At 69.5% G+C, this 42742-nt stretch carries 39 protein-coding genes (1 of these 39 only partly in view); 24 read left to right on the forward strand and 15 right to left on the reverse strand.

Annotation, left to right across the window (positions count from 1 at the left end; translation table 11 throughout):
• On the forward strand, window positions 1–81 hold the end of the coding sequence (locus ABT122_RS04290) for a metallophosphoesterase (RefSeq protein WP_351545069.1). Its footprint begins 1077 nt before the window's first position; 81 of the gene's 1158 nt are visible here — the last part of the coding sequence; the start codon falls outside the window, past its left edge; the stop codon is at window positions 79–81.
• A 148-nt stretch (window positions 82–229) separates the two neighbouring features.
• Complete coding sequence (locus tag ABT122_RS04295) at window positions 230–1057, forward strand: hypothetical protein (protein WP_351545072.1); 828 nt, start codon at window positions 230–232, stop codon at window positions 1055–1057.
• 49 nt (window positions 1058–1106) lie between these two features.
• On the opposite strand, the gene thiC is transcribed toward ABT122_RS04295, so the two are convergent.
• Window positions 1107–2885, reverse strand: a complete 1779-nt coding sequence (gene thiC / locus ABT122_RS04300) for a phosphomethylpyrimidine synthase ThiC (protein ID WP_351545074.1) — start codon at window positions 2883–2885, stop codon at window positions 1107–1109.
• 225 nt (window positions 2886–3110) lie between these two features.
• Here thiC and ABT122_RS04305 point away from each other — a divergent pair, with 225 nt between their 5' ends.
• Window positions 3111–4586, forward strand: a complete 1476-nt coding sequence (locus ABT122_RS04305; protein ID WP_351545077.1) for a YibE/F family protein — start codon at window positions 3111–3113, stop codon at window positions 4584–4586.
• Window positions 4587–4730: 144 nt separating this feature from the next.
• On the opposite strand, the gene ABT122_RS04310 is transcribed toward ABT122_RS04305, so the two are convergent.
• From ABT122_RS04310 to ABT122_RS04325, 4 genes are all read right to left on the reverse strand, one after another.
• Entirely contained in the window at window positions 4731–5153 is a 423-nt protein-coding gene (locus tag ABT122_RS04310) for an SsgA family sporulation/cell division regulator (protein ID WP_351545080.1), read from the reverse strand.
• Between the two features lie 121 nt (window positions 5154–5274).
• Entirely contained in the window at window positions 5275–6063 is a 789-nt protein-coding gene (locus ABT122_RS04315) for an IclR family transcriptional regulator (protein WP_351545083.1), read from the reverse strand.
• Between the two features lie 207 nt (window positions 6064–6270).
• Window positions 6271–6489 carry a DUF5326 family protein gene (locus ABT122_RS04320; protein WP_351545086.1) on the reverse strand — a complete coding sequence of 73 codons (219 nt, stop codon included), beginning with the start codon at window positions 6487–6489 and terminating at the stop codon, window positions 6271–6273.
• 245 nt (window positions 6490–6734) lie between these two features.
• Complete coding sequence (locus ABT122_RS04325) at window positions 6735–7052, reverse strand: cupin domain-containing protein (protein ID WP_351545170.1); 318 nt, start codon at window positions 7050–7052, stop codon at window positions 6735–6737.
• A 51-nt stretch (window positions 7053–7103) separates the two neighbouring features.
• Here ABT122_RS04325 and ABT122_RS04330 point away from each other — a divergent pair, with 51 nt between their 5' ends.
• The 7 genes from ABT122_RS04330 (at window position 7104) to ABT122_RS04360 (ending at window position 12459) form a co-directional block, all read left to right on the forward strand.
• Window positions 7104–7481 (forward strand): phage holin family protein, encoded by a 378-nt coding sequence (locus ABT122_RS04330; protein ID WP_351545089.1) that lies wholly within the window; start codon window positions 7104–7106, stop codon window positions 7479–7481.
• A gap of 6 nt (window positions 7482–7487) precedes the next feature.
• On the forward strand, window positions 7488–8621 hold the full coding sequence (locus tag ABT122_RS04335) for a cystathionine gamma-lyase (protein ID WP_351545092.1): 1134 nt from the start codon (window positions 7488–7490) through the stop codon (window positions 8619–8621).
• A gap of 262 nt (window positions 8622–8883) precedes the next feature.
• Window positions 8884–9774: a LysR family transcriptional regulator gene (locus tag ABT122_RS04340; RefSeq protein WP_351545094.1), complete on the forward strand. Its 891-nt coding sequence runs from the start codon at window positions 8884–8886 to the stop codon at window positions 9772–9774.
• 52 nt (window positions 9775–9826) lie between these two features.
• Window positions 9827–10306 (forward strand): NUDIX domain-containing protein, encoded by a 480-nt coding sequence (locus ABT122_RS04345; RefSeq protein ID WP_351545096.1) that lies wholly within the window; start codon window positions 9827–9829, stop codon window positions 10304–10306.
• 224 nt (window positions 10307–10530) lie between these two features.
• Window positions 10531–11403, forward strand: coding sequence for a GNAT family N-acetyltransferase (locus ABT122_RS04350; RefSeq protein WP_351545099.1), 873 nt, complete (start codon window positions 10531–10533; stop codon window positions 11401–11403).
• Between the two features lie 130 nt (window positions 11404–11533).
• Window positions 11534–11992, forward strand: coding sequence for a MarR family winged helix-turn-helix transcriptional regulator (locus ABT122_RS04355; protein ID WP_351545101.1), 459 nt, complete (start codon window positions 11534–11536; stop codon window positions 11990–11992).
• Between the two features lie 11 nt (window positions 11993–12003).
• Window positions 12004–12459 carry a GNAT family N-acetyltransferase gene (locus ABT122_RS04360; protein WP_351545103.1) on the forward strand — a complete coding sequence of 152 codons (456 nt, stop codon included), beginning with the start codon at window positions 12004–12006 and terminating at the stop codon, window positions 12457–12459.
• A 79-nt stretch (window positions 12460–12538) separates the two neighbouring features.
• On the opposite strand, the gene ABT122_RS04365 is transcribed toward ABT122_RS04360, so the two are convergent.
• Both ABT122_RS04365 and dnaB read right to left on the reverse strand, forming a co-directional pair.
• Window positions 12539–13918, reverse strand: a complete 1380-nt coding sequence (locus ABT122_RS04365) for a serine hydrolase domain-containing protein (protein WP_351545106.1) — start codon at window positions 13916–13918, stop codon at window positions 12539–12541.
• 220 nt (window positions 13919–14138) lie between these two features.
• Complete coding sequence (gene dnaB / locus ABT122_RS04370) at window positions 14139–15605, reverse strand: replicative DNA helicase (protein ID WP_351545173.1); 1467 nt, start codon at window positions 15603–15605, stop codon at window positions 14139–14141.
• Between the two features lie 441 nt (window positions 15606–16046).
• Between dnaB and ABT122_RS04375 the strand changes: the two genes are divergently transcribed.
• Window positions 16047–17384 carry an MATE family efflux transporter gene (locus ABT122_RS04375; RefSeq protein ID WP_351545108.1) on the forward strand — a complete coding sequence of 446 codons (1338 nt, stop codon included), beginning with the start codon at window positions 16047–16049 and terminating at the stop codon, window positions 17382–17384.
• Window positions 17385–17598: 214 nt separating this feature from the next.
• Here ABT122_RS04375 and rplI read toward each other — a convergent pair whose 3' ends face one another.
• The 4 genes from rplI to rpsF form a co-directional block, all read right to left on the reverse strand.
• Window positions 17599–18045, reverse strand: a complete 447-nt coding sequence (rplI, locus tag ABT122_RS04380; RefSeq protein WP_351545111.1) for a 50S ribosomal protein L9 — start codon at window positions 18043–18045, stop codon at window positions 17599–17601.
• A gap of 17 nt (window positions 18046–18062) precedes the next feature.
• Window positions 18063–18299 carry a 30S ribosomal protein S18 gene (gene rpsR / locus ABT122_RS04385; RefSeq protein WP_003956534.1) on the reverse strand — a complete coding sequence of 79 codons (237 nt, stop codon included), beginning with the start codon at window positions 18297–18299 and terminating at the stop codon, window positions 18063–18065.
• A 57-nt stretch (window positions 18300–18356) separates the two neighbouring features.
• Window positions 18357–18959: a single-stranded DNA-binding protein gene (locus ABT122_RS04390; RefSeq protein ID WP_351545114.1), complete on the reverse strand. Its 603-nt coding sequence runs from the start codon at window positions 18957–18959 to the stop codon at window positions 18357–18359.
• A gap of 74 nt (window positions 18960–19033) precedes the next feature.
• Complete coding sequence (rpsF, locus tag ABT122_RS04395) at window positions 19034–19324, reverse strand: 30S ribosomal protein S6 (RefSeq protein ID WP_006604399.1); 291 nt, start codon at window positions 19322–19324, stop codon at window positions 19034–19036.
• Window positions 19325–19593: 269 nt separating this feature from the next.
• On the opposite strand from rpsF, the gene ABT122_RS04400 reads away from it, so the two are divergent.
• The 3 genes from ABT122_RS04400 (at window position 19594) to ABT122_RS04410 (ending at window position 22325) form a co-directional block, all read left to right on the forward strand.
• Window positions 19594–19899 (forward strand): hypothetical protein, encoded by a 306-nt coding sequence (locus tag ABT122_RS04400; protein WP_351545117.1) that lies wholly within the window; start codon window positions 19594–19596, stop codon window positions 19897–19899.
• Between the two features lie 157 nt (window positions 19900–20056).
• Window positions 20057–21175 carry a lipid II:glycine glycyltransferase FemX gene (locus ABT122_RS04405; protein ID WP_351545120.1) on the forward strand — a complete coding sequence of 373 codons (1119 nt, stop codon included), beginning with the start codon at window positions 20057–20059 and terminating at the stop codon, window positions 21173–21175.
• A gap of 118 nt (window positions 21176–21293) precedes the next feature.
• On the forward strand, window positions 21294–22325 hold the full coding sequence (locus ABT122_RS04410) for an alanine racemase (RefSeq protein ID WP_351545122.1): 1032 nt from the start codon (window positions 21294–21296) through the stop codon (window positions 22323–22325).
• Between the two features lie 22 nt (window positions 22326–22347).
• On the opposite strand, the gene ABT122_RS04415 is transcribed toward ABT122_RS04410, so the two are convergent.
• Complete coding sequence (locus ABT122_RS04415) at window positions 22348–23862, reverse strand: glycosyltransferase family 87 protein (RefSeq protein ID WP_351545124.1); 1515 nt, start codon at window positions 23860–23862, stop codon at window positions 22348–22350.
• A 148-nt stretch (window positions 23863–24010) separates the two neighbouring features.
• On the reverse strand, window positions 24011–26824 hold the full coding sequence (locus tag ABT122_RS04420; RefSeq protein WP_351545127.1) for a transglycosylase domain-containing protein: 2814 nt from the start codon (window positions 26822–26824) through the stop codon (window positions 24011–24013).
• Window positions 26825–27183: 359 nt separating this feature from the next.
• On the opposite strand from ABT122_RS04420, the gene ABT122_RS04425 reads away from it, so the two are divergent.
• The 3 genes from ABT122_RS04425 (at window position 27184) to ABT122_RS04435 (ending at window position 30388) form a co-directional block, all read left to right on the forward strand.
• Window positions 27184–27900 carry a PadR family transcriptional regulator gene (locus ABT122_RS04425; RefSeq protein WP_351545176.1) on the forward strand — a complete coding sequence of 239 codons (717 nt, stop codon included), beginning with the start codon at window positions 27184–27186 and terminating at the stop codon, window positions 27898–27900.
• Window positions 27901–27950: 50 nt separating this feature from the next.
• Window positions 27951–29033, forward strand: coding sequence for an inositol-3-phosphate synthase (locus ABT122_RS04430; protein WP_351545129.1), 1083 nt, complete (start codon window positions 27951–27953; stop codon window positions 29031–29033).
• 86 nt (window positions 29034–29119) lie between these two features.
• Window positions 29120–30388, forward strand: coding sequence for an MFS transporter (locus ABT122_RS04435; RefSeq protein ID WP_351545132.1), 1269 nt, complete (start codon window positions 29120–29122; stop codon window positions 30386–30388).
• Window positions 30389–30508: 120 nt separating this feature from the next.
• On the opposite strand, the gene ABT122_RS04440 is transcribed toward ABT122_RS04435, so the two are convergent.
• A complete protein-coding gene (locus ABT122_RS04440; protein WP_351545135.1) occupies window positions 30509–31957 on the reverse strand; it encodes a CCA tRNA nucleotidyltransferase in 1449 nt (482 codons plus the stop codon).
• Between the two features lie 225 nt (window positions 31958–32182).
• Between ABT122_RS04440 and ABT122_RS04445 the strand changes: the two genes are divergently transcribed.
• The 7 genes from ABT122_RS04445 (at window position 32183) to trxA (ending at window position 41866) form a co-directional block, all read left to right on the forward strand.
• The gene (locus tag ABT122_RS04445) at window positions 32183–34516 is read left to right on the forward strand and encodes a DUF6049 family protein (protein ID WP_351545178.1); all 2334 of its coding nucleotides are present in this window, start codon (window positions 32183–32185) and stop codon (window positions 34514–34516) included.
• A 45-nt stretch (window positions 34517–34561) separates the two neighbouring features.
• Window positions 34562–36937: a murein biosynthesis integral membrane protein MurJ gene (gene murJ / locus ABT122_RS04450; protein WP_351545138.1), complete on the forward strand. Its 2376-nt coding sequence runs from the start codon at window positions 34562–34564 to the stop codon at window positions 36935–36937.
• A 116-nt stretch (window positions 36938–37053) separates the two neighbouring features.
• Window positions 37054–38763, forward strand: coding sequence for a protein kinase family protein (locus tag ABT122_RS04455; RefSeq protein ID WP_351545141.1), 1710 nt, complete (start codon window positions 37054–37056; stop codon window positions 38761–38763).
• 25 nt (window positions 38764–38788) lie between these two features.
• The gene (gene sigM, locus ABT122_RS04460; protein ID WP_351545144.1) at window positions 38789–39487 is read left to right on the forward strand and encodes an RNA polymerase sigma factor SigM; all 699 of its coding nucleotides are present in this window, start codon (window positions 38789–38791) and stop codon (window positions 39485–39487) included.
• Window positions 39484–40380: an anti-sigma factor family protein gene (locus ABT122_RS04465; RefSeq protein ID WP_351545147.1), complete on the forward strand. Its 897-nt coding sequence runs from the start codon at window positions 39484–39486 to the stop codon at window positions 40378–40380. Before sigM ends, ABT122_RS04465 begins: the two co-directional genes overlap by 4 nt.
• Before the next feature lie 126 nt (window positions 40381–40506).
• Window positions 40507–41481, forward strand: a complete 975-nt coding sequence (trxB, locus tag ABT122_RS04470; protein WP_351545150.1) for a thioredoxin-disulfide reductase — start codon at window positions 40507–40509, stop codon at window positions 41479–41481.
• Window positions 41482–41524: 43 nt separating this feature from the next.
• Entirely contained in the window at window positions 41525–41866 is a 342-nt protein-coding gene (trxA, locus tag ABT122_RS04475) for a thioredoxin (protein WP_351545153.1), read from the forward strand.
• An 89-nt stretch (window positions 41867–41955) separates the two neighbouring features.
• Here trxA and ABT122_RS04480 read toward each other — a convergent pair whose 3' ends face one another.
• Window positions 41956–42573, reverse strand: coding sequence for a GNAT family N-acetyltransferase (locus ABT122_RS04480; RefSeq protein WP_351545155.1), 618 nt, complete (start codon window positions 42571–42573; stop codon window positions 41956–41958).
• Between the last annotated feature and the right edge of the window lie 169 nt (window positions 42574–42742).

Here is a 42742-nt window from a genome sequence, read left to right on the forward strand (position 1 = left end):
GACGGACTGGCCATCGCCATGGACGGCGGTGTGACCATGGCCGGAAAACTCCTGGTCGTGCAACTGCCCCTCCCCAACTGACCAATCCGCCGCCCCCGAATTCCCCGAATCCCCTGTCACCTCGTGCCGTCCCGGCCCTACCATCGGCTTATCCGTAGCAGGCTCTCCTCCGTTGCCGCCCCATCGCCCGGTCGCACCCGGGCGATCCGGCCCGACGGAGCATCGGGGGATGCACATGAAAAGCGCTCCGCACCTGCTGACCGAGGACCGCGCCGAATTCGAGCGGGTCCTCGACGAGGCGCTGCGCACCGCCCAGGACCGACCGGACCTCGCGGCCGTGGGGCAGCGGCTGAACCCCACACAGCTGCGCACCATGGCCCTGAACGCGACGACACTGATCACCAGCGCCGCCGCCGCCGAGTACGAGCACTACACCCGTATCCGCGAGGAGTCGCGCTCTCCCGCGCCCCCGGACACGGCCCCCGGAACCGCACACGGCACGGTCACCGGCGACCCGGCCGGGACCGGCGCCGGTCTCTCCGCCGTGATCGCCGTGCTCGCGCCGGTGCTCGCCGGAACGGCCGCACTGATATTCCTGCTCATCGGCTATCTGCTGAGGATGCTCGATCCACCGCCCTCCATCGCGACGCCACTGGTCACCGCCGGCTGGTTCTTCACGGCGCTCACCGCGGCGGCCATGCTCTTCGCCGCGGTCGCCCTGCTGCGCACCGCCCTGCGCAACAGCTCCACCCAACTGCCCGCCGAGGAGGCGATCGACCGGCTCCCCGACGAACTGGCCCGCGCGAAGGACGCCTGGCGGCACGCCCTGCTGGAGCGCGGCATCCTGCCGTTTCTGCGGGCGGCGCTGTCGGACCCCAGCGCCGACCCGATGTCCTCGGCACCGCCGCACCCGGTGAGCCGTATCCCGAAGATCGGCTACAGCGGGCCGGAGTTCTCCAGCCCGCGCGACGGCTCGTCACCGGACCAGCGGCCCACTTTCACCAGCCCGGACTTCACCAGTCCCGACTTCGGCGGCCCCGAGCGCCGGCCCGAGTGACCCCGCCCGCCGGCACCCCGGAGGCGCCGGCGTGGCGGCACGGCCGCGCTCACTCCGCGATCGGCAGATACACCCGGTTGCCCGCCTCGGCGAACTCCCGGGACTTCCCGTTCATCCCCTCCTCGATCTCCTCCTGGGTGCCGCCGTGCTGCCTCCTGATGTCCTGGGAGATCTTCATGCTGCAGAACTTCGGACCGCACATCGAGCAGAAGTGCGCGGTCTTCGCCGGCTCGGCCGGCAGCGTCTCGTCGTGGAACTCCCGTGCCGTGTCCGGGTCGAGGGCCAGATTGAACTGGTCCTCCCACCGGAACTCGAACCGCGCGTCGGAGAGCGCGTCGTCCCACTCCTGGGCCCCCGGGTGCCCCTTGGCCAGATCGGCCGCGTGCGCGGCGATCTTGTAGGTGATGACCCCCGTCTTCACATCGTCGCGGTTCGGCAGGCCCAGGTGCTCCTTGGGCGTGACGTAGCAGAGCATGGCCGTGCCCCACCAGGCGATCATCGCCGCCCCGATGCCGGAGGTGATGTGGTCGTACGCGGGCGCCACATCCGTCGTGAGCGGGCCGAGCGTGTAGAACGGCGCCTCCTCGCAGATCTCCTGCTGGAGGTCGATGTTCTCCTTGATCTTGTGCATCGGGACGTGACCGGGACCTTCGATCATCGTCTGCACCTGGAAACGCTTGGCGATCCGGTTGAGTTCCCCGAGCGTCGTCAACTCGGCGAACTGCGCCTCGTCGTTGGCGTCCGCGATCGAACCGGGCCGCAGCCCGTCCCCGAGCGAGTAGGTGACGTCGTACGCGGCGAGGATCTCGCAGAGCTCCTCGAAGTTCTCGTACAGAAACGATTCCTTGTGGTGCGCCAGACACCACGCCGCCATGATCGAGCCGCCGCGCGAGACGATGCCGGTCTTGCGGCGCGCCGTCAGCGGCACGTACCGCAGCAGCACACCCGCGTGGACCGTCATGTAGTCGACGCCCTGCTCGGCCTGCTCGATGACCGTGTCCTTGTAGACGTCCCAGGTCAGCTCCTCGGCCCGGCCGTCGACCTTCTCCAGAGCCTGGTAGAGCGGCACCGTGCCGATCGGGACGGGGGAGTTGCGCAGCACCCACTCCCGGGTGGTGTGGATATTGCGGCCCGTCGACAGGTCCATGACCGTGTCGGCGCCCCAGCGCGTCGCCCAGGTCATCTTCTCGACCTCCTCCTCGATGGAGGAGGTCACGGCGGAGTTGCCGATGTTGGCGTTGACCTTGACCAGGAACCGCTTGCCGATGATCATCGGCTCGATCTCCGGGTGGTTCACGTTGGCCGGCAGCACGGCACGGCCCGCCGCGATCTCCTCCCGCACCACCTCGGGAGCCACGTTCTCCCGGATGGCGACGTACTCCATCTCCGGGGTGATCTCGCCCCGGCGGGCGTACGCCAGTTGGGTCACCGCCTGCCCGTTCCGGCCCCGGCGGGGCTGGCGCGGGCGGCCGGGGAAGACCGCGTCCAGGTTCTTCAGCCCGCCGCGCGGCGAGGTGTGCTTGATGCCGTCGTCCTCGGGGCGGACCGGACGGCCCGCGTACTCCTCGGTGTCACCCCGGCCGATGATCCAGTTCTCCCGCAGCGGCGCCAGGCCGCGGCGTACATCGGTCTCGGTGGCGGGGTCGGTGTACGGGCCGGAGGTGTCGTACAGCGTCACATCCGTGCCATTGGTGAGGTGCACCTGGCGGACCGGCACCCGGAGGTCGGGGCGGGAGCCCTCGACGTACCCCTTGTGCCAGCCCGGTGTGCGCTCGCCGCCCCCGGTGGACTGGTCGACGGCAGGCGTGCGTGCATCCTGAACGGTCATGAGACCTACTCCCTACGCCGGCATTACCCGGTAACAGGTTCGGCGGTCGACGCAGCGATGTCCGCAGCCGGTGTACCGGCGTGGGCCGGTGGTCGGCCCGTACGGAGTTCAGCGCCCTCTCAGCCCGGTGCTCCGAGCTCCCGCGTGTGCAAAGGTGGCACCACGCTAGCGTCCTTTCTGGCGTGCTGAACAGAGGCCCCCGCCCGTTCTTGCGATGATCGGTCGGTGACCTCATCTCCTGCCGACCCGCACCACGGGCACGGGCACAGCCACAGCCATGGCCCGGCCGCGCCCGTCTCCCGGCATCTGCGCCGGGTCATCGCCGCCGTGCTGATTCCTTTCGCCGCCGCGGTCGTGGTGGGTCTCGCGGTGCTCTGGCCCGGGTCGGCGCCCGGCCATGAACGCACCGGTGTCGGCTTCGACCGGCAGACCGAGCAGGCGAGGGTGACCGCCGTGGAACGGGTGGACTGCAAGACGGTGAACGCCGGCCAGGTGCCGCCGACCGGGGACACCAGCACCCCCCAGGGGCGCGAGGCCGTCAACTCCGCCCAGGGCGAGTGCAAGAAGGCCCGGATCGAGGTCACCAGCGGCAAGCAGACGGGCCGGACCTTCACCGAGATCGTCCAGCCGGACGCCTCCCGGCAGCTGAAGCAGGGGCAGGAGGTGGTGGTGGCCTACGCCCCCGACGCGCCACGCGAGCTCCAGTACTCGGTGATCGATGTGGACCGTACGCTTCCGATGGCCCTGCTGGCCGGGATCTTCGCCCTGGCCGTGGTGCTGGTGGGACGGATGCGCGGGGTGATGGCGCTGATCGCGCTGGCCGCCTCCTTCGCCGTGCTCACCCTCTTCATCCTCCCCGCGATCCTGGAGGGCTCCAACCCGCTGATCGTCGCGGTGGTCGGGGCGAGCGCCATCATGCTGATCGCGCTCTACATGTGCCACGGGCTGACCGCCCGCACCTCGGTGGCGGTCCTCGGCACCCTGATCTCGCTGCTGCTGATCGGGCTGCTGGGTTCGCTCTTCATCGACTGGGCGAGTCTGTCGGGCAACACCGACGACAACACCGGTCTGATCCACGGCCTCTATCCGGAGATCGATATGAGCGGTCTGCTGCTGGCCGGTGTCATCATCGGCTCGCTCGGAGTGCTCGACGATGTGACGGTGACCCAGACCTCGGCCGTGTGGGAGCTGCGCCAGGCGGACCCGACGATGGGCCCCCGGGCGCTGTACCGGGCCGCCATCAGAATCGGCCGGGACCATATCGCCTCGGTGGTCAACACCCTCGTACTGGCGTACGCGGGTGCCGCGCTGCCGCTGCTGCTGCTGTTCTCGATCGCGCAGAGCGGGGTGGGGACGGTGGCCAACAGCGAGGTGGTGGCGGAGGAGATCGTACGGACCCTCGTCGGGTCGATCGGGCTGGTCGCCTCGGTGCCGGTGACCACCGCGCTCGCGGCGCTCGTGGTCTCCGCCGACCGGCCGGGCGGCTCCCCGGCCGGCACTCCGGCGGGCTCCGGGCAGGGATCTCCGACGCGCTCCCCCGCGGGCTCCACGGTGGGTCCGCCGGCCGGACCGCCGACCGGACCGGCGGGTTCCACGGCGGGTTCCACGGCGGGGGCCGGCACGAGCGGGGCGCGGCCGGGCGGAGGGCGGCAGGGCGGGCTGCCGGGGCTCGGCGGCAAGGGCCGCCGGCGGAAGAAGTAGCCGCGGCGCCGGGGGCGCGTTCCGCTCGTCCCGGCCGGGCCGGCGGCGCGGCCCGGCAGGGGCTCAGCCGGTGCGGGGCCGCGGGGGCCGGAGGCGTGGTGGCGCGGTGGCCCGAGGCCCGCCGGGTCAGCCGGGTCAGCCGGGTCAGCCGGCGAGGATGCCCGTGAGCGCCCGGTCGAGATCGCCCTCGAAGTCGCCGTAGGACCGCTCCTGTCCGAGGGGCACCAGCCGGTCGGTCCGGTCGAGAAAGGCCACCATCGGGGCCACGCTCACCAGGAACAGCGCGCGGTCGCCGCAGACCTGGAGCCGGATGCCGATGTCGGACTGCCCGTCCGGACCGGTGGGCGCGATGTGGACATCGCCCTCACCGCTCGGCCCGAGCAGTCCGCCCAGCAGCAGATCGCGACCGAAGGCCCAGGTCACAGGCGCGTCGCCGGGCAGATGGAAGGTCATCCGCACGGCGTACGGGTCCTCCGCCTCGTACCGGAGCTCCACCGGCACCCGGAAGGCGAGCTCCTCGGAGACGAGAAAGCTCATCAGGACCTCGGCCTGGACCGACTCGCGCATCGTGTACACCCCGCAGTGAAGGACGGCTGCTGAAGATCTGTCGAAAACGGCCAGGAATGATCCTCCCGGCCTCTTGCCGCAATCGTGCTTGAAGCGCTAGAGGACTACAAGCGGTGATTCTTCAGATACTGATAGAGAGGGTGAGGGCGCCCAGCAACCCTCCCACCCCGTCGCGCAGTTGCTCGATCGCGGGGAGTAATCGCTCCTCCTGGTGGAGGGGGAGGGAAATGGCCATCGCGACGGGGTCGGCGCCCGCGGCGATCGGGACGGCGGCGCAGACCGTACCGAGCGTGTACTCCTGGCGCTCCACCACCGGCCGCGGCCGTCCCGCGGAGTCGAACCGCTCCAGGGAGTCGAGCCGCCTCAGCAGGGTGCGGCGGTCCCCGGCCGAGTGGCGCGTGAGGGGCACGACGGGGTGGCGGTCGAGATGCTCGCGCCGGGACGCGGGGTCGAGCCGGCTCAGCAGACACTGGCCGATGGCGTGGGCGTGCGCGGTCTCGCGGAGATCGGCCCACTCCTCGACCGCCGGGGTGCCGGGAGAGTCGGCGCAGGCGACGATCTCGATCTCACCGGCGCGGTAGCGCGCGAGGTAGACCGGTGCGCCGATGGCGTCCCGCCAGTACGCCAGGGCCTCTTCGACTCTGCCGCGACGATTCTGCACGGACTCGCCGGTCAGCAGTGCGCCGACGGCGCCGCCCAGGACGAAGACGCCGTGCTCGCGGCGGAGATAGTCGTCATGGGCCAGGGTGCGCAGCAGATGGTAGGCGGTGGGAAGGGGAATACCCGCTTCCCGGGCGAGCTGTTTGGCGGGCGCCCCGTCCGGATGACAGGCCGCGGCCTCCAGCAGCCGCAGGGCCCGCTGCACCGAACCGATCAGGGTCGGGGCAGTGGCGCTGGTACCTCTGGCCAAAGGTCACCCCCGGCATGGTGACGGACGCATCGCCCGCCCGCGGGGGCCGCCCCCGCGTGCCCGCCGCGCCGGCGCTCCCGGGAGGTCTCCGATGGCGGACTCCCAGGGGCCGGGCGGCGGCTTGCCAATGTAACGGCCACCCCGCCGGATGGAGCTGGTATCCAACGGGTGTTCCCTCGGGCGGGTTAACAGGTGTACCGCGAGCGGTTACCAATCCCCTCGCGAGTTCGATGAGGCCATGAACTTCCGTACGACAAAGACGAGTCCGGCTATCAGGGCGACGGCCATCAGCACCTTGAAGAGCAGGCCGATCACAAACCCGACCACACTCGTGATCAGACCGCCGAACACGACGAGGACGACGAGCGGCACCGCGACCCACTTCACCCACCACGGCATTCCGGCAAGGATTTCCTTCGCTGCCATCACACTGCCTCTTTCCCCGGGATCGATCCGGCTTCGCTGATCGTGTTCCCGATGCTAGGCGGGCGGCACCGGGAACGGGGCGCCGCGAGCCCTTGCTCTCCCCTGACCGGACCCCTAGGGAATCAGGAGCGTCGCCCTCCGCTTCAAGACCGGGACCCGCGGTCCGAGGCCGGGACCCGCGGCCCTGGCGGCGGGCCGCCGGAGGGCTGACGTGCCCGCCGCCGGGGCGCCCGGGCGCGGGCCCGTCAGCCCTCCGGCGGCGAGAAGACCACCAGCACCCGCAGATCCTCGGTGATGTGGTGGAACCGGTGCGGCACCCCGGCCGCGACATGGACCACACTGCCCCGCCCGACCTGGGTCGTCTCCTCGCCGACCGTCAGGGAGGCCCGACCGCTGACCACGAAGTAGATCTCGTCCTGACCGTGCGGCCGCTGCGGGTCCAGCGCTCCCGCGTCGAGCGCGTAGAGACCGGCGGACATGTTCCGCTCCCGCAGGAACTGGAGGTACGCGCCCTGGTTGGCGACCCGCTCCGCCTCCAGCTCGTCCAGCCGGAATGCCTTCATCGTCCGTCCGTCCCTGCCGTCGTTCCGATCACATCTGTCACGATCAGACACATGTTGAATTTCCTCGTCAAGACGCTCGCCAACGCGGGGGCCCTGGCCGTGGCCATCTGGCTGGTCAGCGGCATCACCCTCAGCGGTGACAGCACCGGTGAGCAGGCCCTGGCCCTGCTGCTGGTCGCCCTGCTCTTCGGTCTGGTCAATGTCTTCGTCAAGCCCCTGGTCAAGCTGCTGGCCCTGCCCCTGTTCATCCTCACACTGGGGCTGATCACGCTGGTCATCAACGCCCTGATGCTGATGCTGACCTCCTGGCTCGCCGACAAGCTCGATCTCAGCTTCCATGTCGACGGCTTCTGGACCGCGGTCCTCGGCGGCCTGATCATCTCCATCGTCTCCTGGGCACTGAACGTCGTCCTGCCCGATGGGGAGTGAGCGCCGGTGAACCGCGCGGAGAGGACCGGTGACGGTACGAGGGCGGTACGGGCGGGGCTGCCCGAACCGGTGAAGCACGAGCCGACCCTGCCGGGTCCGGTCTTCGCGGCCCACTTCCATCTGCCGGGGGAGCCCACCGGACCGTACACCTACGGGCGGGACACCAACCCGACCTGGACCCATCTGGAACGGGCCATAGGTGAGCTGGAGGCGCCCGGGGAGCAGGTCGAGACCGTGACTTTCGCCTCCGGGATGGCCGCGATCTCCGCCGTGGTCTTCTCCCAGCTCCGGACCGGGGACGCGGTGGTGCTGCCCAGCGACGGCTATCAGGCGCTGCCGCTGGTCCGGGAACAGCTCGACGCCTACGGCATCGAGGTGCGGACCGCTCCGACCGGCGGCGACGCGCAGCTCTCCGTGCTGGAGGGCGCGCGGCTGCTCTGGATCGAGAGCCCGTCCAACCCGGGGCTCGATGTCTGCGACATCCGGGGACTGGTGGACGCGGCGCACGCGGCCGGCGCTCTGGTCGCCGTCGACAACACGCTCGCGACCCCGCTGGGGCAGCGCCCGCTGGAGCTGGGCGCCGATTTCTCGGTGGCCAGCGACACCAAGGGGATGACGGGCCACGGCGACATCCTGCTCGGCCATGTGACCTGCCGCGACGCCGGGCGCGCCGCCGAGGTGCGGCGCTGGCGGAAGGTCGTCGGGGCGATTCCGGGGCCCATGGAGGCCTGGCTCGCGCACCGCTCCCTGGCCACGCTCCAGCTGCGGATCGAGCGCCAGTGCGCCAACGCGCTGACGCTGGCCCGGGCGCTCGTCGACCGCCCCGAGGTGACCGGGCTGCGCTATCCCGGGCTGCCGGACGACCCCTCGTACGCGCTCGCCACCCGTCAGATGCGGCGGTACGGCGGGGTGGTCTCCTTCGTGCTGCCGGACCGAGGCCGGGCGGAGCGTTTTCTGGACGCCCTGCGCCTGGTGGACGACGCGACCAGCTTCGGCGGCATCCGCTCCTCCGCCGAGCGGCGCGGGCGCTGGGGCGGTGACGCGGTGCCGGAGGGCTTCATCCGCTTCTCGGCGGGCGCGGAGGACCCGGACGATCTGGTGGCCGATGTGCTGCGGGCTCTGGACGAGGCGGCCCGGTAGCGCCGGGAAGGGCGCCGGGCGGACCGTGATCTCCGGAGTGCCGCGTGGAACCATCCTGGACACGATAGGTTCACGGCAGCTTCTCGGGCGGTCCGAGCCTCCCCCCTCGTGGCTCGGACCGCCCCGGTTCATCCCCCCAGAAGAACCGCGCGACCCAGGCTAGTTGACTCTGCGTCAGTGTCCAATCACAGTAGCGACAGCGACCTATCGACTTATTTATAGTTGTTCGGTTCGGGGATACAGCCGGTCGGGAGGGCTCGGAATGGATCTGGCCCTGTTGCGCACCTTTGTCACCGTGCACCGTGCGGGCTCCTTCACCCGAGCGGCCGCACTGCTCGGGCTCTCCCAGCCGGCCGTCACCGGCCAGATACGCACCCTGGAAAGACAGTTGGGGCGCCCGCTCTTCCTGCGCCAGGCGCGCGGCGTCACCCCGACCACCATCGGCGACGAACTCGCCCACCGGGCCGCTCCCCATCTGGACGCCCTGGTCGAGATAGCCGAGGCGGGTCTGGACGACGAGGCGGGCATCAGAACCCTGCACCTGGCGGGGCTGCCCGAGTTCACCTCACTGCGCGCCCTGCCCGCCCTCACCCCGCTGATCGCCCAGGGGCTGGCCCTGCGGGCCTCCTTCGGCAACGCCGAGGAGACGCTGGAGGGCCTGGCCGCCGGGCATCATGATCTGGCCATCACCACGGCACGGCCGCGCGGCGGTCTGCTCACCTCCACACCGCTCTGCGACGAGGAGCATGTCCTGGTCGCCTCCCCGCGCTGGGCCGCCCGGCTGGGGCCCGACGTGCTGTGCGGGGGGCATGTGCTGCTGGAGCAGCTCCCGGTGGTGGAGGTCCATGAATCCCTGCCGCTGGTCTCCCGCTACTGGGCCGCCGTCTTCGACTCCAAGCCGGCTGCGGCGGGTGCTGTCATAGCGCCTGACCTGCGGGCTGTTCTGGAGACCGCCGCCTCGGGAGCCGGGCTCGCCGTGCTGCCGCGCTATCTGTGCGAGGAGGCCCTGGAGCGGGGACGGCTGGTGGCGCTTCTCGACCCTCCGGTGCCTCCGCTGCGCACCTACTTCCTTGTCGTACGGACCGGCACCCTGGCTCTCCCCCATATCGCCCGGGCGCATGAGTGGCTGCTGCGCGCCGCCGTCGACTGGTGACACGGCGGTCCAGTCGAGTTTCAGAACAGGCGATACGGGCCATTTTTCAGTCATGACCGAACGTCCCGTGGTCAAGCGCACCGCCCGCGCCATCCTGATCGATGGCGACGATCTGATTCTGATCAAACGCACCAAACCCGGTGTCGATCCGTACTGGCTGACCCCGGGCGGCGGGGTCGAACCCTCGGACACCACCGTGGTCGACGCTCTTCACCGCGAGGTGGACGAGGAGCTGGGCGCCAAGATCACCGATGTGGTGCCCTGCTTCGTGGACACCGTCGAGCACATCGCCGGGGGCGGGGTGACGGGGGTGAAGGTCCAGCACTTCTTCGTCTGCCGGCTGGAGTCCATGGACCCCGCGCGCCGACACGGCCCGGAGATCGAGGCCCCCTGCGGGGAGTACGAGATCGTACGGGTGCCCTTCAGCAGGATGGGGATCGCCGGTGTCCATCTGGTGCCGCTCTCCCTCCGTCACTATCTGGACGGCAATATCGAGGGTGTTCGGGCGATGCACGCCCCCGACCTGGGCTGAGGTTCCGCAGGATGGGGCCTTCCGCACGGTGGGGTGCTCGGCACGGTGAGGCGCTCGGCACGGTGAGGTGTTTCACACGGCGCGGTGTTTCACGTGAAACCCTCCTGCCCGGTTGGCGGCCCCCGGGCGCCGCCGCCACCCGCTCGGGGCCGGTGGCCGAAGAGTGAGATCACTTCCGGGAAAACACTGGACGAGCGATCACTGCGTCAGCCAGCCTGATCCCCATGCCGACACCGCTCCCACCGTTGCCCATGCGCCGCCTCACCAGGAGCGATCTCGTCTCCTGCGCGAATCTCTCCGAGGACCGCGGCTGGCCGCGCGAGGAACACAAGTGGGGCCTCCTTCTCTCGGCGGGGACCGGGTACGGCATGGACGACCCTTCCGGCAAAGGGCTGGCCGCCGCCTGCGTGGTGACCTCCTACGGTCCCGGGCTCTCGACCATCGGTATGGTGCTCGTCGCCCAGCAGTACGCCCGCCAGGGCATCGGGCGCCGCATGATGCGGCAGATGCTGAACGAGGCCGGAGGGACTCCGCTCGCCCTCCACGCCACCGCGCAGGGCCAGCCGCTCTACGAGGAGCTGGGCTTCACCGCCGTCGGTGGCGCCGAGATGGTCCGGGGCCGGCTCCGCACCGATGCCCTGGCTCCGGGTCCCGGCGGCCGTGGCCGGGCCACCACCCGCCCGGCCACGGCCGACGATCTCTCCGCGATCGTCCGGCTGGACACCGAGGTCTTCGGCCTGGACCGCACCCCGGTCATCGCACGGTTGCCCGCCTTCGCCGACCAGATCAGGGTGGCGGAGAGGGACGGGGTGCTGACGGGGTACGCGGCGGCCTGGCCGAACATGGACACCCATGTCATCGGCCCTCTGATCGCCGACAGCACCGAGACGGCGCAGTCGCTGATCGTGTCCCTGGCCCCGGCCACGGATCGCCCCTTCCGGACCGATGTCGATGTGCGCCACCGGGACCTCCTCGGCTGGCTGAAGGAGAACGGCCTGGAGACGGTCTCCTCCAACACCGTGATGACCCATGGCATCAGCGAGGTCCCGGGCGACTGGACCCGTCGCTTCGCCCCGCTGTCGGTGGCGCTCGGCTGAGCCTTCCGCCGGCGGGGCCCGGCCGACCGGCCCGACGGGGCCCGACCCGACCAGTACTTGCACGCGCGGCATATCGCGGATTTCGTCTACCCTGGCAGGACGCCGCCCCGGTCCGGAGGAGGACCCCCAGATGACCGCGACCGACCCCGCGCTCACCGCACTCTCCCAGAGCTGGTGCACCCTCTCCCTGCTCCACGGGAAGATCGAGGCCCGGGTCGAGAAGGCCCTGGAGAGCAACCACGGCCTGAGCGTGCGCGAGTTCTCCCTGCTCGATGTCCTCAGCCGTCAGCACACCGGCGCCGGCGGGCATCTCCAGATGAAGCAGGTCGCCGAGGCCGTGGTGCTGAGCCAGAGCGCCACCACGAGGCTGGTCACCCGGCTTGAGGACCGGGGGCTGCTGCGGCGCTATCTCTGCGACACCGACCGGCGGGGCATCTACACCGATGTGACCGGGTCCGGGCAGGCTCTGCTCGCCGAGGCCAGGCCCACCCATGACACCGCGCTGCGCGAGGCCTTCGACGAAGCGGCCGGGGACCCTGCCCTCGCTCCCCTGGTCAAGACCGTGAAAGCGCTCCAAGCACCCGCGTAGTCTTCTGGATCATGAGCGAATCGGTGATCAGAGCAGCAACGACCGAAGACATCCCGGCGATTGTGGCGATGCTCAGGGATGACCCGCTGGGCGCTCAGCGGGAATCCGCCGACGACCTCACGCCGTACACCGCCGCCTTCGAGCGGCTGACCGCGGACCCGAATCAGCGGTTGATCGTCGCTGTCCGGGCCGGCCGGGTCATCGGCACTCTCCAGCTCACCTTTGTCTCCGGGCTCTCCCGGCTCGGCGCCACCCGTTCGATCATCGAGGGTGTGCGCATCCACGCCGGAGAGCGCGGCAGCGGTCTGGGCACCCGGCTCATCGAGTGGGCGATCGAGGAATCCCGCAGCCGTCCGGACTGCCGGCTGGTGCAACTCACCTCGGACGCCACCCGCACGGACGCCCACCGCTTCTATGAGCGTCTGGGCTTCGAACCGTCCCACATCGGATTCAAGCTCCCCCTCTGACCGGTGCCGCCTGCCTCACTCGGCCGGGACCGGCGGTGTTTCACGTGAAACACCGCCCGGCTCCGGCTGCCCGGCCCGGTCATGACCGGGTCCCGCGCCACCCCTCGGGGTCAACACCACCGGGCACCCCCGCGCCGGCCTCATAGGGCTCCCGGGTGAACACAAAGGACGCGAGGTCGAGATGGCGGACCGAGCCGTCCTCCCGGCGCACCACCCGCAGGGTCTCGCCCGCGTAGTAGCCGTCCTGGCCGACCCAGGTCCCGTCCCCGGCCGGGATGAGGCGCGAGCCCCGGCCTCCACCTCTCAGCGGCTGGATCTCCAGTCCCCCGCCGTCGAGAAGCCGCAGCCCGAACGGATGGGCTCCCCAGTACCAGGGGCCGGTCAGGCCCAGGAGCCCCTGGTCGACCTCCGGAAGGGGCCGCCACGGCTCCGGAATGCGCGGTTCGCCCTCCGCCACCAACCGCACAAGATCGGCGGCCACAGCGCCGGGGAGAGGCCCTGAGGTGGCATTGGCGAGCACCACCGCGGCGACCGCGTCCTCCGTGCTCACCCAGAGGCAGGCGACAAAGCCGGGGAGCGAACCGGTGTGGCCCACGAGGGTCCGTCCATCTCTCCGTACGATCTGCACACCCAGCCCATAGGTGCTGTCCCAGTCGCCGGCCTCGGCGGGGGCGGACGGGGTGCGCATCTCCGCCACCGAGGAGGCCCGGAGGACCCGGTCGTCGCCCTCCGTGAGGAAGACCGCGAACCGGCAGAGATCAGCGACCGTCGACCAGAGCTGTCCCGCCGGGGCCATCAGCCCGAGGTCCTCGGCGGGCTCGGGCAGCAGCACATCGGCCCAGGGGTGGACCGCCCACCCCTCCGCACAGGGGCTCTGCGGCTGGACGCTCGTACGCGTCAGGCCCAGGGGTTCGAGGATCTCGCCCCGCAGAACGCTCTCCCAGGAGGCACCGCGTACGGCTTCGACCAGCGAACCCAGCAGGGTGTAGCCCGTATTGGAGTAGTGGTGCCGGCGGCCGGGAGGGTGCGGAACCGGCTCCTCCCCGAGCACATCGGCGAGCTGGGGCCGGAGCGCCCCCGGGGTCCGCTCCCACCAGGGCGCGGGCGACTCGGCGCCCAGGCCGGCGGTGTGGCCGAGCAGTTGGGCGATGGTCACCTCGCCCACGCCGGTACCCGGGAGGTGCTTCTCCAGGGGGTCACCGAGATCGAGCAGCCCCTCGTCCCGGAGCCTCATCACCAGCACGGCGGTGAAGGTCTTGGTGAGCGAGCCGATCCGGTACTGGGTGTCGACGGACCGGTCCCCCTCGGCCGAGGGGCGGGCCTCGGTCCACACCAACCGCCCCTCCCTGGCCACTCCGGCGACGAGAGAAGGCGCACGCCCCTCCGACTGGGCGGTGGCGACACGGTGCAGAAGGGCCCGCTCCGTCGTGGGGAGCAGCGCCGTCAAGGGTGAAGTCATGGGGCAGGTCTACCTAAATCACCGGGCGGAGTCGACTCCGGAGCCCCGAGGGGAGGGCGACCGGCGCCACAGCACCGGACATACTCCCTATGGGCCTATGGGCGGGAGACCGATGGGACCCCGCGGCGGCGAACCGCGCCCCGGCACCGGGGACCTCCCACCGGCAGCGCCGGACCCGGCGGCCGGACACCGGCACCCGCGGCCGGTCCGGAGGACAGGATCACGTCTGTGCCATGTCCACAAAGCGGGAGTAGTGCCCCTGGAACGCCACGGTGATGGTGGCCGTGGGGCCGTTACGGTGCTTGGCGACGATCAGGTCCGCCTCGCCGGCGCGCGGGGACTCCTTCTCGTACGCGTCCTCGCGGTGGAGCAGGATCACCATGTCGGCGTCCTGCTCGATGGAGCCGGACTCGCGGAGGTCGGAGACCATCGGCTTCTTGTCGGTGCGCTGCTCGGGACCACGGTTCAGCTGGGAGAGCGCGATCACCGGCAGCTCCAGCTCCTTCGCCAGCAGCTTGAGGTTTCGCGACATGTCGGAAACCTCCTGCTGGCGGCTCTCGGCGCGCTTGGAGCCGCCGGACTGCATCAGCTGGAGATAGTCGATGACGACCAGCTTCAGGTTGTTGCGCTGCTTCAGCCGCCGGCACTTCGCGCGGATCTCCATCATCGACAGATTCGGGGAGTCGTCGATGTAGAGCGGCGCCTGGGAGACATCCGGCATCCGCCGGGCGAGCCGGGTCCAGTCCTCGTCGGTCATCGTGCCGGAGCGCATATGGTGCAGCGCCACCCGGGCCTCGGCGGACAGCAGACGCATCGCGATCTCGTTGCGCCCCATTTCGAGGGAGAAGATCACGCTGGGGAGGTTGTTCTTGATGGAGCAGGCGCGGGCGAAGTCCAGCGCGAGGGTGGACTTTCCCATCGCGGGGCGGGCCGCGATAACGATCATCTGGCCCGGGTGGAGACCGTTCGTCAGGGAGTCGAAGTCCGTGAAGCCGGTGGGCACCCCGGTCATCTCTCCGCTGCGGGAGCCGATCGCCTCGATCTCGTCGAGCGCGCCCTCCATGATCTCGCCGAGCGGCAGATAGTCCTCGCTGGTGCGCTGCTCGGTGACGGCGTAGATCTCGGCCTGGGCGGAGTTGACGATCTCGTCGACATCGCCGTCCGCCGCGTATCCCATCTGCGTGATCTTGGTGCCGGCCTCCACCAGCCGCCGGAGCACCGCCCGCTCGTGGACGATCTCCGCGTAGTACGAGGCGTTGGCCGCGGTCGGCACGGACTGGACCAGGGTGTGGAGATAGGGCGCTCCACCGACCCGGGTGATCTCACCGCGCTTGACCAGTTCGGCGGCGACGGTGATCGGGTCGGCCGGCTCGCCCTTGGCGTAGAGGTCGAGGATGGCCGTGTAGACCGTCTCGTGGGCGGGCCGGTAGAAGTCATGGCCCTTGATGATCTCCACGACATCGGCGATGGCGTCCTTGGAGAGGAGCATGCCGCCCAGAACGGACTGCTCGGCGTCCAGGTCCTGGGGCGGAACCCGCTCGAAGCCGGGGGAGCCCCCGTCCCAGCCGCCGCTGTCGCTGCCGCGCTCGTGCTGGTCGTCACGGCCACCGCGCTGGTCGTTGCGGCGCTGGCGGGAGACGGGCAGACGATCACTGGGGCCGCCGTCGGCCGCCCACGGGTCGTCCAAGGGCTCGGAAATGCTCAACCGGGCCACCTCCTCCGTCCGCTCAGCGGACCTAGCCGTGCCCCTCTTTCTACGGCACGGCACTGACAAAACGAGTGGCCCAACTCCGCTTCCGGCGCGTCGGGCGACGGTCCACGGTAGGCCCCCGGGCACCGTCAGCCAATCTGGTTATCCACAGGCCATGTGGACGAGTGACCCAATGCTGTGGAGAACCTGGCAGAACCTGTGCACGGACCGGGGGACAGCACTGTGGACAAAATCATGTCGCGCTCAGGAGACCATCTCTGACCTGCATGTTTTCCATCCACTGGCTGTGGGGGAGAAAAACTTTCCCGACCGGGCCAAGATCAGAACAAACGGCGCACACCCCAGCCGCCACCGCGACTGAATGTAAGCGTCAGTAGTCAATTGCATCTCTTACCTGTGGAAGATTACATTGAGCGCATGACACAGGCCCCCGCGCTCCCCAAGGCTCTACGGCGACGCCATGACCGAGAGATCATCGCACTCGCCGTCCCCGCCTTCGCGGCCCTTGTCGCCGAGCCGCTGTTCCTGATGGTCGACAGCGCCATCGTCGGGCACCTCGGCACGCCCCAACTCGCCGGGCTCGCCATCGCCGCGGCCCTGCTGATGACCGGGGTCAGTGTCTTTGTCTTCCTCGCCTACGCCACCACCGCCGCCGTCGCCCGGCGCGTCGGCGCCGGAGACCTCCCCGCCGCCATCCGCCAGGGCATGGACGGCATCTGGCTGGCGATCATCCTGGGCGTGGCCGTCGTCGCCGTCACCCTTCCATCGGCACCCTGGCTCGTCGATCTCTTCGGAGCCTCCGACACCGCCACCCCCTACGCCATCACCTATCTGCGGATCTCGATCCTCGGCATCCCCGCGATGCTGATCGTCCTCGCCGCGACCGGCGTTCTGCGCGGCCTCCAGGACACCCGGACACCGCTCTATGTCGCCATCGGCGGCTTCACCGCCAACGCGGTCCTCAACGCGGGGCTGGTCTACGGCGCCGGCCTCGGCATCGCGGGTTCCGCCTGGGGCACGGTGATCGCCCAGTGCGGCATGGCCGCCGCCTATCTCATTGTCGTCGTACGCGGGGCCCGCCGGCACCACGCCTCGCTCCGCCCCGACGTCGCGGGCATACGGGCCAGCGCCCAGGCCGGTGTCCCGCTGCTGGTCCGCACCCTCTCCCTGCGCGCCGTCCTGATGATCGCCACCGGAGTCGCGGCCCGGCTGGGGGACGCCGAGGTCGCCGCCCATCAGATCGTTCTCTCCCTGTGGAGCCTGATGGCCTTCGCCCTCGACGCCATCGCCATCGCCGGACAGGCCATCATCGGCCGCTATCTGGGAGCCGGCGACGCCGACGGCGCCCGTCAGGTCTGCCGCCGGATGGTCCAGTGGGGTATCGCCTCCGGAGTGGCGCTGGGGCTGCTCCTGGTCGTCGCCCGGCCGCTCTTCGTGCCCCTGTTCACCAGCGACCCGGCCGTCCACGACAGTCTGCTCCCCGCGCTGCTGGTGATCGCCGTCTGCCAGCCCGTCGCCGGGGTGGTCTTCATCCTCGACGGTGTTCTGATGGGCGCCGGAGACGGCCCCTATCTCGCCCGGGCGATGCTGGTGACCCTGGCGGTCTTCGCACCCGTGGCGCTGCTCATCCCGGTCCTCGGTGGCGGACTGACGGAGGTCTGGTGGGCCATGACCCTGATGATGACCGTCCGGATGGCGACCCTGTGGCTGCGGACCCGGTCCGGCCGCTGGATCGTCACCGGCGCCACGCGCTGAGCGGGCGCCGCACCGCACGCCACCGCACGCCACGGCACAGCACGGCACGGCACCCAGCACCTGGCCATCCGGCCGCCCAGTACCGCCCGACGCGAGCGCACTGTTTCACGTGAAACACACGCGGCTCCCGAAGCCGTGCTCCGGAGATTCCGAAAGACGAAGGGGCCGCACCCGATGGGTGCGGCCCCTTCTACAGCTCAGTCATACGCGGCACTCAGGCGGCGATGACCTCGACGCCGAGCTTCGCGGCGACCTCGGGGTGCAGACGCACGGACACCTGGTGCGAGCCCAGGGTCTTGATCGGCGAACCGAGCTCGACACGACGCTTGTCGACCTCCGGGCCACCGGCGGACTTGATCGCCGTGGCGATGTCAGCCGGGGTGACGGAGCCGAAGAGACGGCCGGCGTCGCCGGAGCGAACAGCCAGACGCACCTTCACGGCCTCGAGCTTGGCCTTGACCTCGTTGGCCTGCTCGATGGTCGCAATCTCGTGGATCTTGCGGGCGCGGCGGATCTGCGCCACGTCCTTCTCGCCACCCTTGGTCCAGCGGATCGCGAAACCACGCGGGACCAGGTAGTTGCGAGCGTAGCCGTCCTTGACGTCGACGACGTCGCCGGCCGCACCGAGGCCGGAGACCTCGTGAGTGAGGATGATCTTCATGATTCGGTCACCCTCCCTTAGCGCGCGGTGGACGTGTAGGGCAGCAGCGCCATCTCACGGCTGTTCTTGACTGCCGTGGCGACGTCACGCTGGTGCTGCGTGCAGTTGCCGGTGACGCGGCGGGCACGGATCTTGCCGCGGTCGGAAATGAACTTCCGCAGCATGTTCGTGTCCTTGTAGTCCACGTACACGGTCTTGTCCTTGCAGAACGCGCAGACCTTTTTCTTTGGCTTGCGCACAGGCGGCTTCGCCATGGTGTTTCTCCTGTGTGATCAAGAAGTGGGGGTACGAGCGCCCCTGGGAGTGATCCCTTAGAAGGGGGGCTCGTCCGAGTAGCCGCCGCCGGAACCGCTGGAGGCGCCGCCGGAGCTTCCGCCCCAGCTGCCTCCGCCGCCCTGCTGCTGACCGCCGGACGGCGCGCTGGTGGCCCACGGGTCGTCGGCGGGTGCACCGCCGCCGCTCTGCTGGCCGCCACCGGGGCCGCCGCCCCAGCTGTTTCCGCCGCCCTGCTGCTGACCGCCGCCGCCGTACCCACCCTGACCGCCGCGGCCGGTGGTCTTGGTGACCTTGGCCGTGGCGTTCTTGAGACTGGGGCCGACTTCCTCGACGTCCAGCTCGTAGACCGTGCGCTTGACGCCCTCGCGGTCGTCGTAGGACCGCTGCTTGAGCCGGCCCTGCACAACGACGCGCATGCCGCGCTGGAGCGACTCGGCGACGTTCTCCGCCGCCTGACGCCAGACCGAGCAGGTCAGGAAGAGGCTTTCGCCGTCCTTCCACTCATTGGTCTGACGGTCGAAGGTGCGGGGAGTGGACGCGACGCGGAACTTCGCGACCGCCGCACCGGACGGGGTGAAGCGCAGCTCGGGGTCGTCGACAAGATTGCCGACGACCGTGATGACGGTCTCGCCTGCCATGGGGGAACCTCTCGGCGGGGATTGCTTCTGGCTGCTTGCTGCTACTCGAACCCGATATCCGCTGAGCTAGACGCTCAGTGGGTCTCGGGACGGAGGACCTTGGTCCGGAGGACCGACTCGTTCAGGTTCATCTGGCGGTCGAGCTCCTTGACGACCGCAGGCTCGGCCTGAAGGTCGATGACCGAGTAGATGCCCTCGGGCTTCTTCTTGATCTCGTAAGAGAGACGACGACGGCCCCAGGTGTCGACCTTCTCCACCTTTCCGTTGCCCTCACGGACGACGGAGAGGAAGTTCTCGATCAGGGGAGAGACAGCGCGCTCCTCCAGATCGGGGTCGAGGATGACCATCACCTCGTAGTGACGCATGTGGAACCCACCTCCTTTGGACTCAGCGGCCACGGTCGTTCCGTGGCAGGAGGGTCGTGATGCGTAGCAAAGGTGTCTGATTCAACCAGCCGCCACTGACAGCGGCGGAAGATCGGCCTGTGGCCAGGACAGACACCAGTGCAGACCGTACAGAGTACCCGGAGAGGTGCTTCCGGTTGAAATCCAGAGGGAGGGGGCCGCAATCTGTACACATCGGGTGTGCGCAGCGCTACGGTGCGCGGCGCGCCGGCAACGCCAGGAGGTGCCACATGGCACAGGCAGTGCGACGTCAGACCTCCCTCTTCGCCACGGACGGCAAGCCCCACCCCCTCCAGGACACTCTGGTCGCGGTGACGCTGGTGCTGGGCGTTCTCGCCTTCATCACGTCGTTGTTCCACCACCTCCACCTGCTCAGCTCCTGGGCCGGGCTGGTGGGAATCCTCACGGGCGGCTACGGCCAGTTCATCTCGGTGACGACCCGCGAGCGCACCGCGCTGATCATCGGCCTCGGTGCCTCCGCTTTCGGGTTCTTCCTCGGGATGGCCCACGGCGGTCTCTTCGGCGGGGTCTTCTGACCGGCCCTCCGGAGTCCCGGGTCCTCGGCGGCGGCGCACACCCGCGCGGCCGCTGTGGACCCTGCGGCCATTTGGGGTGATCCCGAGCCCAGTAGGCTTCGGCGCGAGAGCCGGAGCCCCTGACCCATGGGGACACACCTGCCGAGGAGCGCCCCGCATGAGCCTGACCCTGAGGACCATCAGCCGAGAGCAGCATCTGGCGTACATCCAGTCCCTGCCATCGGCCAGTCACTGCCAGGTCCCGGCGTGGGCTGATGTGAAGACGGAATGGCGCTCGGAGAATCTGGGCTGGTTCGACAAGACGGGCCGGCTCGTCGGAGTCGGCCTGGTGCTCTACCGCCAGTTGCCCAAGATCAAGCGGTATCTCGCCTATCTGCCCGAGGGCCCGGTCATCAACTGGTACGCGCCCAACCTGGACGACTGGCTCCAGCCGATGCTCGCCCATCTCAAGCAGCAGGGCGCCTTCTCCGTGAAGATGGGTCCGCCGGTGGTCATCCGGCGCTGGGACGCCCCCGCGATCAAGTCGGGCATCCAGGACCCGGATGTGAAGCGCCTGAAGGACGTCGAGGCGACGCACATCGAGCCCCGCGCCTTCGAAGTGGCCGACCGGCTCCGGAAGATGGGCTGGCAGCAGGCCGAGGACGGCGGCGCCGGCTTCGGCGACGTGCAGCCCCGGTACGTCTACCAGGTGCCACTGGCCAACCGCTCGCTCGACGATGTCCTCAAGGGCTTCAACCAGCTCTGGCGGCGCAACATCAAGAAGGCCGAGAAGGCCGGTGTCGAGGTCGTGCAGGGCGGCTACCACGACCTGGAGGAGTGGCAGCGGCTGTACGAGATCACCGCGGTGCGCGACCGCTTCCGGCCGCGCCCGCTGTCGTACTTCCAGCGGATGTGGTCGGTCCTGAACACCGAGGACCCCAACCGGATGCGGCTGTACTTCGCGCGCCACAACGGGGTGAACCTCTCCGCCGCGACGATGCTGGTCGTCGGAGGGCACGTCTGGTACTCGTACGGCGCCTCCGACAACATCGGGCGCGAGGTCCGGCCGTCGAACGCGATGCAGTGGCGGATGCTGCGGGACGCGTACGCCATGGGCGCCACCGTCTACGACCTGCGCGGCATCAGCGACTCCCTCGACGAGACGGACCACCTCTTCGGTCTCATCCAGTTCAAGGTCGGAACGGGCGGCGAGGCCGTCGAGTACGTCGGCGAGTGGGACTTCCCGCTCAACAAGCTTCTGCACAAGGCGCTCGACATGTATATGTCGCGCCGCTGACGCGACGGGCCGGGGCGGCTGCTCCGCTGCTGACGCCGCCCGCGCCCACGCCGTAACCTCGTAGATTCCGTACACCTCCGACACCACCGCAGCCACCAGAAAGGTTCCGGGCCGGCCCATGGCGCTCTCCCTGTACGTCGACACCACGCGCTGGCGGGCGCACCAGAAATCCGTGATCGACCAGTTCCCCGGCCTGGTGCCGGTCTGCAAGGGGAACGGCTACGGCTTCGGCCACGAGCGGCTCTCCGAGGAGGCGTCCCGCTTCGGCTCCGACATGCTGGCCGTGGGCACCACCTACGAGGCGGCCCGGATCAAGGACTGGTTCAGCGGCGATCTGCTCGTCCTCACCCCGTTCCGCCGGGGCGAGGAGCCGGTTCCGCTGCCCGATCGCGTGGTGCGCTCGGTCTCCTCGGTCGACGGGGTGCACGCCCTGGTCGGCGCCCGGGTTGTCATCGAGTGCATGAGCTCGATGAAGCGCCACGGCGTCTCAGAGCAGGATCTGCACCAGCTGACGGGCGCCATCGACGATGTGCGGCTGGAGGGCTTCGCCATCCATCTGCCGCTGGACCGCACGGACGGGTCCGACGCGGTCGAGGAGGTCATCGGCTGGATGGACCGGCTGCGGAACGCCCGGCTGCCGCTCCACACCATGTTCGTCAGCCATCTGCGCGCCGAGGAGCAGGCGAGGCTCCAGCAGCAGTTCCCGCAGACCCGCTTCCGGGCCCGTATCGGCACCCGGCTGTGGCTCGGCGACCACGACTCGACCGAGTACCGCGGCGCGGTGCTCGATGTCACCCAGGTCTCCAAGGGGGACCGGTTCGGCTACCGCCAGCAGAAGGCCGCGTCCGACGGCTGGCTGGTCGTCGTCGCCGGCGGCACCTCGCACGGGGTGGGCCTGGAGGCGCCGAAGGCGCTGCACGGGGTGATGCCGCGGGCCAAGGGGGTCGCCCGCGCCGGTCTGGCGACGGTCAACCGGAATCTCTCGCCGTTCGTGTGGGCGGGCAAGCAGCGCTGGTTCGCCGAGCCCCCGCACATGCAGGTGTCGATCCTCTTCGTCCCCTCGGACGCCCAGGAGCCGAGGGTCGGCGACGAGCTGGTGGCGCATCTGCGCCACACCACGACCCAGTTCGACCGGCTGGTCGACCGCTAGGACGACGGCCGGCCCCGGGGCCCTACCGCTCGGTGGGGCCCGTCGGCGGGCCCCCGGCGGTCTCCCGGGGCACGGTGCCCCACTGGGTCCTCGGGCCCTCGGGCGGCTGCTCCCGGTGAGCGGCGGCCCGCCCTCGTACGAAGACGTCCTCGGCCCCGTCGAGCACCCCGCCCGACGGGTCGTCCGAGCCGTCCTGCCGTACGCCGTCGTGCTCCGGCAGGAGAATGTCGCGGACCACCACGGCGCACAGATACAGCGTTCCCAGCAGATGCAGGGCGACCGCCACGTGGTAGCCCTCGGCGGGGAGCCCCTGGTGCTTCTCGCCCGTGGTGTAGGCGAGGTACAGCCAGATCCCCAGGAAGTACATGACCTCGCAGACCTGCCAGATCAGGAAGTCCCGCCAGCGTGGCCTGGCCAGCGCGGCGAGCGGGATCAGCCACAGGACGTACTGCGGCGAGTAGACCTTGTTGGTGAGGATGAACGCGGCGACGATCAGGAAGGCGAGCTGGGCGAACCGCGGCCTGCGGGGGGCGTACACGGTGAGCACGCCCATGCCCGCGAAGATCAGCACCATCAGCAGCATCGCGTAGTTGTTCGCCGTCTCCGGCTCGATCACCATGTCCGTGCGCTGCTTGATGATCAGCCACAGTGAGCCGAAGTCGACCTGTCGTTCCTGGCTGAAGGTGTAGAACTTCTTCCACCCCTCGGGGGCCAGCAGCATCACCGGCAGATTCACCAGCAGCCAGACGCCCGCAGCGCCGAAGGTGGCCGTGGCGAACTCGCGCCACCGGCCGGCTCGCCAGCACAGCAGGAAGAGCGGGGCGAGGAGGAGCGCCGGATAGAGCTTGGCGGCGGTGGCCAGGCCGATGAGGACACCGAAGGCCAGGGCCCTGCCCCGGGACCACATCAGCATGGCGGCGGCGGTGAGCGCCACGGCCAGCAGGTCCCAGTTGATGGTGGCGGTGAGGGCGAGCGCGGGCGCCAGCGCCACCAGGAGCGCGTCCCAGGGGCGGCGGCGGTGGGTGCGGGCGACACAGACGGCGAGGACCGCGGTGCAGACCATCAGCATGGCCGCGTTGATCAGCCAGTACACCTGCTGCTGGTTCTGCACGGAGCCGCCGGCGAGATCGAGCCAGGAGGCGACCTGCATGAACAGCCCCGTCAGCACGGGGTACTCCAGGTACGCCATGTCCCCGGGGAGCCGGTCGAAGTACGGGAGCAGCCCCTCCGAGAAGCCGCGCCCCACATAGAGGTGCGGGATGTCGGAGTAGCAGGCGTGCGTGTACTGCGAGTTCACCCCGCGGAACCAGGCCCAGTTGTAGCAGGGCATCTTCTGCACCATGCCCAGCGCGTACATGCCGATGGCCACCAGGGCCACGACCCGAACGGGGTTGAGGTAGCCGGCCGGGGAGCGCAGGGCGTAGCGGCCGGCCGGGCCGCCGATCAGCTCGCTGCCGGAGGCGGCGACGGAGTCCCGCCGCGTGGGCCGTACGTCCGGCCGGTCCTGGTACACGCTCGTCTCTTCTGCGCTGGGCATGGTGCTCATCCTGCCGTACGGGGCCGGGGGTGCGGCGAGGGCCGCCGCCCCGGGTCCACGGGCCGTGCACGGGGCACGGTCGGTGGGCGTCGGGTGCGGCGGCCCTCGTCACCGGCGGAAACCGGGTGGGGTGAGCGGCTCGGGGGTCCTACCCCCAGGGGCCTCCGAAGATGTTGTCTCCCGACTCTCCCGGCTCGCCCGGATTGCCGGGTTCCCCGGGCTCCCCGTTCCCTCCGGGGTCGCCCGGCTCTCCCGGCTCGCCGTTCCCCCCGGGGTCGCCCGGCTCTCCCGGCTCGCCCGGATTGCCGGGTTCCCCGGGCTCCCCGGACGTTCCGCTGTTGTCGTTGCCTCCGTTGCCCGAGCCTCCCGGCTGGCCGCCATTGGCACCGCCCGGATCACCGCAGGCCCAGTCCTCCCACGGGTTGCACGACTCGGACGGGGTCTGCGACGGCGTCTTGGACGGGGTCTGGGAGGGGGTCTGCGACGGGGTCTGGGACGGCGTCTGCGACGGGGTCTGGGACGGCGTCTGCGACGGGGTCGGGGACGGGCTGGTGGCGCCGCCGCCCCAGAAGCCCTCACCGATCGGCTGCGGCTTCGGGAACTTCTTCACGGGCTCGCCCTTGAGCGCGTCCGACATGTACCGCTGCCAGATCTCCGACGGGAACGACGAACCGTGGATCTTGTCCCTGCCGCCCGTGCCGAACATCTCCAGGAAGCCGCGGTTGGCGTTCTTCTCGTTGTCGTCGAGGCGGTACATGTCGATCGCGGTCGACAGCTGCGGGGTGTAGCCGACGAACCAGGCGGACTTGTTGCCATCGGTCGTACCGGTCTTGCCGGCGACCTGGCGGCCCGGGAGACGGGCGTTGTTGCCGGTGCCGTCCTCGTCCTCGACGACATCCCTGAGGACATCGGTCACATTGCGGGCGATGTTCTCGGTGAAGGCCCCGACGGGCTCGTCCTCGTGCTGGTAGATGGTCGCGCCGCGCTTCTTGACGTGGTCGACGCTGTACGGGTCCCGCCGCTCGCCGTCGGCGGCGAAGGTGCCGTACGAGCTGGCCATCCGGATGGCGCTCGGGCTGGAGATGCCGATCGAGAACGAGGGGACGTTGGCCTTGTCGAGCGACTCCGGGAGCAGCCCCGCGTCCTCGGCGGCCTGCCGCACCTGCGGGATGCCGATGTCCATGCCCAGCTGCACGAAGGGCGAGTTGGCGGAGACGATCATGGCTTCCCGCAGGTTGATGTCGATGTAGTCCTCATCGCCGTCATTGACCTGGAAGAGCTCCTCGCCCTTCTCGTTCCGCCAGACCTCGCCGTTGTACTTCTTGATCCTGAGCTTGTTCTTGCCGTTGTAGATCGTCTTGTCGGGGTTGATCAGCGTGCGCTGCTCCAGCGACTGCTCCGGCCCGAGCCGGGGATCGCGCACACCGTCGCGCATCGCGGCGGCGAGCACATACGGCTTGAAGGTCGATCCGACCTGGGCACCCGTGGTGTCGGCGTTGTTGGTGAAGTGCTTGGTGGCGTCCTCACCGCCGTAGATCGCGACGATCTTCCCGGTCTCCGGCTCGACCGAGGCGCCACCGAACTGGACATGGGTGTCCTTCTTCGGGCGCTTCTTGGGGTCGATGTTCTCCTTGCGGACCTTGTTGACCGCCGCTTCGAGCTTCATGACCTTCTCCTTGTTGAAGGTCGTGTGAATCTCGTAGCCGCCCTGTGCCAGGTCGCGGGCCTCTATGCCCCTCTCGTTGTTGGAGAGGAAGTTCGCCTTGGCGAGGTCGACCAGATAGCCGATCTGCCCGCCGAGCTTCGCGCCCTTGCGCACCGGGTCCGGCATCGGGAAGCCGTCCTGGAGGAACTTGTCGCGTTCGGCGGCGTCCAGGTGCTTGTCCTTGACCATCTCGTGGAGAATCCACTGCCAGCGGTCCTTCGCGCGGGCGCTGTTCTTCTCCTTGGTCGCGGCGGGGTTGAGGTCGGTCGCTCCCGCAGGGTCGTACCAGGTCGCGCCCTTCAGCAGCGAGGCGAGGACGGCGCACTCGCTGGCGTTCAGCTTCTGGGCGTCCTTCCCGTAGTACGTACGGGACGCGGCCTGTATGCCGTACGCGCCCCGGCCGTAGTACGAGGTGTTCAGGTAGCCCGCCATGATCTCGCGCTTGGTGACATTGCTGTCGATCTTGATGGAGATGAACAGCTCCTTGAACTTGCGGCTCAAGGTCTGCGACTGGTCGTCGAGGCGCGCGTTCTTCACATACTGCTGGGTGATGGTGGAGCCGCCCTGGGTGTCCTGGCCCTTGGCCATGTTCACCAGGGCACGGCTGATGCCCATCGGGTCGATGCCCTCGTCGTCCCAGAAGGTCTTGTTCTCCGCCGAGATCACGGCGTTCTGCATGTCCTTCGGGATCTGGTCGAGCCCGATGTTCTGCCGGTTGATCTCACCACCGGTGGCGGCCATCTGGGTGCCGTCGTCCCAGTAGTAGACGTTGTTCTCCGCCTCGGCGATCTTGGCCGGGTCGGGCACCCCGACCATGGCGTAGGCGATGGTCGCGGCGGTCATCAGGCTGCCGAGGAAGGCCAGGCAGAGCCCGGTCACCAGCTTCCACGACGGCATCCAGCGGCGCCATCCGTACTTGTCGTGGCGGGGGTAGTCGATCAGCCGCTTCTTGCCGGGGCGTCCCCCCCGGCCCTCGTGGTGCCCACCGCCGCCACCGCCCCGGCGGCCACCGCCCCGGCCGCCGCGGCCGGCGCCCGCGCCTCCTTCGGTGCGCCGTCGGCCACCGCGCTGCGCGGCACGGCGCGCCTCGGCCCGCCCGCCGTAGGGCCGCTCCTCACTGTGCGACACGGAGGCGGAACCCGTGGTCTCTCTGGGCTGTGCGGCGCGCCGGCCGGGGGAAGACTGCTGGGCGGTGCGTCTGGCAGCCGCACGCCCGCCGCCTTGCGGCTGTGGCGGTTTGCGACGGTGCTCGCTCATCGAACGACTACTCCTCGGGCAGGCGAGACGCCTGGAAGCGGCAGGTGAGTTCCGGTCCCCCCGAAATGGATTCGGGCCGGCCCGGCGAAAGGCTTGCCCGCTGTGCATCCACGACGATGACGTCTTCAGACGTCACATGGTTCCCGGCGGACTGCATCCGCACAGACTACGCACGGTCAAAACTCCCCTAGGACCGAAGTTCACCCCAAATCAGGCAAGTTGCGCTCAACGATTTGATGATGTGACGCCGTTCACGATGGCCCCCCTTGTCGCAGCAGGAACACGGGCCTATCGTGCTGATGTATCGAGTCGATACATCAGCACGGCATAGACGGCTGGGACGGCGAAGGAGGGCGATGGTGAGCAGACGCTCCGGCATCCTTGAGTTCGCTGTGCTCGGCCTGCTCCGTGAGGCCCCGATGCACGGCTATGAGCTGCGGAAACGGCTCAATACCTCGCTGGGGATCTTCCGGGCCTTCAGCTACGGGACTCTCTACCCCTGCCTCAAGACGCTGGTCGCCAACGGCCGGTTGATCGAGGAGCCGGGAAGCGCTCCCGAAGATGCCCTCGCCGCCTCGCTCGCGGGACGGCGCGCCAAGATCGTCTACCGGTTGACGGCGGAAGGGAAAGAGCACTTCGAGGAGCTGCTCTCGCACACCGGTCCGGACAGTTGGGAGGACGAGCACTTCGCGGCTCGCTTCGCCTTCTTCGGACAGACGGAGCGCGAGGTGAGGATGCGGGTGCTGGAAGGCCGGCGCAGCCGGCTGGAGGAGCGTCTGGAGAAGATGCGCGCCTCCCTGGCCCGCACCCGGGAGCGCCTCGACGACTACACCCTTGAGCTTCAGCGGCACGGCATGGAGTCCGTGGAGCGCGAAGTGCGCTGGCTGAACGAGCTCATCGAGAGCGAGCGAGCCGGGCGGGACCAGCGAAACCCCGCCACCGGAGGCTCGGCTCAGCAGGACAACACATCTGGGTCGTCGGGCGGCCTGCCCCGGCACAGTGGTGACGGTTCCGCCGGGGGTAACACCCCGCGGGGCGCCGCCCCGCCGGATTCGTCCGACGACACCGCCAACTGAATCCCCGCGGTCCGCAGGGTTTCATCCAAGATCACACAGGGAGCAACCGAATGGGTTCGGTTCGCGTAGCCATCGTCGGCGTGGGCAACTGCGCCGCCTCACTGGTGCAGGGCGTCGAGTACTACAAGGACGCCGACCCGGACGGCAAGGTGCCGGGTCTCATGCACGTCCAGTTCGGCGAGTACCACGTCCGGGACGTCGAGTTCGTGGCGGCCTTCGACGTCGACGCCAAGAAGGTCGGCCTCGACCTGGCGGACGCCATCGGCGCCAGCGAGAACAACACCATCAAGATCTGCGATGTGCCGAACAGCGGTGTCACCGTGCAGCGCGGTCACACGCTCGACGGTCTCGGCAAGTACTACCGCGAGACCATCGAGGAGTCCCCCGAGGCCCCGGTGGACATCGTCCAGGTCCTCAAGGACCAGCAGGTCGACGTTCTGGTCTGCTACCTGCCGGTCGGCTCCGAGGCCGCCGCGAAGTTCTACGCGCAGTGCGCCATCGACGCCAAGGTCGCGTTCGTCAACGCTCTCCCGGTCTTCATCGCCGGCACCAAGGAGTGGGCGGACAAGTTCACCGAGGCGGGCGTCCCGATCGTCGGTGACGACATCAAGTCGCAGGTCGGCGCGACGATCACGCACCGTGTGATGGCGAAGCTCTTCGAGGACCGGGGCGTCATCCTGGACCGCACGATGCAGCTGAACGTCGGCGGCAACATGGACTTCAAGAACATGCTGGAGCGGGAGCGCCTGGAGTCGAAGAAGATCTCCAAGACGCAGGCCGTCACCTCGCAGATCCCCGACCGCGAGCTGGGCGAGAAGAACGTCCACATCGGCCCGTCCGACTATGTGGCGTGGCTGGACGACCGCAAGTGGGCGTACGTCCGCCTTGAGGGCCGCGCCTTCGGTGATGTCCCGCTGAACCTGGAGTACAAGCTGGAGGTCTGGGACTCCCCGAACTCCGCCGGTGTCATCATCGACGCGGTCCGCGCCGCGAAGATCGCCAAGGACCGCGGTATCGGTGGCCCGATCCTCTCCGCGTCCTCGTACTTCATGAAGTCCCCGCCGGTGCAGTACTTCGACGACGAGGCGCGCAACCAGGTCGAGAAGTTCATCGCGGGTGAGGTCGAGCGCTAAGCGCTCACCCTCTGTACGGCCGTACAGCGCTGAGGGTCCCCGGGTCGCGCGCCCGGGGACCCTCCTCGTGTGTGACGCTTGATCACATGCCCGTCGTAGGTGATCTGCGCATACTCCTGCGCCTGACCGACTTCCGCCGACTGCTGACGGTCCGGCTGCTCTCCCAGTCGGCCGATGGCGTCTATCAGGTCGCGCTCGCCACCTATGTGGTGTTCTCCCCGGAGAAACAGACCTCGCCCGCCGCCATCGCCTCGGCCATGGCCGTGCTGCTGCTGCCCTACTCCCTGGTCGGACCGTTCGCCGGCGTACTGCTGGACCGGTGGCAGCGGCGGCAGGTCTTTCTGTACGGGAATCTGCTGCGGGCCCTTCTCGCGTGCGGCACCGCCCTGCTGATCATCGCCTCCGTGCCCGACTGGCTCTTCTACGCCTCGGCCCTCTGTGTGACGGCGGTCAACCGCTTTGTGCTGGCGGGACTCTCGGCCGCGCTGCCGAGGGTGGTCGACCAGGAGCGGCTGGTGATGGCCAACTCGCTCTCCCCGACGGCGGGCACCCTGGCCGCCACCGCCGGCGGCGGACTCGCCTTCGTGGTCCGGCTGGTGTCGGAGAACTCCGACGCGGCGGTCGTACTGCTCGGCGCCTCGCTCTATCTCTGCTCGGCACTGGCCTCCCTGCGCATGGGACGCCATCTCCTCGGACCCGACAGCGCCCCCGCCCAGCCCCGGATCACCGCCGCCATCGCCTCCACCGCGCGCGGCATGGTGAGCGGACTGCGCCATCTCGCCGAGCGGCCGGCCGCCGCCCGGGTGCTGGTCGCGATGACGCTGATGCGGTTCAACTACGGGGCGCTGACGGTGATGGTCCTGATGCTCTGCCGCTACGCCTGGTACGAGAACGAGCAGGACGGGCTGGCCATGCTCGGGCTGGCCCTGGGCGTCTCGGGAGCCGGGTTCTTCGCGGCGGCCGTGGCGACTCCCTGGGCCATCGGAAGGTTCGGCCGGTACGGCTGGCTGGTGATCTGCGCGGCGGCGGCAGCCGTTCTGGAGCCGGCCCTGGGACTGCTGTTCGCTCCCGGACCGATGCTGGCGGCCGCCTTCATCCTGGGGTTCATCACCCAGGGGTCCAAGATCACCACCGATACCGTTGTCCAGACCTCGGTGGACGACGCCTACCGGGGACGGATCTTCTCCCTCTACGACGTCCTCTTCAATGTGGCGTTCGTGGGTGCGGCGGGGGTGGCGGCACTGATCCTGCCCACCGACGGGCGGTCGGCCTCACTGGTCGTTCTGGTGGCGCTGATCTACGCGGGGATCGCCGTCACCATGGCGCAGTGGCGACGGACCAGCGTGACGCGGTGAAGAGTGAAGGGCGATGTTTCACGTGAAACATCGCCCATCACTCTTCCAGGCCTCACCCTCACGGGCATCGGCACCGCTCCATGTTTCACGTGAAACATGGCGGAGCCGCACACCGGGGGCTCACTCGGCGTTCTGCGCCGCCCACCACTCCTTGAGGGCCACGACAGCGGCCTCCCGCTCCATGGGGCCGTTCTCCAGACGCAGCTCCAGCAGGAAGGCATAGGCCCTGCCGATCACCGGGCCGGGCCCCACCTCCAGAATCTCCTGGATCTGGTTGCCATTGAGATCGGGACGGATGGCGTCCAGCTCCTCCTGGCTCTTCAACTGCTCGATCCGCTCCTCCAGCCCGTCATAGGCACGGGACAGCGCGGTCGCCTTGCGCTTGTTGCGGGTGGTGCAGTCCGAGCGGGTCAGCTTGTGGAGCCTGCTCAGCAGCGGGCCCGCGTCGCGGACATAGCGCCGCACCGCCGAGTCGGTCCACTCCCCGGTCCCGTAGCCGTGGAACCGCAGATGCAGCTCCACCAGCCGGGACACATCCCTGACGATCTCATTGGAGTACTTGAGGGCGGTCATCCGCTTCTTGGTCATCTTCGCCCCCACCACCTCGTGGTGGTGGAAGGAGACCCGGCCGTCCTTCTCGAACCGGCGCGTCCTCGGCTTGCCGATGTCATGGAGGAGCGCGGCGAGCCGCAGCACCAGGTCGGGACCGTCCTCCTCCAGATCGATGGCCTGCTCCAGGACGATCAGGGAGTGGTCGTACACATCCTTGTGCCGGTGGTGTTCATCGCTCTCCAGGCGCAGCTCCGGCAGCTCCGGCAGCACATGAGCGGCGAGGCCGGAGTCGACCAGCAGGGCGAGCCCCTTGCGGGGGTGGGAGGAGAGGATCAGCTTGTTCAGCTCCTCGCGCACCCGCTCGGCGGAGACGATCTCGATGCGCTCCGCCATGTCCTTCATGGCAGCGACCACCTCGGGGGCCACTTCGAAATCGAGCTGGGCAGCGAAACGGGCGGCCCGCATCATGCGCAGGGGATCGTCGGAGAAGGACTCCTCGGGGGTGCCGGGTGTCCGCAGCACCCGGGCGGCGAGGTCCTCCAGACCCTGGTGCGGGTCGATGAACTCCTTCTCCGGCAGCGCGACAGCCATCGCGTTCACCGTGAAGTCGCGGCGGACGAGGTCCTGCTCGATGGAATCGCCGTAGGACACCTCGGGCTTGCGCGAGGTTCTGTCGTACGCCTCGGAGCGGTAGGTGGTGACCTCGATCTGATAGCCGCTCTTCTGCGCTCCGACCGTGCCGAAGGCGATGCCCACATCCCACACCGAGTCCGCCCACGGGCGGATGATCTTCAAAACATCCTCGGGGCGGGCATCCGTCGTGAAGTCCAGATCGTTGCCGAGCCGGCCGAGCAGGGCATCGCGGACCGAGCCGCCGACCAGGGCGAGGCTGAACCCGGCCTGCTGGAAGCGGCGTGCGAGATCATCGGCTACGGGCGCTACTCGGAGTAGTTCCGCAACCGCACGGCGTTGCACCTGGCTCAGTGCGGTGGGGCTGTCTTCGTTGGCGTTCGGCACAACAGAAGAGGGTACGTGGCCCGCGGCCACCGGCGTTCCCCTTTACCAGCCGCTCCGGGCGCTCTCCGGACGGGTGCAACCGGCCGGATCACGAGGAGGCCGGAGGGCCCTGGCGATCTTGCGGGGCGGTCCGCGGCACTTCGGCCCGCCGCACCTCGTTACCATGCGTGGACGCAATAAGCGACAGCGACCAACGGCATCAGACGACGAGGGACGGACGTGCGCGTGGCCGAGGCGGCAGTTTTCCAGGAGACACCCACCTCTCCTGCCCGCCGGTGGCTGCGCCGCACAGCCTCCGTGATCGTCGGCGCGCCGCTCGTGGCGGGGCTGCTGGGCGGCCCGGCCGCGCCGGCGGCACAGGCAGCCCCGCAGACGGCTCCCCAGGCGGCCTCGGGGTCGCGCACGGTGGATGTGTCGCTCAACACCGTCGCGCCGGCCGCGCCGGTCAAGGGCGACTCGCTCACGATCACCGGCACGGTGGTCAATGAGGGCAGGCAGACCGTCAGCGGCGCCGAGATCGGTCTGCGGGTGGGCGAGCGGCTGATCGGCAGGACGGGGATCGACCGGGCCGCTCAGCGGACCGGCTACAGCCCCGGGCCCGACGGCTCGCCCATCGATGACAAGTTCACCGTGAAACTGCCGAAGCTCGCCTCCGGCATAAGCCAGGACTTCTCGCTCACGGTTCCGGTCTCCGAGCTGGAGCTCGGCGAGGACGGTGTCTATCAGCTCGGTGTGGCCCTGTCGGGCCAGACGCCGAGCGAGCGGTACGAGCACGTCCTGGGCTTCGAGCGGACCTTCCTGCCCTGGCAGCCGGAGGCCCTGGAGAAGCGGACCCGGCTGACCTATCTCTGGCCGTTGATCTCGTCGACCCATCTCAGCTCGGAGACCAGGTCCGACGAGCAGCAGACCCCGGTGTTCGAGGACGAGTCCCTGGCCAAGGAGCTGGCGCCGGAGGGCCGGCTCGGGCAGCTGGTCTCCCTCGGCCGCGATCTGCCCGTCACCTGGGTGATCGACCCCGATCTGCTCTCCACGGTCGAGGCCATGACCGTGGACTACGAGGTCCGGCAGGGCGAGGACACCGTCAAGGGGAAGAACCAGGACGTCGCCAAGGCGTGGCTGAACAACCTCCAGTCGGCGGTCAAGGGCCGCAAGGTGGTGGCGCTGCCGTTCGCCGACCCCGATCTGGCGTCGCTGGCCCACCGGGGGAAGAACGTCTCCGGATCGCTCAGCCATCTTCAGCAGGCGACCGAGGTCGCCGAGTCGACCGTGGAAACGATCATCCACGAGAAGCCGTCCACCGACTTCGCCTGGCCGGTGGAGGGTGCGATCGACTCCTCGATCGTGGATGTCGCCACCTCGGCCGGCGCCGACAAGGTGATCGCCCGGAGCGACAGCCTGCGGGATGATCTGAACTACACGGCCAGCGCCGCCCGCCCGATCGGCGGCGGAACCACGGCCGTGGTCTCCGACGCCCGGCTCTCCACCGCGTTCCAGGGCGACATGCTGAGCACCGGCAGCTCGACGCTCGCGGTGCAGAAGTTCCTCGCGCAGACCCTGGCGGTGACGCTCCAGGACACCGATGAGCAGCGGAGCCTGGTCGTCGCCCCCCAGCGGACCCCGACGGTCTCCCAGGCCCAGTCGATGGCCCGAGCCCTGGAGGCCCTGAAGCCGGAGCGCTGGACCCAGTCGATGGATCTCATCGCGGCCTCGGCGTTCAAGCCCGACGCGGGCGCGACCACCAAGGTGCCGCCGGCCTCGCGCTATCCGACTCAGCTGCGCAAGCAGGAGCTGCCGGTCCGGGCGTTCCAGGACATCCGCACGACCCAGAACGCCCTGGACCGGTTCACGGTCATCCTGACCCAGATGGACCGGGTGGAGACACCCTTCGGCCGGGCCATCGACCGGGAGATGTCCACGTCCTGGCGGGGGAGGGCCGCCGAGGCCCAGCAGTACCGCACGGGAGTGCGGGAGAACCTCCAGGTCCTCACCCAAGAAGTCCAGCTGATCCAGAAGTCGCAGATCACCCTGTCGGGCCGGAGTGCCACCATTCCGGTCACCGTCCAGAACCGGCTGATGCAGGAAGTCGACCATCTGGTCCTGAAGCTGCGATCGGACAACGGGGCCCGCCTCAGCCTGGAGGACGGCAACGCCGTCGCCGAGCAGCCCATCGAGGTCAAGGGCGGCCACAGCCAGTCCGTGAAGTTCGACGCGCTGGCGCATGTCAACGGCCAGGTGCGGATGACGGCCCAGCTCTACACCGTGGACGGCGAGCCGTACGGCGAGAAGATGCAGTTCACGGTGAAGGTCTCCGAGATCACCCCGACCGTGATGCTCGTCATCGCGGGCGGTGTCCTGCTGCTCGTCCTGGCCGGTGTGCGGATGTACACCCAGCGCAAGCGGGCCGGCGCGGCGGAGCGGGCGGACGGACCGGAGCAGGTCACACAGGGCTCCGATGGGGACACCGAGAGCCCGGATCGCGGGCAGGCGAGTGACCCGACACCGGACACCGGACCGGAAAGCGGCAACCCGTCGGGCCCGAGTGAGAAAGTGGACCGTTGAGCGATGTCGTGGCCGGCCGGCCGGGGACGATGAGGTGGGGTAGCAATGAACGCGCCGTACGACGGTGACCGCGGTCAGGGCGCGGGCACGGACCCGGCAGACCAGGTTCCGCCCCAGCCCGCCCCCGATCCCGCCGCACAGGATCATCCGTACGCCCAGGACCCCTACACCCAGGACCAGCGGGTGCAGGACCCGTATCCGCAGGACGCCGCCTACCCGCAGGACCCGTACGCGCAGGATTCGCACACCCAGAATCTCTACGTCCAGGACCCGCAGGCCCAGCAGCACCAGGGCCGGCAGCCGGCCCAGGACCCGCACGGGCAGCTCCCCGGGGGCCAGGAGCAGTACCCCCAGGACCCGTACCTCCAGGACGCCTACGCCCAGGACCCGTACCGGGCGCAGGACCTCTCCGCCCAGGACCCGGTGGCCGAGGCGCTCTACGACCGTGCCGCTCATCCGCCGCCGCCCCCGGGGACCTATCAGCAGCCACCGCCGCTGTACCAGCAGCCACCGGCGTCGCAGTACGCCCCGGACCCCCGGGTCTGGGCGCAGACCCCGCCGCCCGAGCCGGCCGGGCCCTCGCGCCATCTGCCGTACGGCGACGACGCCAGGACCACCCAGTACACGGGCGTCGACGAACTGGTGAGCCGGGCCGGGGAGCCGGAGCAGGAGCCGGACGCCTTCGCCCATCTCTTCCGGGACCAGCAGCAGAGCGTCACCCAGACCGTTCCCGCCCCCGCCACGGAACCCGTTCCGCCGCCTCCCCCGCCGAAGAGCACGGGCGGCGGCAAGGCGTCCAGCGTGCTGAAGTCCAGCGCCCTGATGGCGGCGGGCACGATGGTCTCGCGGATCACGGGCTTCCTGCGGACGCTGGTGATGGCCGCGGCCATCGGCGTCGGCACCCTGAACGACTCCTACCAGGTCGCCAATGTCCTGCCCACGATGATCTATGTGCTGGCCGGCGGCGGCGCCCTGAACGCGGTCTTCATCCCCCAGCTCGTCCGGGCCATGAAGAACGACGAGGACGGCGGCGAGGGGTATGCCAACCGTCTGCTGACGCTCGTGATCGTGGTGCTCGGCGGCGTCACCACCCTCTGTGTACTGGCGGCCCCGCTGCTCATCCGGATGCTGTCGGACCCGATCGCCTCCGACCCGCAGCGGATGGAGGTGGCCGTCACCTTCGCCCGCTACTGCATCCCGACGCTGTTCTTCATGGGTGTCCATGTGGTGCTCGGGCAGATCCTCAACGCCCGCGGCCGGTTCGGCGCGATGATGTGGACCCCGGTCCTCAACAACGTCGTGACCATCGCGACCTTCGGCGCCTTCATCTGGGCCTTCGGCGGCTTCACCGAGTCCGGGGTGTCGGAGTCCACGATCACGCCGGAGGGTGTCCGGCTGCTCGCCATCGGCACCCTGCTCGGTCTGGTGGTCCAGGCGCTGGCCATGATCCCGTATCTGCGGGACGCGGGCTTCACGATGCGGCTGCGGTTCGACTGGAAGGGCCAGGGCCTCGGCAAGGCCCTGGGGCTCGCGAAGTGGACCTTCTTCTTCGTGCTCGCCAACCAGCTCGGCATGATCGTCGTCACCCAGTTCGCCACCTGGGCCGGTTCCGAGGCCGCCAAGGACGGCATCGAGGGCGCCGGTATCACCGCGTACAACTACGCGCTGCTCCTCTGGCAGATGCCCCAGGCCATCATCACGGTCTCGGTGATGACCGCCGTGCTGCCGCGGATCTCCCGCGCCGCCCATGACGGGGACCCCGCCGCGGTCCGCGACGACATCTCGTACGGGCTCCGCACCTCGGCCGTGGCGATCGTGCCCTGCGCCTTCGCCTTCCTCGCGCTCGGTCTGCCCATGGCGACCCTGCTCTACGCCAGCTCCGGAGACGGCGCGCGGGGCATCGGATTCACTCTGATGGCCTTCGGCCTGGGACTGATCCCGTACTCGGTGCAGTACGTCGTGCTCCGGGGCTTCTACGCCTACGAGGACACCCGGACCCCGTTCTACAACACCGTCATCGTCGCCGTGGTCAACGCGGTGGCCTCCGTCGTCAGCTTCATGGTGCTCCCGGCCCGCTGGGCCGTCGTCGGCATGGCCGCCGGATACGGCCTCGCCTACATGGTCGGCGTGGGAGTCGCCTGGCGCAGGCTGAAGGGCCGGCTGGACGGTGACCTGGACGGCGCCCACATCATGCGCACCTACGCCAGGCTCTGTATCGCCTCGCTCCCCGCCGCGGCGCTCGGCGGCGGCGCCGCCTACGCCATCATGCAGGCCCTCGGCAGCGGCGCGCTCGGCTCGCTGGCCGCGCTCATCGGTGGCGGGATCGTCCTGCTGGGCGTCTTCTTCGTCGCCGCGAAGCGGATGCGCATCGCGGAGCTGAACTCCATCGTCGGCATGGTGCGGGGGCGCCTCGGCCGTTAGGCGCGACCCTCCGCACAACCATCGTCCCCCGCCGTGTGTCGTGCATAGCAGTGGACTGTGGGCACAATTGGCTTGGCTGTTGGTTATGCGCAACGGATGGGGAGGCAGGAACGACGGTGGCGGAACGTAGCACGGCTGCCGTCGACGTGGCCGACAACAGCGGAGACGAACCGCTGACCGCGCAGGCGGGCAAGGCCACGACCGACGGGGCGGCTCAATCTGAGGACGCGGCGGAGAAGACCTCGCCGGACAAGGGCAGCGAGCGCAAGAGCGCCGAGCCCTCCATCGCCACGCCCGAGCTGCACAGCGGGCACAAGCTTGCCAGGCGCTACCGCCTTGAGGAGTGCATCACCCGTCTGGACGGTTTCAGCAGCTGGCGTGCCGTGGACGAGAAGCTGCGCCGCGCCGTGGGCGTCCATCTCCTCCCCGCCGACCATCCGCGGGCGCGCTCCGTACTGGCGGCGGCACGCTCCGCCGCTCTCCTCGGCGACCCCCGCTTCGTGCAGGTGCTGGACGCCGTCGAGGAGAACGATCTCGTCTATGTCGTCCATGAGTGGCTGCCGGACGCCACCGAGCTGACCACGCTGCTCGCCATGGGCCCGATGGAGCCGCACGCCGCCTATCAGCTCGTCGACCAGCTCTCCCAGGCCATGGCCGCGGCGCACCGCGAAGGGCTGGCCCACCTCCGGCTCACCCCCGGCGCCGTGCTGCGGACCTCCACCGGCCAGTACCGAATCCGCGGGCTCGCGGTGAGCGCGGCCCTGCGCGGAATCACCGCCGAGCGCCCCCAGCGCAGTGACACCGAGGCGATCGGCGCGCTGCTGTATGCCGCCCTGACCCAGCGCTGGCCGTACGAGAACGCCGCGCACGGCCTCTCCGGGCTCCCCAAGAGCATCGGTCTCCTCCCTCCGGACCAGGTCAGGGCGGGGGTCCACCGAGGGCTCTCGGAGCTGGCCATGCGCGCCCTGGTCAACGACGGCGCCACCGCCTCCCGGCAGGAGCCGCCCTGCACCACCCCGGACGAGCTGGCGAAGGCCATCGCGGCCATGCCGCGCATCCGGCCTCCGGAGCCCGCGTTCACTCCGCCGCCCGACTACCAGCGGACCACCTACCAGCAGGGCACCTACGGCCGGACGCCCGGCCGGCCGGGCCCTCCGGCCACCCAGCCGGTCCCCATCCCTCCGGCGCCGCTCCAGAGCCGGACCGGCAGGGTCCTGAAGTGGGGGGTGGCGGCCCTGCTGATCGCGGCCCTCGGTCTGGGGAGCTGGCAGGTCGCCGACGAGCTGATCGGCAAGGAGAACGACGGGGTGAACGACCCCGGCGTCTCCCAGGTGGACGACAAGAAGAACGAGGCCAAGGACCCCGCCGCCGCTTCCGGGAAGCCGGTGCCCATCCTCTCCGCCCGTGATTTCGACCCACTGGGCGAGGACCCGTCCGAGAAGCCCGCCGCGATAGGGAACACCCACGACGGCGACCCCGGCACCTTCTGGGCCACCAACTGGTACCGCAGCTCGGACTTCGGCCGGCTCAAGCCGGGTCTCGGCGTCATCCTGGATCTCGGCAAGGTGCAGCAGGTCGGCACCGTCGAGGTGTCGTTCCTCGGCAGCACCGCGGTGGAGTTGCGGGCGGCACCCAAGGATGCCGCCGTGGCGCCGATGTCCTATGAGGGCTTCACCAAGGTCGCCGAGGCTTCCGGAACGAATGTCGCCCTCAAGCCCGGCAAACCTCTTCAGTCGCGGTACGTTCTGGTCTGGCTGACCGATCTTCCGCCGTCCACCCCGGGGCGGTTCGAAGGCAAGGTCGCGGAGATCAAGATCACCAGCTGACGGCGGCCGGGGAGGGGGGCGACCATTGGACGACGCGACGCTCAGCGACACCAGCGATCAGGATCTGCTGGGGCGCCATGTCTCGGGGGACCCCCACGCCTTCGGCGAGCTGGTGCGCCGGCACCGGGACCGGCTCTGGGCGGTCGCGCTGCGTACCCTGGGAGACCGGGAGGAGGCCGCCGACGCGGTCCAGGACGCCCTGGTCTCCGCCTTCCGGGCCGCTCACACCTTCCGCGGACAGTCCGCCGTCACCACCTGGCTGCACCGCATCACGGTGAACGCCTGCCTGGACCGGGCCCGCAAGGCCGCCACCCGGAAGACCTCCCCGGTCGACGACACCGAACGCATGGAGCAGCTCCTCGAACCGCACGAGTCGGCCGAGGCCCCGGCCGAGCGCCGGGATCTGCACCGTGAACTGCTGGCGGCACTGGCCACCCTCCCACCCGATCAACGGGCCGCACTGGTCCTCGTGGACATGCAGGGCTACCCGGTGGCGGAGGCGGCCCGGGTGCTCGATGTGCCGACCGGAACCATCAAGAGCCGGTGCGCCCGGGGGCGGGCACGGCTGTTGCCCATGCTCACCCATCTGCGCGGTGACGCCGGGGGTAGCGGCGAACCCTCCGGGGGAAGGAACCGGACGCCGGGGGATTCCGTCCCACCGGGACACAGGGACACGGGGCCGAACGGTCCCACCGCGGTGAAGGGCGGAGGTGGGCGCACATGACATCCACGGCCGATATGACTCAGCACCCGGATGTCTCGGAGATCTCCGATCTCACCGAGGGACTGCTCTCCCCCTCCCGCAGTGCGGATCTCCGCCGGCATCTGGACGGGTGCGCCCTCTGCGCCGATGTGCTGGCCTCCCTGGAGGAGATCCGCGGGCTGCTCGGCACCCTGCCCGGGAGTACCCGGATGCCGGTGGACATCGCGGAACGCATCGACGCCGCCCTGGCCGCCGAGGCGCTGCTGGACTCCACCGCGCCCGATGACCGTGCGGATGTTTCACGTGAAACAGCGCCTGTCGTGCCGCGCCAGGAGCCGAAGCCGGCTTCCCGGCCCGCCGGACATGCCCGGGGGACGACAGGCCCCGGTCGCAGCGGCCGAGGCCGGCGCCGGCTGAGCATCGTGGGAGGAATGGCCGCCCTGGCCGCTCTCGGAGTGCTGCTCTTCCAGACGCTGGACCTGACCGGCGGGGATCAGCAGAACACCGCACGTGATGGGAGCGCCCACGCGGAGGCGGGCGCCTACAGCGGCGACTTCTCCTCGCCGGGGCTGGACGAGCATGTGCGAGCGCTCCTCTCCGGCGACACCAGCGAGCAGCAGCACGGGGCGACGGAGAGCGACAAGACCTTCGGGACCAGGGAGAGCGGCCCCGCCCCCCGGCTCAAGAGCGCGCGGACCGCACCGCCCTGCATTCAGCGGGGCACGGGCCAATCGGACACGCCCATCGAGGTCGAGCAAGGGCAGTACCGGGGCGAGAGCGCCTATCTCGTGGTCTTCGCCGACCCCGCGGACCGTCAGCGGGTACTGGCCTATGTCATCGACGCGACCTGTGTGGAATCCGCGACCACATCCCCCGGAAAACTCCTGCTGAAGGACTCCTACGCGCGCTCCTGACGCGCTACAGCGCGCTGTGCGGCCATAACGGGAATGCACGCCCCTTAGTATCCGTTGGGTGGGGTGAGAGTCATTGACCCGGCCCAGTAGACAGCAGCGCAGTCTTCAGAGACGAGGAATCAACCCGTGAGCGACGTCCGTAACGTGATCATCATCGGCTCCGGGCCGGCCGGCTACACGGCGGCGCTCTACACCGCGCGCGCCTCGCTGCAGCCGCTGGTGTTCGAGGGAGCCGTCACCGCCGGTGGCGCGCTGATGAACACCACCGATGTGGAGAACTTCCCCGGGTTCCGCGACGGCATCATGGGTCCGGACCTCATGGACAACATGCGGGCCCAGGCCGAGCGCTTCGGTGCCGAGCTGATCCCGGACGATGTTGTCTCCGTCGACCTCACCGGCGAGATCAAGACCGTCACCGACACGGCGGGCACGGTTCACCGCGCCAAGGCCGTCATCGTCACGACCGGATCGCAGCACCGCAAGCTCGGGCTGCCCAATGAGGACGCGCTCTCCGGCCGGGGTGTCTCCTGGTGCGCCACCTGCGATGGCTTCTTCTTCAAGGACCAGGACATCGCCGTGATCGGCGGCGGTGACACGGCGATGGAGGAGGCGACCTTCCTCTCCCGTTTCGCCAAGTCGGTGACCATCGTCCACCGCCGGGACACGCTCCGTGCCTCGAAGGCGATGCAGGACCGCGCCTTCGCCGACCCGAAGATCTCCTTCGCCTGGGACAGCGAGGTCGCCGAGATCCATGGCGATCAGAAGCTCAGCGGCCTGACCCTGCGGAACACCAAGTCCGGCGAGACCTCCGAGCTGGCGGTCACCGGTCTGTTCATCGCTGTCGGCCATGACCCCCGGACCGAGCTGTTCAAGGGGCAGCTGGACCTGGACGACGAGGGCTATCTCCAGGTGGCCGCGCCCTCGACGCGCACCAACCTCACGGGTGTCTTCGCCGCGGGCGATGTGGTCGACCACACCTACCGCCAGGCGATCACGGCGGCCGGCACCGGCTGCTCCGCCGCTCTCGACGCCGAGCGCTTCCTCGCCGCGCTCGCCGACAGCGAGCAGGTCGCCGAGCCGGAGAAGACCCCCGCGGTCTGACCTCACTTCCCCCCTCTCACCCCCCGAAGCAAGGAGGCCCGCCATGGGCGCGCTGAAGACCGTTACCGACAGCAGCTTTGAAGAGGATGTCCTCAAGAGCGACAAGCCCGTCCTGGTGGACTTCTGGGCCGAGTGGTGCGGCCCGTGCCGTCAGATCGCGCCGTCCCTTGAGGCCATCGCGGCCGAGCACGGCGACAAGATCGAGATCGTCAAGCTCAACATCGACCAGAACCCGGCCACCGCTGCCAAGTACGGCGTCATGTCGATCCCGACGCTGAACGTCTACCAGAACGGTGAGGTCGCCAAGACCATCGTCGGCGCCAAGCCCAAGGCCGCGATCGTCCGTGACCTTGAGCCCTTCATCGGCGACACGGTCGGCAAGTAGTCAGAGCGCCGCTGTTTCACGCGGCATGTTTCACGTGAAACATGAAGGGCCCATCCCTCCCGGGGGATGGGCCCTTGTGCATGGCGTCCTCAGAGCGGTCGGAGCGCCGGCTCCTTCTGGACCGCTCCGAGCAGCCGGTCCAGGGCCTGCTCCACATCTTCCTTCCAGGAGAGCGCGGTCCGCAGCTCCAGCCTCAGCCGGGGAAAGGCGGGGTGGGGCCGTACGGTCCTGAAGCCCACCGCGAGCAGATGATCGGCCGGCAGCACACAGGCGGGCTCCTTCCACCGGGCGTCGCCGAACGCCTCGATCGCACGGAAGCCTCTCCGCAGCAGATCCTTCGCCACGGCCTGCACCAGGACCCGGCCGAGCCCCTGCCCCTGGTGGGCCGGATTGATCCAGGCGGTCATCAACTGCACGGCGTCCACCGATACGGGACTGGTCGGAAAGGCCAGGGACCGTGGCACATAGGCGGGTGGAGCATAGAGAACGAACCCGACCGGCACATCGTCGATCCGGACCACCCGGCCGCAGGACCCCCACTCCAGCAGCACGGCGGAGATCCACGCTTCCTTCTCCCGTGCCTGCCGTCCCGCCTTGACCGCCGCCTCTCCGCTGACCTGGTCCAGCTCCCAGAAAACACACGAGCGGCAGCGCCTGGGCAGATCGGAGAGGTTGTCCCGTGTCAGGGGTACAAGCCGACGCCCCATGAAGGGTGTTCCTCGCTTCCTTCCCGGGCCGCGTACACGTCACGCCGACGCGCTCTGCTCACGGTGATGAGCGCGCACACCACAACGATCGTATCGATCTGCTCCGGGGGCGGGTACCTCGTCAGCGCAAAGGGCGGGCTGTGTCCGGTCGATCGACCGGACACAGCCA

Origin of the sequence: Streptomyces sp. NPDC001985 (genome assembly GCF_040296845.1) — a bacterium.
In the GTDB taxonomy this organism is placed as follows: domain Bacteria; phylum Actinomycetota; class Actinomycetes; order Streptomycetales; family Streptomycetaceae; genus Streptomyces.

Excerpts from the sequence above, each read along its gene's own strand:
- ABT122_RS04295 (WP_351545072.1), top strand. The coding sequence starts at position 230 with ATGCACATGAAAAGCGCTCCGCACCTGCTGACCGAGGACCGCGCCGAA.
- thiC (WP_351545074.1), bottom strand. The coding sequence starts at position 2,885 with ATGACCGTTCAGGATGCACGCACGCCTGCCGTCGACCAGTCCACCGGG.
- ABT122_RS04310 (WP_351545080.1), bottom strand. The coding sequence starts at position 5,153 with ATGCGCGAGTCGGTCCAGGCCGAGGTCCTGATGAGCTTTCTCGTCTCC.
- ABT122_RS04320 (WP_351545086.1), bottom strand. The coding sequence starts at position 6,489 with ATGGCAGCGAAGGAAATCCTTGCCGGAATGCCGTGGTGGGTGAAGTGG.
- ABT122_RS04325 (WP_351545170.1), bottom strand. The coding sequence starts at position 7,052 with ATGAAGGCATTCCGGCTGGACGAGCTGGAGGCGGAGCGGGTCGCCAAC.
- ABT122_RS04330 (WP_351545089.1), top strand. The coding sequence starts at position 7,104 with ATGTTGAATTTCCTCGTCAAGACGCTCGCCAACGCGGGGGCCCTGGCC.
- ABT122_RS04340 (WP_351545094.1), top strand. The coding sequence starts at position 8,884 with ATGGATCTGGCCCTGTTGCGCACCTTTGTCACCGTGCACCGTGCGGGC.
- ABT122_RS04345 (WP_351545096.1), top strand. The coding sequence starts at position 9,827 with ATGACCGAACGTCCCGTGGTCAAGCGCACCGCCCGCGCCATCCTGATC.
- ABT122_RS04350 (WP_351545099.1), top strand. The coding sequence starts at position 10,531 with ATGCCGACACCGCTCCCACCGTTGCCCATGCGCCGCCTCACCAGGAGC.
- ABT122_RS04355 (WP_351545101.1), top strand. The coding sequence starts at position 11,534 with ATGACCGCGACCGACCCCGCGCTCACCGCACTCTCCCAGAGCTGGTGC.
- ABT122_RS04360 (WP_351545103.1), top strand. The coding sequence starts at position 12,004 with ATGAGCGAATCGGTGATCAGAGCAGCAACGACCGAAGACATCCCGGCG.
- ABT122_RS04365 (WP_351545106.1), bottom strand. The coding sequence starts at position 13,918 with ATGACTTCACCCTTGACGGCGCTGCTCCCCACGACGGAGCGGGCCCTT.
- ABT122_RS04375 (WP_351545108.1), top strand. The coding sequence starts at position 16,047 with ATGACACAGGCCCCCGCGCTCCCCAAGGCTCTACGGCGACGCCATGAC.
- rplI (WP_351545111.1), bottom strand. The coding sequence starts at position 18,045 with ATGAAGATCATCCTCACTCACGAGGTCTCCGGCCTCGGTGCGGCCGGC.
- rpsR (WP_003956534.1), bottom strand. The coding sequence starts at position 18,299 with ATGGCGAAGCCGCCTGTGCGCAAGCCAAAGAAAAAGGTCTGCGCGTTC.
- ABT122_RS04390 (WP_351545114.1), bottom strand. The coding sequence starts at position 18,959 with ATGGCAGGCGAGACCGTCATCACGGTCGTCGGCAATCTTGTCGACGAC.
- rpsF (WP_006604399.1), bottom strand. The coding sequence starts at position 19,324 with ATGCGTCACTACGAGGTGATGGTCATCCTCGACCCCGATCTGGAGGAG.
- ABT122_RS04400 (WP_351545117.1), top strand. The coding sequence starts at position 19,594 with ATGGCACAGGCAGTGCGACGTCAGACCTCCCTCTTCGCCACGGACGGC.
- ABT122_RS04405 (WP_351545120.1), top strand. The coding sequence starts at position 20,057 with ATGAGCCTGACCCTGAGGACCATCAGCCGAGAGCAGCATCTGGCGTAC.
- ABT122_RS04410 (WP_351545122.1), top strand. The coding sequence starts at position 21,294 with ATGGCGCTCTCCCTGTACGTCGACACCACGCGCTGGCGGGCGCACCAG.
- ABT122_RS04415 (WP_351545124.1), bottom strand. The coding sequence starts at position 23,862 with ATGCCCAGCGCAGAAGAGACGAGCGTGTACCAGGACCGGCCGGACGTA.
- ABT122_RS04420 (WP_351545127.1), bottom strand. The coding sequence starts at position 26,824 with ATGAGCGAGCACCGTCGCAAACCGCCACAGCCGCAAGGCGGCGGGCGT.
- ABT122_RS04430 (WP_351545129.1), top strand. The coding sequence starts at position 27,951 with ATGGGTTCGGTTCGCGTAGCCATCGTCGGCGTGGGCAACTGCGCCGCC.
- ABT122_RS04435 (WP_351545132.1), top strand. The coding sequence starts at position 29,120 with ATGCCCGTCGTAGGTGATCTGCGCATACTCCTGCGCCTGACCGACTTC.
- murJ (WP_351545138.1), top strand. The coding sequence starts at position 34,562 with ATGAACGCGCCGTACGACGGTGACCGCGGTCAGGGCGCGGGCACGGAC.
- ABT122_RS04465 (WP_351545147.1), top strand. The coding sequence starts at position 39,484 with ATGACATCCACGGCCGATATGACTCAGCACCCGGATGTCTCGGAGATC.
- trxA (WP_351545153.1), top strand. The coding sequence starts at position 41,525 with ATGGGCGCGCTGAAGACCGTTACCGACAGCAGCTTTGAAGAGGATGTC.
- ABT122_RS04480 (WP_351545155.1), bottom strand. The coding sequence starts at position 42,573 with ATGGGGCGTCGGCTTGTACCCCTGACACGGGACAACCTCTCCGATCTG.